40 protein-coding genes and 1 pseudogene (1 of these 41 running past the window's edge) are annotated in these 57671 nt (G+C 75.2%); 24 read left to right on the top strand and 17 right to left on the bottom strand.

Features of this window, described 5'->3' with window-relative positions:
• The 4 genes from ACWD4P_RS05880 to ACWD4P_RS05865 form a co-directional block, all read left to right on the top strand.
• A protein-coding gene (locus tag ACWD4P_RS05880; protein ID WP_449778691.1) for an amino acid adenylation domain-containing protein crosses the window boundary here: on the top strand, nt 1-3016 show its 3' portion. Its footprint begins 4568 nt before the window's first position; only the last 3016 of its 7584 coding nucleotides appear in the window; the start codon falls outside the window, past its left edge; its stop codon occupies nt 3014-3016.
• Complete coding sequence (locus ACWD4P_RS05875) at nt 3013-3198, top strand: MbtH family protein (RefSeq protein ID WP_449778690.1); 186 nt, start codon at nt 3013-3015, stop codon at nt 3196-3198. The genes ACWD4P_RS05880 and ACWD4P_RS05875 overlap by 4 nt, the downstream gene beginning before the upstream one ends.
• On the top strand, nt 3195-4589 hold the full coding sequence (locus ACWD4P_RS05870; protein WP_449778689.1) for a DHA2 family efflux MFS transporter permease subunit: 1395 nt from the start codon (nt 3195-3197) through the stop codon (nt 4587-4589). The genes ACWD4P_RS05875 and ACWD4P_RS05870 overlap by 4 nt, the downstream gene beginning before the upstream one ends.
• A gap of 71 nt (nt 4590-4660) precedes the next feature.
• Nucleotides 4661-5209, top strand: a complete 549-nt coding sequence (locus ACWD4P_RS05865) for a Uma2 family endonuclease (RefSeq protein ID WP_449778688.1) — start codon at nt 4661-4663, stop codon at nt 5207-5209.
• On the opposite strand, the gene ACWD4P_RS05860 is transcribed toward ACWD4P_RS05865, so the two are convergent.
• From ACWD4P_RS05860 to fhuB, 5 genes and pseudogenes are all read right to left on the bottom strand, one after another.
• Nucleotides 5197-5403 (bottom strand): DUF397 domain-containing protein, encoded by a 207-nt coding sequence (locus ACWD4P_RS05860; RefSeq protein ID WP_449778687.1) that lies wholly within the window; start codon nt 5401-5403, stop codon nt 5197-5199. The genes ACWD4P_RS05865 and ACWD4P_RS05860 overlap by 13 nt on opposite strands.
• A complete protein-coding gene (locus tag ACWD4P_RS05855; RefSeq protein ID WP_449778686.1) occupies nt 5400-6215 on the bottom strand; it encodes a helix-turn-helix domain-containing protein in 816 nt (271 codons plus the stop codon). The genes ACWD4P_RS05860 and ACWD4P_RS05855 overlap by 4 nt, the downstream gene beginning before the upstream one ends.
• Before the next feature lie 145 nt (nt 6216-6360).
• On the bottom strand, nt 6361-7722 hold the full coding sequence (locus tag ACWD4P_RS05850; protein ID WP_449778685.1) for an RICIN domain-containing protein: 1362 nt from the start codon (nt 7720-7722) through the stop codon (nt 6361-6363).
• A gap of 273 nt (nt 7723-7995) precedes the next feature.
• Nucleotides 7996-9117: pseudogene (gene fes, locus ACWD4P_RS05845) on the bottom strand (enterochelin esterase); the annotation flags it as partial.
• A gap of 10 nt (nt 9118-9127) precedes the next feature.
• Nucleotides 9128-11308 carry a Fe(3+)-hydroxamate ABC transporter permease FhuB gene (gene fhuB, locus ACWD4P_RS05840; protein ID WP_449778684.1) on the bottom strand — a complete coding sequence of 727 codons (2181 nt, stop codon included), beginning with the start codon at nt 11306-11308 and terminating at the stop codon, nt 9128-9130.
• 107 nt (nt 11309-11415) lie between these two features.
• Between fhuB and ACWD4P_RS05835 the strand changes: the two genes are divergently transcribed.
• The 7 genes from ACWD4P_RS05835 to ACWD4P_RS05805 all read left to right on the top strand — a co-directional run bounded on the left by ACWD4P_RS05835 (nt 11416) and on the right by ACWD4P_RS05805 (nt 26519).
• Nucleotides 11416-12435 (top strand): ABC transporter substrate-binding protein, encoded by a 1020-nt coding sequence (locus tag ACWD4P_RS05835; RefSeq protein ID WP_449778683.1) that lies wholly within the window; start codon nt 11416-11418, stop codon nt 12433-12435.
• A 28-nt stretch (nt 12436-12463) separates the two neighbouring features.
• The gene (locus ACWD4P_RS05830; RefSeq protein WP_449778682.1) at nt 12464-13246 is read left to right on the top strand and encodes an ABC transporter ATP-binding protein; all 783 of its coding nucleotides are present in this window, start codon (nt 12464-12466) and stop codon (nt 13244-13246) included.
• A 204-nt stretch (nt 13247-13450) separates the two neighbouring features.
• On the top strand, nt 13451-14308 hold the full coding sequence (locus ACWD4P_RS05825) for a DUF4132 domain-containing protein (protein ID WP_449778681.1): 858 nt from the start codon (nt 13451-13453) through the stop codon (nt 14306-14308).
• Complete coding sequence (locus tag ACWD4P_RS05820) at nt 14305-19386, top strand: hypothetical protein (protein WP_449778680.1); 5082 nt, start codon at nt 14305-14307, stop codon at nt 19384-19386. The genes ACWD4P_RS05825 and ACWD4P_RS05820 overlap by 4 nt, the downstream gene beginning before the upstream one ends.
• Entirely contained in the window at nt 19383-20528 is a 1146-nt protein-coding gene (locus ACWD4P_RS05815) for an ATP-binding protein (RefSeq protein ID WP_359819151.1), read from the top strand. The genes ACWD4P_RS05820 and ACWD4P_RS05815 overlap by 4 nt, the downstream gene beginning before the upstream one ends.
• A 4-nt stretch (nt 20529-20532) precedes the next feature.
• A complete protein-coding gene (locus ACWD4P_RS05810) occupies nt 20533-24513 on the top strand; it encodes a DUF5682 family protein (RefSeq protein ID WP_449778679.1) in 3981 nt (1326 codons plus the stop codon).
• Complete coding sequence (locus tag ACWD4P_RS05805; RefSeq protein WP_449778678.1) at nt 24510-26519, top strand: hypothetical protein; 2010 nt, start codon at nt 24510-24512, stop codon at nt 26517-26519. The genes ACWD4P_RS05810 and ACWD4P_RS05805 overlap by 4 nt, the downstream gene beginning before the upstream one ends.
• Nucleotides 26520-26592: 73 nt before the next feature.
• Here the strand turns inward: ACWD4P_RS05805 and ACWD4P_RS05800 are convergent, their stop codons facing one another.
• A complete protein-coding gene (locus ACWD4P_RS05800; RefSeq protein ID WP_449778677.1) occupies nt 26593-27222 on the bottom strand; it encodes a hypothetical protein in 630 nt (209 codons plus the stop codon).
• A gap of 124 nt (nt 27223-27346) precedes the next feature.
• On the opposite strand from ACWD4P_RS05800, the gene ACWD4P_RS05795 reads away from it, so the two are divergent.
• Nucleotides 27347-27805, top strand: coding sequence for a MarR family winged helix-turn-helix transcriptional regulator (locus ACWD4P_RS05795; protein WP_449778676.1), 459 nt, complete (start codon nt 27347-27349; stop codon nt 27803-27805).
• Nucleotides 27806-27880: 75 nt separating this feature from the next.
• On the opposite strand, the gene ACWD4P_RS05790 is transcribed toward ACWD4P_RS05795, so the two are convergent.
• Nucleotides 27881-29596, bottom strand: a complete 1716-nt coding sequence (locus ACWD4P_RS05790) for a sensor histidine kinase (protein WP_449778675.1) — start codon at nt 29594-29596, stop codon at nt 27881-27883.
• Between the two features lie 434 nt (nt 29597-30030).
• Complete coding sequence (locus tag ACWD4P_RS05785; protein ID WP_449778674.1) at nt 30031-31308, bottom strand: acyl-CoA dehydrogenase family protein; 1278 nt, start codon at nt 31306-31308, stop codon at nt 30031-30033.
• 412 nt (nt 31309-31720) lie between these two features.
• Between ACWD4P_RS05785 and ACWD4P_RS05780 the strand changes: the two genes are divergently transcribed.
• The 3 genes from ACWD4P_RS05780 (at nt 31721) to ACWD4P_RS05770 (ending at nt 37355) form a co-directional block, all read left to right on the top strand.
• Nucleotides 31721-32794: a GAF domain-containing protein gene (locus ACWD4P_RS05780; RefSeq protein ID WP_359827585.1), complete on the top strand. Its 1074-nt coding sequence runs from the start codon at nt 31721-31723 to the stop codon at nt 32792-32794.
• Nucleotides 32795-33032: 238 nt separating this feature from the next.
• Entirely contained in the window at nt 33033-34610 is a 1578-nt protein-coding gene (locus tag ACWD4P_RS05775; protein ID WP_449778673.1) for a lipase maturation factor family protein, read from the top strand.
• 300 nt (nt 34611-34910) lie between these two features.
• Nucleotides 34911-37355 carry a hypothetical protein gene (locus tag ACWD4P_RS05770; RefSeq protein WP_449778672.1) on the top strand — a complete coding sequence of 815 codons (2445 nt, stop codon included), beginning with the start codon at nt 34911-34913 and terminating at the stop codon, nt 37353-37355.
• Between the two features lie 126 nt (nt 37356-37481).
• Here the strand turns inward: ACWD4P_RS05770 and ACWD4P_RS05765 are convergent, their stop codons facing one another.
• Nucleotides 37482-38300, bottom strand: coding sequence for a helical backbone metal receptor (locus ACWD4P_RS05765; RefSeq protein WP_359827582.1), 819 nt, complete (start codon nt 38298-38300; stop codon nt 37482-37484).
• A gap of 216 nt (nt 38301-38516) precedes the next feature.
• Between ACWD4P_RS05765 and ACWD4P_RS05760 the strand changes: the two genes are divergently transcribed.
• The 3 genes from ACWD4P_RS05760 to ACWD4P_RS05750 are packed head-to-tail and all read left to right on the top strand — an operon-like array spanning nt 38517 to nt 41557.
• Nucleotides 38517-39668, top strand: coding sequence for an ABC transporter substrate-binding protein (locus tag ACWD4P_RS05760; RefSeq protein ID WP_449778671.1), 1152 nt, complete (start codon nt 38517-38519; stop codon nt 39666-39668).
• A 3-nt stretch (nt 39669-39671) separates the two neighbouring features.
• Nucleotides 39672-40760 carry a FecCD family ABC transporter permease gene (locus ACWD4P_RS05755; protein WP_359827580.1) on the top strand — a complete coding sequence of 363 codons (1089 nt, stop codon included), beginning with the start codon at nt 39672-39674 and terminating at the stop codon, nt 40758-40760.
• The gene (locus tag ACWD4P_RS05750) at nt 40757-41557 is read left to right on the top strand and encodes an ABC transporter ATP-binding protein (RefSeq protein WP_449778670.1); all 801 of its coding nucleotides are present in this window, start codon (nt 40757-40759) and stop codon (nt 41555-41557) included. Before ACWD4P_RS05755 ends, ACWD4P_RS05750 begins: the two co-directional genes overlap by 4 nt.
• A gap of 211 nt (nt 41558-41768) precedes the next feature.
• Here ACWD4P_RS05750 and ACWD4P_RS05745 read toward each other — a convergent pair whose 3' ends face one another.
• The 4 genes from ACWD4P_RS05745 to ACWD4P_RS05730 form a co-directional block, all read right to left on the bottom strand.
• Nucleotides 41769-42713, bottom strand: coding sequence for an L-tyrosine/L-tryptophan isonitrile synthase family protein (locus tag ACWD4P_RS05745; RefSeq protein ID WP_449778751.1), 945 nt, complete (start codon nt 42711-42713; stop codon nt 41769-41771).
• Nucleotides 42714-42918: 205 nt separating this feature from the next.
• Nucleotides 42919-44253: a cytochrome P450 family protein gene (locus tag ACWD4P_RS05740; protein ID WP_449778669.1), complete on the bottom strand. Its 1335-nt coding sequence runs from the start codon at nt 44251-44253 to the stop codon at nt 42919-42921.
• A gap of 104 nt (nt 44254-44357) precedes the next feature.
• Complete coding sequence (locus ACWD4P_RS05735; RefSeq protein WP_449778668.1) at nt 44358-45737, bottom strand: MFS transporter; 1380 nt, start codon at nt 45735-45737, stop codon at nt 44358-44360.
• 278 nt (nt 45738-46015) lie between these two features.
• Entirely contained in the window at nt 46016-46579 is a 564-nt protein-coding gene (locus tag ACWD4P_RS05730; protein WP_359822551.1) for a sigma-70 family RNA polymerase sigma factor, read from the bottom strand.
• Between the two features lie 55 nt (nt 46580-46634).
• Here ACWD4P_RS05730 and ACWD4P_RS05725 point away from each other — a divergent pair, with 55 nt between their 5' ends.
• Nucleotides 46635-46901, top strand: a complete 267-nt coding sequence (locus tag ACWD4P_RS05725) for a zf-HC2 domain-containing protein (protein WP_449778667.1) — start codon at nt 46635-46637, stop codon at nt 46899-46901.
• A gap of 325 nt (nt 46902-47226) precedes the next feature.
• Here the strand turns inward: ACWD4P_RS05725 and ACWD4P_RS05720 are convergent, their stop codons facing one another.
• Nucleotides 47227-48144 (bottom strand): hypothetical protein, encoded by a 918-nt coding sequence (locus ACWD4P_RS05720; protein WP_449778666.1) that lies wholly within the window; start codon nt 48142-48144, stop codon nt 47227-47229.
• Between the two features lie 806 nt (nt 48145-48950).
• Between ACWD4P_RS05720 and ACWD4P_RS05715 the strand changes: the two genes are divergently transcribed.
• On the top strand, nt 48951-50174 hold the full coding sequence (locus ACWD4P_RS05715; RefSeq protein WP_449778750.1) for a cytochrome P450: 1224 nt from the start codon (nt 48951-48953) through the stop codon (nt 50172-50174).
• Between the two features lie 69 nt (nt 50175-50243).
• Here the strand turns inward: ACWD4P_RS05715 and ACWD4P_RS05710 are convergent, their stop codons facing one another.
• Nucleotides 50244-50951: an N-acyl homoserine lactonase family protein gene (locus tag ACWD4P_RS05710; RefSeq protein ID WP_449778665.1), complete on the bottom strand. Its 708-nt coding sequence runs from the start codon at nt 50949-50951 to the stop codon at nt 50244-50246.
• Between the two features lie 63 nt (nt 50952-51014).
• Nucleotides 51015-51473 carry an Lrp/AsnC family transcriptional regulator gene (locus ACWD4P_RS05705; protein WP_449778664.1) on the bottom strand — a complete coding sequence of 153 codons (459 nt, stop codon included), beginning with the start codon at nt 51471-51473 and terminating at the stop codon, nt 51015-51017.
• 224 nt (nt 51474-51697) lie between these two features.
• Between ACWD4P_RS05705 and ACWD4P_RS05700 the strand changes: the two genes are divergently transcribed.
• The 3 genes from ACWD4P_RS05700 to ACWD4P_RS05690 all read left to right on the top strand — a co-directional run bounded on the left by ACWD4P_RS05700 (nt 51698) and on the right by ACWD4P_RS05690 (nt 54645).
• Nucleotides 51698-52327, top strand: coding sequence for a LysE family translocator (locus tag ACWD4P_RS05700; RefSeq protein WP_359822539.1), 630 nt, complete (start codon nt 51698-51700; stop codon nt 52325-52327).
• A 259-nt stretch (nt 52328-52586) separates the two neighbouring features.
• Nucleotides 52587-53900: a CoA transferase gene (locus tag ACWD4P_RS05695; protein WP_449778749.1), complete on the top strand. Its 1314-nt coding sequence runs from the start codon at nt 52587-52589 to the stop codon at nt 53898-53900.
• Between the two features lie 46 nt (nt 53901-53946).
• Entirely contained in the window at nt 53947-54645 is a 699-nt protein-coding gene (locus ACWD4P_RS05690; RefSeq protein WP_449778663.1) for a DUF6461 domain-containing protein, read from the top strand.
• A 146-nt stretch (nt 54646-54791) separates the two neighbouring features.
• Here ACWD4P_RS05690 and ACWD4P_RS05685 read toward each other — a convergent pair whose 3' ends face one another.
• A complete protein-coding gene (locus tag ACWD4P_RS05685; protein ID WP_359822533.1) occupies nt 54792-55391 on the bottom strand; it encodes an HdeD family acid-resistance protein in 600 nt (199 codons plus the stop codon).
• Nucleotides 55392-55619: 228 nt separating this feature from the next.
• Here ACWD4P_RS05685 and ACWD4P_RS05680 point away from each other — a divergent pair, with 228 nt between their 5' ends.
• Nucleotides 55620-57443, top strand: coding sequence for an NAD-binding protein (locus tag ACWD4P_RS05680; protein ID WP_449778662.1), 1824 nt, complete (start codon nt 55620-55622; stop codon nt 57441-57443).
• Nucleotides 57444-57671: the final 228 nt, after the last annotated feature.

Below are 57671 nucleotides of genomic sequence, written 5' to 3'. Positions count from 1 at the left end.
CAGCGGGACCGCCAAGTTCGACCTCACCCTCAACGCCGGTGAACTGCCCGGCGGCGGCATCGGCGGCTTCCTGGAGTACCGCACCGACCTCTTCGACGCCGCCACCGCGGCCGCCCTGGGGGAGCGCCTGACCAGGCTGCTCACCGCCGCCGCGAGCGCCCCCGACACCGCGATCGGCCGGCTTCCGCTGATCGGCGAGGAGGAGCGGCTGCGCGCCCTGGTCGCGTGGAACGGCGGCGCCCCGGCCGAGCCCCGAACCCCGGCCGAGCCCCGAACCCCGGCCGAGCCCCGAACCCCGGCCGACGCCGGAACCCCCGTCGCCCCGGAGAACCCGAACGCGACCCTCCCCGAGCTGTTCGAGGCGGCGGCCGCCGCCAACCCCGGCTCCGTCGCGGTCAGTTTCCGGGAGCAGCAGCTCGACTACGCCGAACTCGCCTCCCGTTCCGACCGGTTGGCCCGGCTGCTGGCCGCCGAGGGCATCGGCCCCGGCACCATCGTCGCGCTCGCCCTGCCGCGCTCGCTCGAACTCGTCGTCGCCCTGCTGGCGGTGGCCAAGTCCGGCGCCGCGTACCTGCCGCTCGACCCCGACTACCCCGCCGACCGGCTCGCCTACATGCTGGCCGACGCCGCCCCGGCCGCCCTGCTCACCGACCGGGACACCGCACCCCGACTGCCCGCCCACGAGGTGCGGCAACTCCTGGTCGACGGGCCCGAGTCCGCCGCCTTCCCGGCCACCCCGCTGGCGCAGCACGAGCGCACCCGCCCGCTGCGCGCCGAGGACACCGCCTACGTCATCTACACCTCCGGCTCGACGGGCCGCCCCAAGGGCGTGCCGGTCACCCACCGCAACGTCGTCCGGCTGTTCGGTGCCACCGACCACTGGTTCGGCTTCGGTGCCGAGGACGTGTGGACGCTGTTCCACTCCTACGCCTTCGACTTCTCCGTCTGGGAGCTGTGGGGCGCGCTGCTGCACGGCGGGCGGCTGGTCGTCGTCCCGCACCTGGTCAGCCGGGACCCGGCGGCCTTCCTGGAGCTGCTCGCCCGCGAGCGGGTCACCGTGCTCAACCAGACGCCGTCCGCCTTCTACCAGCTCAGCGCCGCCGACCGGGACCGCCCCGGCAGCGAACTCGCCCTGCGCTACGTGGTGTTCGGCGGCGAGGCGCTCGAACTGGCCCGGCTGGACGACTGGTACGACCGGCACGCCGAGGACGCGCCCACCCTGGTCAACATGTACGGCATCACCGAGACCACCGTGCACGTCTCGTACATCGCCCTCGACCGGGCGACCGCCGCCGCCGGGAGCAGCAGCACCATCGGCGTCAACATCCCGGACCTGCGGGTCTACGTCCTCGACCAGCACCTCCAGCCCGTGCCGCCCGGCGTCACCGGCGAGATGTACGTGGCCGGGGCGGGACTGGCCCGCGGCTATCTCGGCCGTCCCGAACTGACCGCCACCCGTTTCGTCGCCGACCCGTACGCCGAGCTGTTCGGCGAGCGCGGCACCCGGATGTACCGCTCCGGGGACCTCGCCCGCCGCCGCGCCGACGGTGTGCTGGAGTACTTCGGCCGGGCCGACCAGCAGGTCAAGCTGCGCGGGTTCCGGATCGAACTCGGCGAGATCGAGGCGGTGCTGGCCGCCCACCCGGCCGTCGCCGACGCCGCGGTGGTGGTCCGCGAGGACGTGGCGGGGGACAAGCGGCTGGTCGGCTACGCGGTGGCCGCCGGCACCTCGCCGGAGGAACTGCGCGCCCACGCGGCCGTCGAACTGCCCGCCCACATGGTGCCCTCCGCCGTCGTCCTGCTCGACCGCCTCCCGCTGACCGCCAACGGCAAGCTCGACCGCCGCGCCCTGCCCGCCCCCGAGGCGCCGGCGGCGGGAGCCGGCCGCCCGCCGCGCACCCCGCGCGAGCAGCAGCTGTGCGAACTGTTCGCCGAGGTGCTGGGCGTGGCCGCGGTCGGCGTCGAGGACGACTTCTTCGCGCTCGGCGGGCACTCCCTGCTGGTCGTGCGGCTCGCCGGGCGGATCCGCGAGGTGCTCGGACTGGAGGTCGGCATCGGCGCGCTGTTCCAGGCGTCCACCGTGGCCGCCCTGGAGGCCGCCCTCACGGCGGGCGCGCCGGACACCGACGCCCTGGACGTGCTGCTCCCGCTGCGGCCCGTCGCCCCCGGCCGGCGGCGGCCGCTGTTCGCCGTCCACCCGGCCGGTGGCCTCAGCTGGTGCTACACCGGGCTGATCCGCAACCTGCCGGGCGAGGTGCCGATCTACGGCCTCCAGGCGCAGGGCGTCGGCGCCGCGACGGCCGGACTCCCGCTGCCCGCGACGCTGGAGGAGCTGGCCGCGCACTACGCCGACCGGTTGCGCGAGGTCCAGCCCGCGGGGCCGTACCGGCTGCTCGGCTGGTCCACCGGCGGGATCATCGCGCACGCGGTGGCCGTCCGGCTCCAGGAGCTGGGCCACGAGGTCGAGTTGCTCGCGATCCTGGACGCCTACCCGGCCGAGGGCTTCCGCGAGCTGCCCGTGCCCGACCAGGCCGAGGCGCTGGAGGCACTGCTCACCATGGGCGGCTTCGGGCCCGAGGACCTGGCCGGCCGGCCGCTCGAACTCGGCGCCGTCACCGAGGTGTTGCGCCGCGAGGGCAGCCCGCTCGCCGGTCTGGACGAGGCCACGGTGGCCGCGCTGAACGAGATCTACCTCAACACCAACCACCTGGTGCGCGGCTACGACCACCGCCGCTTCGAGGGCGACGTGCTGTTCTTCCGCGCCACCGTCGACACCATCGACGACACCCTGGTGCCCGAGCTCTGGGAGCCATACGTCTCCGGCCGGATCGCCAACACCGACGTGGCCTGCTCCCACAAGGACATGACCCTGCCCGCCCCGATCGCGCACATCGCGAGCGTGATCGCCGACCACCTCGCCGAACATCCCGTCGACCACCCCACCGCCGAACATTCCGCCGCCGAACATTCCGCCGCCGACCCGCGCACGACCCACGATGGAGAAGACCACCGATGAGCGACGCCCCCGCCAACCCCTTCGACGCCGACGGCGAGTTCCTCGCGCTCGTCAACCCCGAGGGGCAGCACTCCCTGTGGCCCGCCTTCGCCGCCGTCCCGGCCGGCTGGAGCGTCGCCCACGGCCCGTGCGAGCGAGCCGCCGCCCTGGAGTGGATCAGCACCCACTGGACCACCCTGTGACGCCTCCACCGGTGGAGGCCCCGGCGCGCCCCCTGCTCGCGGGGCGCGCCGCGGTGGTGGTCGTCTACACCGCCGCGATGTGCATGAACGGCCTGGACTCGACCATCGTCAACCCGGCGCTGTTCAGCATCGCCGAGGACTTCGGCCGGCCCGTCTCGGCGGCCAACGCGGTGGAGACCGCGTTCCTGGTCGGCCTCGCCCTTGGTCTGCCGGTGGCCGGCTGGCTCGGCGACCGCTACGGCGTCAAGCGGATCTTCCTCGGGGCCCTCGCCGTCTTCACCCTCGCCTCCGCGCTCTGTGCGGCGGCGCCCGGCCTGGGCACGCTGTCGGCCGCCCGGGCCGTCCAGGGCGTGGCCGGCGGGCTGCTCACCCCGGTCGGGATGACCCTGCTGTTCCGGGCCTTCGCCCCGCACGAGCGAGCCGGCCTGGGCCGCATCCTGATCGTCCCGACCGCGCTGATGCCCGCCCTCGGGCCGCCGCTCGGCGGCTTCCTCACCGAACACCTGTCCTGGCACTGGCTGTTCCTGGTCAACGTGCCGATCGGGGCGGCCGCGGTTCTCATCGGGCTGGTCGGCCTTCGCGGTGAACAGGAGCCCCCGGCCGGGCGCTTCGACACCACCGGGTTCCTGCTCGCCACCCCCGGCCTCGGCCTGCTGACCTACGCCCTGGGCTTCGGTCCGGCGCACGGCTGGACCTCCCCGGGCGTGGCCCTCGGCGGGCTGCTCGGCCTGGCCCTCCTGGCCGCGGCCGTACGGCACCAACTGCGTGCCGCCGAGCCGCTGGTGGACCTGCGGCTGCTCGCCGACCGGACCTTCGGCGCGGCGAGCTGGCTGGCCCTGCTGACCTCGGCCGGACTGATGGGCGCGCTGTTCGTGCTGCCGTTGCTCTATCAGGCGGCACGCGGAGCCTCGGCCCTGGACGCCGGGCTGAGCGTCTTCCCGGAGGCGATCGGGCTGATGGCCGCCTCACAGGTGGTGGACCGCCTGCTGCCCCGCCTCGGTCCGCGCCGCCTCGCGCTGCCCGGGCTGCTGCTCGCGGCGCTTGTCCTCGCCGCGCTCGGCTTCGCTGAGAACCCCTGGGCGGTAAGGGCGTTGATGTTCGGCGTCGGCCTGATCCTGGGCACCGCCGTGCTCACCGTCCAGATCGCCGGCTTCGCCGACGTCCCCGGCCCCGCCATGGGCCGCGCGATGGGCCTGTTCACCATCCTGCGCACCCTCGGCGGCGCCCTCGGCATCGCGGCCACCGCCGCGCTGATCGGCGCACTCGGCGACGGCACCGCCGCCGGGCCCTACCGCCTCGCCCTCCTGCTCACCGCCGCCCTGGTCGCCGCCGGCGCCCTCCTGGCCCGCCGCCTCCCCGCCGAGGCCCCGGGCCCTCCGCCGGAGGACTGACGGCGGAGCGGACCGTGGCGCCTCCGGTGCTCCGACTGTCGTACGGTGGTCGGAGCACCGGAGGAGAGCGCATGAACCCTGAGCAGTATCGTCTGCTCGAAGAGGCCCGCCGCAGCCTGCCGGACGGCTACAAGGTCGAGCTGTCCGGCGAGGTCATCGTGGTGCAGACGCCACCGTTGTCGATCCATCAGCTCAATCTGGCGATCGTCCAACGCCAGTTCGAGGCGCACTGCCCGGCCGGGTACTTCCCGACCGGGAACAGCGACCTCTCCTCGCCCGAGGTCGGATCCGTCCGCAACCCCGACCTCACGTACCTGCCCGAGGACGTCATCGAGCTGGGCCGGGAGATCCCCGCCGAACTGGCGCTGATCGCGGTCGAGATCGTCTCGCCGTCCAACCCCGACAACGACTGGAGCGGGAAGGTCCGCGACTACCCGCGGATGGGCTTCCCGCTCTACCTGATCGTGGACCCGCGCCAGAAGACGGTGACGCTGTTCTCCGAGCCCAACCGCGACCGCTACCACACCCGGACGGAGCGGGAGTTCGGCGAGAAGATCCGGATCCCCGCGCCGTTCGACTTCGAGCTGGACCTGGCCCGGCTGGTCCCTTACCGGAACTGACCCGCGTCGGGGCCGTTGTCGCGGGAGAAGCCGATGAAGTCGGCCCAGGCCTCGGCGGTGAAGGCGAGCTGTGGGCCGGCCTTGTCCTTGGAGTCGCGGACGTGGACGGTGCCTGGTGTGAGGGCGATCTCGACACAGGCGCCGCCTTCGGTCCCGCTGTGGCTGGATTTAAACCAGACCAGTTCGGTGCTCATAGCTCCTCCGCCAACTTGGCGATGAATTCCACCGAGGCCTCGGGGTTGAGGGCTCGTTGAAGGATCATTGCATGGCGTTGGCTCAGAAGGCTGACCTTCCCGGGTTCTGAGTGGAGCAGGCCCATCGCCTGCCCTTCCTCGTACGCCACTCGCTGGTGCTCTTGGTTGTCGAGAAGGATGAAGGGGCCGTTCAATCCCGGGTGCGCTCCCGCATCGGGTACGACCTGAATGACGATGTGGCGTGCTTTGCCAACGGTCAGCAGGTGGAGGAGCTGGTGTTTGTGAGCTTCTCCGGTGCTGAGGGGGTTCCGTAGCGGCGCCTCACCGATCAGGAAGTTGAACGACTTCGTCTGGGTCGTCAGAACGGTTTGGCGCGAGAGCCGCGCCGTAACACGCTCCTCGATGGTGTCGTCATCGAGCGGCGGCCAATGTGCGTTGAGGAGTGTCCGCGCGGTCTCTTCGGTCTGGAGGAGACCTGGAACGAGCAGCATTTCGAACCAATGGATGACGGTGGCCTCGGCCTCGTAACGCATGTACTCCTCGGCGAAGTACGGATACTTCTCGGGTAGCAGAAACTGTGCTCCCGCCAGCAGGATCCCCTTCGCGCCGCACATGTCGTCCGCCACCTGCAACATGTGCACGGACGGCTTGCGTCGCCCCGCCTCCATCGACCGCAGGCTCTCGATGCTGTACCCGGCCTCCTGCGCCAGGGCCTCCCTGCTGACGCCCGCACGGGTCCGCCACAGCTTGATCTGGTTGCCGCAGTACCGCCACGACATGGGCGGCGGCGTGGCGGGCGAGGACGCGTTCAAGGGGTACCTCCAGGCCGATCGATGCGAAGTTCGACGCTAGACGCCCGATGGCCTGGGGGTATGCGAATCAGTCCGAAACCATCCCCCCGGGTGACCGCCGGCCCGGCGGGGGCCGGGCCGGCGGTCAGGTGTCACGCGTGGCGGATCAGGCGGAGACGCGCCAGCGCTGGTTGTCGTCGCCGGTGCACTGCCAGACGCCGAGGACGACGCCCTGGGTGCTGCTGGTGAGGCAGCCGCCGTCGGCGCCGACGATCTCGTACTTTCCGCTGCCGACGGACCGCAGGGTCCACTTCTGGTTGTCGGTGCCGGCGTATCCCCACAGTTGGGCGAAGTAGCTGGTGCCGTCGACGGTCCGGGAGCGGTCGTTGTTGGCGTCGAGCGACGAGCCGGTGTTCAGGACCGGGGTGATCCGGTAGCGGCCGTCGGACAGGTGCTCCAGGTTCCAGCGTTCGGCGCGGTCGCCCGTCGAGTAGGCCCAGGACATCACCCGGGTGCCGTCGGTGGTCCGCGAGTGGTCGACGTCGGCGGCGAAACCGGTGCGGGCGTTGACGATGGTGACGTTGGTGGTCGGCAGCGTCGGGGCGGGCCCCGCGATCAGGTACGGGCTGTTCGCGACGTTCCAGTGGGAGGCGAGGTAACTGCCGGGCGCCGGGTTGGGGTTGAAGTACATGTCGTGGGTGCAGTCGATCCAGCCGGCGCCGGGGTGGCAGTCCGGTTCGGCGTCGATCATGGTGCCGGGCGGGTTGGGGATGCCGCCGTCGTCGTAGCAGAGCAGGTCGCCGTTGACGTAGCAGTGACCCTTGCTGGTCGAGTACTTGGCCGACGGCTTGACGGCGCCGAGGGTGTGGGTGAGCTCGTGCACGTCGACGTCGCGGTTGTCCCAGCAGCCGTTGATGCCGACGAGGACGATGCCGGTGCCGGTGGCGGGGTTGTCCTGGCCGGGCCGGTCGTCCCCGCCGCCACCGCCCCAGGCGAGGCCGCAGGTGGTGGACTCCACCCAGGTCAGGTACTTGCGGTCGTTGTTGTTGTAGCCGCGGCGGGCCAGCTCGTCGTGGACCGCGCCCTCGCCGCCGTTGACCGCGCTCTGCGGGATGACGACCCGCTCGACGACCGGCTCGCAGGTGGACGGGTTCTGGACGAACCGGATCGCGCGGTGGCCGCCGAGGGCGTCCGAGGTGCGCGCGTAGCGGGCGTTGAGGTGGTCGACGCGGGTGCGGAACTCGGGCACCAGTTGGTCGAAGCGGTCGGCGGTGGCGTCGCCGCGGACGTAGAGGAGCTGGACCCGCTTTCCGTTGACCCCGTTGCCGTCGCAGGCGATGGCGGCGGCTGCCGGAGCGGCGGCGAGGGACGGCTGCGCGGGTGCGGCGGTGGGCAGGTGGTCGTCCACGATCGTCTGCTCGACGGGGCGGCCGGCGGCGGGGGACCCACTGCCGTCGGCGACGGCGGGGCTCTGGAGGGCGGCGGCCACCAGGCCGGCTCCGAGCACCGCCCCGGTCAGTGCACGCATCAGGCGGGACCGTGCGCGTATCGACGCCATGTCATTCCCTTTCAGGGTGGACGGAAACGGTTCGTACTGTCGCGCGCCGGGGAGAGCGCCACCGCCACGGACCACGGGCACGCCGAGTCGGTTCGTGTCCGTCGTCCGTGGCGGGTCCATGGATTTCACAGTTCGTCCGTACACGGCAAGGATTGACAGTCGCGGCCTATCGGGCGTCCGGCGCCGGGTGTCGCGAATTCGACCGTCCGCGGGCGCGGGGCATCGCCGCAGGTGGCGGGCGCTTCAGCCGGCCGGCCGCCGGAGCAGCTCCGCCAGCCCGTCCGCCAGCCCGCCGCGCCAACAGGCGTAGTCGTGGCCGCCGTTGAACTCGCGGTAGGAGAGGTCGTAGCCGCGTGCGGTCAGCACGTCGCGCAGGTGGCGGTTCTGGCTGAGAAGCATCCACTCCTGGAGGCCGACCTCGATCCAGAAGCGGGCCGGGCGCCGTTCCTCGGCGGCGAAGCGGCGGGTGAGCCATTCGCTGCCCTCGTCGAACTCGGTCTCGTCGGGCCACCAGAAGGAGCCGGACTGGGAGAGCGCGTTGCCGAAGCGCTCCGGGCGGCGGTAGGCGGCGTAGGCGGCGGTGAGGCCGCCCGCGCTCTGGCCCGCGATCACGGTGGCGGCCGGGTCGGTGCTCGCGCCGAACTCCGCCGCGGCCCAGGGGAGGAGGCGGTCGGCGAGGAGGTCGACGAAGGCCGGGTTGCAGCTGAGGTCGTCCGGTCGCTCCGGCCCCAGGGTGTGCACCAGCAGGGCGACGGTGGGCGGGATCGCGCCGTCGGCCGTGAGGTTGTCGAGGGTGTCGCCGACGGACAGCACCTCGCCCCACATCTCGCCGTCCAGCAGCACCGCGACCGGGTACGGGCCCCGGCCGGGATCGTGCCCCGCCGGGAGGTGGACATCGACCCGTCGCCCGGCCACGGTGCGGGCGAGCGTGCGCCCGCGCGGCACGGCCTCGCGCCGCGCCACGTACGGCTGTGCGGGCGCGCCGGGCAGGCTGAGCACCGAGGAGGGGTGGCGGCCGCCGCGGGAGGGCAGCCGGGGCTCGGTGTCGTGCGGGTCGGGGAGGGCGCGGTCGAGGACGCGCAGCCAGTCGGGGCGGGTCGTGCCGGGGGCCTCGCCGCGGAACGGGTACAGCTGGTAGGAGGTGCGGTGGTCGGCGCGCAGCCGGTAGGTGATCGCCCATGTCCCGTCCTCCCGGCGGGACATCAGGTGGGGTGTCAGGTCCCCGGCATGGCGGTCCTTGTCGGTGACGGTGTGCAGCAGTGCGAGCACGCCGTCGCAGTCGGCGTCCCGGTGGGTGAGGGTGACGAGGCGGTAGGCGGGGTCGTCGGGGTCGAGGGCGACGAGCGGGGTTTCCACAGCAGTGACTCCAAAAGGCCTAAGCGGGGCTGCCCTTGCGGCCGAGCAGCACCCAGAGCAGGAACGGGCCGCCGAGGACGGTGGTGACGATGCCGACGGGGATCTCCACCCCGGCGAACAGCACCCGTCCCAGCGTGTCGGCGAGCACGACGAGCAGGGCGCCGGTCAGTGCCGAGCCGAGCACCGGCACCCGGGCGGGTCCGGCCAGCCGCCCGGCGATCACGGGGGCGGCCAGCGCCACGAACCCGACCGGCCCGCAGACGCCTACGGCCAGTCCGGCCAGGGCGACGGCCAGCAGCAGGCAGGCGAGCCGGACCCGGCCCGGGTCGACGCCGAGCGCGGAGGCGACGTTGTCGTCGAAGCGCAGCACCGCCAGCCGTCGGGCCACCACCAGCGCGAGCGGCACCAGCACCGCCAGTCCGATCAGGACGGGCGTGGCGACGGCGAGGTCCCGTCCGTTGAGGCTGCCGTTGGTCCAGATGTACAGCGAGCCGGCCGAGTTGAGCGAGCGCCGGGCCATCGCGACCTGGATGACGGCGGAGGCGAGCGCCGACATGGCGAGCCCGACCACCAGCACCCGGTAGCCGCGCGCGCCGAGCCCGCCGGAGGCCAGGGTGACGACCAGGACGGCGACCAGCGCGCCGAGCGGTCCGGCCCACCAGGCGCCGAAGGTGCCCGCGGCGCTGGCGGAGATCAGGACGGCGGCCGTCGCGCCGTCGTTGACGCCGAGGAGTTCGGGGGTGGCCAGGCGGTTGCGGGCGAGGGTCTGGGTGAGGCAGCCGGCCAGGCCGAGGGCGGCCCCGGCGGCCAGCCCGGCGACGATCCGGCCGAGGCGGAACTTCTGCACCAGCAGTACGTCCAGCCGGTCGCCGTAGCCGAACACCGCCTGGAAGGTCCGGGTGAGGTCGAGTTCGCTCTGGCCGGCGTGCGCCGAGACCACGACGGCGGCCAGCAGGGCGGCGGCCAGGCCGAGCGAGGCGAGCAGGGCGCGGTGCGGCAGCAGCAGGGACCAGGCGCCGTAGCGCAGCTTCACGTCAGGCCTGGGCGGGGCCGGTTCGCCGCGGCGCCGGCCGGCCGGCGCGGACTCGGTCGGATCGCCCATGGCCAGGGCGGCGGAGCGCCGGGAGCGGACGATCGCGATCAGGGCGGGGGCCCCGATCAGTGCGACGATCACCGACACCGGTGCCTCGAAGGGGCGGGCCACCACGCGGGCGAGCACGTCCGAGGCGGTCAGTACGGCGGCGCCGAACAGTGCGGCGAGCACGGTGAGCCGGCCGACCCGGGGGCCGGCGACGGTGCGGGCGAGGAAGCCGGAGAGCAGCCCGAGGAAGGCGACCGGCCCGGCGAGGGCGACCGCCGAGGCGGTCAGCAGGGTGACGGCGACGGCGACGGCGGACCGGATGGCGCCGGGCCGGTGGCCGAGGCCGCGGGCGAGGTCGTCGCCGAGGGCGAGCGCGGTCAGCGGCCGGGTGGTGAGGGCGGCGAGCAGGAACCCGGCGCCGAGCACGGGGGCGAGCTGACGCAGTGTCGTCCAGCCCTCCACCCCGGCCAGCGAGCCGAGCACCCAGACCCGGTACCGCTCGTACGCCTCGGGGGAGTTGACGATGAGGACGTCGGTGAGGCCGCGGAAGATCGCCGCGACCGCGGAGCCGGCGAGCACCAGGCGCATCGGCGAGCCGCCGCCCCGGGTGCTCGCGACCAGCAGCACCACGGTGCTGGCGAGCACCGCGCCGCCGAAGGCGAAGGCGAGGTAGCCGAAGGAGGTCTGTACGCCGAGCACGGCGATGCCGACCACGACGCCGAGCGAGGCGCCGGCGTTGACGCCGAGCAGGCCGGTCTCGGCGAGCGGGTTGCGGGTGACGGACTGCAGCTGCGCCCCGGCGACGCCGAGCGCGGCGCCGACCAGCAGGGCGGTGAGGGTGCGGGGAAGTCGCAGGTCGCCGACGACCAGTGCGAGCCGGCTGTCGGCGCGGGCGCCGTGGCGGTCGAGCAGGTAGTCCAGCACCTGTCCGGGGCCGACCTCTCCGGCGCCGACGGACAGCGAGAGGGCGGCGAGGGCGAGCAGGAGCACCACGACGGCGGTGACGGCAGGCCAGGTCGGGCGGGCCCCCTCGGGCGGGCGGCCGCGCCGGCCCGGTGGCGGCGTGTCCGGCGCGGTGGCGGGGGGCGCCGTGGGGACGCCGGCTTGCGACAATGTCATAAGGTAAGGCTAACCTAATGGCCGAGGCCGTCCCGCGGGGCACCCCCGTCCCGCCGAGTTGTCCGGACGCCGCTCAACTCCAGTACCACCATTGCCCGGAGGCACCCATGCCGTTCGCCCGTCGCCCGCTCAGCCCCGTCCGCCGCCGTGCGGCCCAGGCGCTGGCCGTCACCGGGGCGGCCGCGCTCCTGCTCACCGGCTGCGGCTCCTCCGGCTCCTCGTCCTCCGGCTCGTCCGCGGCCGCCTCCCCGGCGGCGGACGCCGGCAAGGGCAGCAGCGGCGACAAGCGGACCGTCAAGGACGCCACCGGCAAGGCCGTCGAGGTCCCCGCCGAGCCCAAGCGGATCGTCACCCTCACCCAGGAGGACCTGGACGCGGTGCTCGCCCTCGGCGTCAAGCCGGTCGGCATCACCAACGGCCAGGGGCTGGCCGAGCCGCCCGCCTACCTCAAGGACAAGGTGCAGGGCGTGCCGGTGGTCGGCAACCTGCTCCAGCCCGTGATGGACAAGGTGATCGCCGCCAAGCCCGACCTGATCCTGGCCGGCGACATGCAGGACGAGCAGGTGCTCAAGCAGCTGCGCGAGATCACCCCCGCCACGCTGGTCACCATGGCGCCGACCGACGACTGGAAGCTCGCCTTCCGGGGCATCGGCAACGCCGTCAACAAGCTGGACCAGGCCAACAAGGTGATCGGCGACTACGAGGCCAAGGCCGCCAAGGCGGGCGGCGAGCTCACCAAGAACAAGGGCGCCGCCGTCTCCATCGTGCGCTGGAACCCGGCCGGCCCGAGCTGGATGGAGAAGAAGCAGTTCGCCGGCGGCGTCGCCCTGGACATGGGCCTGACCCGCCCGGCCGCGCAGGACAAGGACGGCAACGCGCACAGCCCGGCCCTCAGCCTGGAGAAGCTCAACGAGATCGACGGGGACTGGCTGTTCCTGTCCACCCTGACCGACGACGGCAAGGCCGCGCTCAAGGACGTCCAGTCCAAGCCCGCCTACCAGGAGCTGGGCGCCGTGAAGAACAACCACACCGTCACCGTGGACGGTTCGGTCTGGTCCACCCGGGGCGGCCCGCTCGCCGCCGACGTCGTCATCGGCGACTTCTCCAAGGCGCTGGGCGGCAGCTGAGCGCGCGCCGGTCGAGGGGGAGACAGCCATGGAGTTGACGATCGAGGGTCTCAGCGCCGGCTACGGGCCGGGGCGCCCGGTGCTCGGCGGCGTCGACCTCACCGTCCCGGCCGGGCAGGTGGTGGCGGTGGTCGGCCCGAACGGCTGCGGGAAGTCCACCCTGCTGCGGTCCGTCGCGAGGCTGCACCGGCCGGACGGCGGGCGGGTCCTGGTCGGCGGCGAGGACGTGTGGCGGCTGCGCCCGCGCCAGGCCGCCCACCGGATCGCCCTGCTGCCGCAGAGCCCGCAGGCCCCGGAGGCGGTGACCGTCACCGGGCTCGTCCGCTACGGCCGCCACCCGCACCAGGGGCTGTTCCGCCAGTGGTCGGCCGAGGACGAGCGGCTGACCGCCGAGGCGCTGCGCGCCACCGGGGTGGAGGAGCTCGCCGACCGCCGGCTGGACCGGCTCTCCGGCGGCCAGCGGCAGCGCTGCTGGCTCGCCATGGTGCTGGCCCAGGACACCCCGGTGGTCCTGCTCGACGAGCCGACCAGTGCGCTCGACCTCGGGCACGTGGTGGAGGTGCTGGAGCTGGTCCGCCGGGTCGCGGCGGGCGGGCGGACGGTGGTCATGGTGCTGCACGACCTCGCGGCGGCCGCCCGCTACGCGGACCTGCTGGTCGCGCTGCGGGACGGCGCGGTGGTGGCCTGCGGGCCGCCGCGCGAGGTGGTGGACGCGCCGCTGGTGCGGGCGCTGTACGACATCGACAGCCATGTGCTCGCGGCGCCGGGCGACGGCGCGCCGGTGATCGTGCCCCGGGCGCCGCTGGACTGAGCGGGCGAGGGGTCGGGGGACGGGCGGGGCGGCTGCCCCGCCTTTCCTCATCTCATCGATCACCCGTTCGAGTGGTTTGAATTCGCCATGTCACGGCCCGAGTTCACCCCGCCGGTCGCGTTGTCAGTGCCCCTCGCTACGTTCCTCGCATCGCTGGTCAGCAAGGCGATCGACAGGTGTTTCCCTGGTGGGAGGAGTACGGCCGTGGCATGGGTGGAGACGGGCGCGGGAGGATACCGCGTCACGCTCGACGGGGAGGGCAGGGTGGTGTGCCGCAACGCGGCGGGCCGCGACCTCAAGTCCCTGCCGTCGAAGCTCGGTGACGACCCGGTGGTCACCCAGCTCAAGCAGCTCGCCGAGTGGCTGGCCGCGCACGAGCGCGGCTGCCTGGAGGACGTCGAGCGCTGGATGGTCCGCTCGCTGCCGGTGCCCGCCGCCGTGCTCACCGCCGTGTGGCCGGACGAGGCCTGGCAGCGCGTCCTGAAGGACCTCGTGGTCACCGCCACGGACGGCTCCGTCGCCGGCTTCCTGCGCGGCGCCGACGCCGAGCGCGGCCTCGGCCTCGTCGATCTGGACGGCGACACCGTGCGCCTCACCGACGGCGAGGTGCTGATACCGCACCCCGTCCTGCTCCACGACCTCGAAGAGCTGCGCGAGTTCGCCGTCGAGCTGGGCGTCTCCCAGCGCGTCCAGCAGCTCTACCGCGAGGTCTGGCACCGGCCCGCCGAGCCGCAGGCCGGCACCGAGGTCACCACCTACGCCGGCGGCCGCTACCGGGAGCTGCGCGAGCTGCTCGGGCGCTGCGCCAGGCTCGGCGTCCGGGTCCGCGGCGGCTCCGCCGTCCAGCCCGTCACCGAGGGCGGCCGCACCGTCGAGGCCCGGGTCTGGGTCGGCGACTACTACGAGTACGACGAGTGCGAGACCGGCGCGCTCAGCTGGGCCGGCCCCGACGGCCGCGTCCTGCCGCTCACCGAGGTCGGACCGGTCGCCTGGTCCGAGGGCATGCGGATGGCCGCCGCCCTGCACGCCGGCCGCACGATCCAGGGGGACGAGACCGCATGACCAGCACCGTGAACCCGACCATCGCGGGCCGAACCGCCGCGACTCCCGAGCAACTGCTCGACGCCGGAGCCGTGCTCCCGTCCGGCACCCTGCCCGACGCCGGCCGCCCCGACAGCGCCGCCGACGTGCTCACCGCCCGCGGCTACTCCCACCCCGCGCTCGACGGCCGCCGGATCGTCCGGCTCGTGCCCGGCGCGCTCGGCCCGGCCGAGGACCTCGCCCTCGACTTCCTCGGCCTGGCCCCCGAGGCCTCGCCCGCCGAGGTCGGCCAGGTCCGCCAGGAGGCGCTCGGCTTCCCCGCCTGGGCGCTGGTGCATGACCCGGCCAACGGCCACCACGCGCTCGCCCTGGTCAAGGAGATGGAGCGGCTCAACCGCCAGGCCGCCTCCAAGCCCGGCGCCGCCAAGGACGGCTTCGACGAACTGGCCGTCCGCCTGGGCCGGGCCGTCCCGCACTTCCTGCCCACCTTCTGCGAGGAGGTCGGCCGGATCTTCCTGCGCCACGAGAACCAGACCTACGCCGCCGCCTGGTTCGGCAAGGCCCGCGAGGCCGAGCGCACCCACGGCCTGACGGTGGACGAGGAACGGCTGCGCGCCGTCTTCCTGGAGTTCGCCCTGGCCGGCGCGCTCACCGTCAAGTCCCTGCGCCAGTACGTCAAGGAGCTCGCCCAGCGGCTCGACCCGCTGACGGCCTGGCAGCGCTTCCGCCAGCTGTGCACCGAGCGCTCCGCCGCCGGGATGGCCCCGTACGCCGGTGTCGCCGAGGACGCCCGCGCGCTGGTCAAGGCCGCCGGGCTGGACCGCGCCGAGCACGAACGGGCGCTGCTCGCCGAACTGCTGGACTCCCCGGCGGTCAACCGCGCACCGGCGGCGTTCTGGAAGTCCTGGCACGGCACGCTGGTCGAACTCGGCCGCGACGACGCCGCCGTCCGCACCCGCCTGCTGGAGCTGCTGCCCGACCCGGCCTCCCGGGAGCCGGCCCCGCACGACACCGCCTGGCTCGCGGTGCTCGCCGAGACCGGCGCCGAGGAACTCCTCACCGGCCCCCGCGCCGAGGGCGCCGAGCCCGCCGCCGCCTGGCTCCAGCGCTGGTGCAACCACCTCGGCCGCGGCTGGCGCAGCCGGCCCGGCTGCCCGGCCACCCTCGCGCTGGCCGGCCGGATGGTCGAGCGGCTGAAGGCCGACGCCGTCCCCGTCGACCTCCACACCGGCATCCGCGGCAGCTACACCCGGATCGACCTGCTGGACCTGCTGCTGACCGCGGGCGTGCCGGTGGCCGACCCGCCGGAGAGCCTCACCTTCGACCTGCGCGACTGGGCCGGCCAGTGCGGCCCCGACGGCCCCACCCTGGCCGCCGTCGCCGCCGACGAGCGCTACCGGCCCCTGCTGCGCCGCGCCGCCCCGCCCGCCTGGGAGACGGCCGTCAAACGGCAGGTGCCCGCCCTGCCGGTGCTGAACGAACTGTTCGCCGAATGGGCCGAGGAGCGCACGCGGGAGCTGTCCGCCGCGCGCGGCCTGGCCGGCGCCGCCGACCTGGTCCGCTCGATCAGCCAGTACCGCGAGGCCGTCCGGGCGGTCGCCCCGGCCTCCGCCGAGCGGATCGCCGCCCTCGACGTCACCACGCTGCTCACCGACGCCCTCCGGGCCGGCATCCTGGACGAGCTCGGCTGGCCCGCCCTGGAGGAGGCGCTCGGCCGGCTCGCCGACCCGCCCGCCGCCGACGCCCCCCGGCACCCCGTCCCCAGCCTGGGCGGCGCGGGCCTGAAGGGCCTGATCGTCGAGGACGCCTGGCCGCACCTGATCCTCTCCCGCCTCGACCGGGCCGTCGTGGTCGGCCCCGAGGGCATCGTGCTGGAGCGCACCCTCCGGCTGCCCGAGCAACTGCACCAGCGCAACCGGCTCCGGCTGCGCCTGGTCGACGGCGAACTGCTGGTCGTCTGGTCCCACGAGGGCAAGCAGCTCGCCTACTGGTCGAGCCGCCCGGACGAGCAGTTCGAGCTGGAGGGCGAGACCATCGCCGGCTACCACTACGGCGACCGCGAGCCCGAGCCGCCGTCCCTCCAACTGCCCGGCGGTGGCCGCACCACCGGCGAGCGCCCGCTGCACGCCGGCGACACCCGGATGCCCGCCGAACACCCCGTCCTCGGCGACGGCACCGGCTACTGGACGCTGCGCCACGCCTCCGACGGCGAGGCCGTCCTGCGCGAACTCGACCCGGCCACCGGCACCCTGGGCCGCACCTCCGAACCGCCGGTGATCGCCGCCACCGCCGGATCCGGCCGGCTGCTGCGGAGCAGCACCTGGCTGCTGCCGCTCCAGCCCGGCCTGGAAGGGACCCCGCTCGGCACCGACGGCACCGTGCTCGGCAGCTGGACGAGGATCGAGCCCGGAAAGGCCGTCACCACCTTCACGGCCGACGGGCAGCGCATCGTGCTGCCGCTGACCGGGCACCGCGCGGACACCGTCCCGGTGGGCCGGCTCGCCCTGCCCGGCGCGGGCGCCCCGGTCGTCAGCCACACCTCCGGCGACCACTTCTCGCTCAACCTGCCCGAGCTCACCGGCCGCACCGACCGCACCGTCGTGCTGCGCCCCTGCCGGTCCGGCGAACTCGCCGCCGCCGGAACCCCGCTCGTCCCGCCGTACCCGCACTGGCACGCCCTTCGCCCGCGCGACGAGGCCGGCTCGAAGGTGCTGCGCACCGTCACCGCCGAGCAGGCCGCCCGGCTGATCGACGCCGCCTGGCCGGTCGACACCGAGCCCGTCCCCGAGGGCGAGCAGTGCTGGCTCACCGTCCAGGGCGTGCGCCGCCCGCTCGCCCGGCACGGCTCGGCGCACCGCGTCCTGCCCGTCCCGGCGGTCGGCGGGATCCTGCCCGGCATCGCGCACCCCCGGCTGCTGGCCGGCGTCGCCGGGCTCGCCCGCACCGCCGCGGACCTGCTCGACCAGGTCGCCCGCTTCCTCCCGCAGCCGGAGGCCGAGCGCCCGAGCGAGGCGAAGAGCACCACGTGGCAGCCCGACCACGGGCGGGACCACGAACTGCGCGACGCCGTGCGCGCCGTGCTGCCCGAGAGCGACGGCTTCGGCAACAACTGGGGCTCGTCCGAGCAGTGGGCGGTGCTCAACAACCTGCGCACCGTCAGCGCCGTCCTGGCCGACCCGCCGGCCGCGGAGGGCGAGGGCTGGACCACCCCCACCACCGTCACCCTGCGCACCGGCGAGGTCCACCACGGCTGGCTCGGCCTGCTCGGCCGCCTGCACGCCCTCGCCTACGCGGTGGCCGCGCCGTACACCGAGCCCGCCCACCGGTCCTCGCTGGTCCTGCTGCTCGGCGAACTGTCCAAGGGCCCGCTGGCCGACCGCGGCGCCACCCTGCGCGAGGTCGTCCTCGCAGAACAGGTCCCGTTGGCCGCCAACGCGGGCTCCGGGCGGCCGGTCCCCCGCCGCGGGGGCGAGGTGCTGCGGCACGGCGACCGAACCGTCGTCATCCTCGCCCACCAGCGGCAGTACACCGACGGCGTGGTGCACTGGCTCGCCGTCGACCACGACCCGAGCGGGGAGTTCGGGCCCGTCGCGCACTTCACCACCGTCAAGGAGCGCGGCACCGAGGAGCGGATCGACGCCGCCTGGGTCGCCAAGTTCTGGCGGGTCGCCGCGCTGCGCGGCACCACGCCGTGGTCCCCGGACCAGGCCGAGGCCTTCAGCGCGCTCACCGGCATCGGCACCGCCCGCTCCACCCTGCTGCTCTGCCCGCCGTCCGGCCTGCTCCACTGGAGCGACGTCGCCGCGCCGGCCGAGTTCGGGCTCAAGGCCGCCGAGTTCAAGGCGGCCCGGGCCTGGCTGCGCCGCCACGACCACACCGGTCTCGCCGCCGTGTGGGGCGCCATGCTCCCCGCCGACCCGAAGACCCTGTGGACGGACGGCCCCGACCTCGCCGCCGGGGCCGAGGAGTGGATCCGGCGCTTCGGACGGCTCGTCACCCTCCCCGAGGAGGCACTGGCCACCGTCCAGGGCGTGTCCATCGACACCGTCGAGGCGGTGCTCAACCCCGCCCACACCCCGTGGCTCACCGGCCGCACCCGCTTCCGGGCCACCGACAAGGACGGGAACGGCCCGCGGCTGGTCGCCGAGGACGGCACCGCCGTGCCGGACTCCGGCGCGCTCGCCGCCACCGTCGGCGCCCTGCGCTGGCTCGCCTACCACCTGCCCGCCGACAGCCCGCTGCGCGCACTGCTGCCCACCGCCGCCACCGCGCTGCGCGACCGCCTGGCCGACCCGGAGCTGCTGCTCGACCTCCACGTGACCAGCACCGTCAAGAACGCGCCGCTGGCTGCCGTGCTGCGCACCCACTTCGGCCTGCCCGCCGAGGGCGGAGCCGACCCGGACGGCCTGGTCCGCTGCGGCCCCGCACTCGTCCTGGTGCCGTACCACGAGAAGTACGAGCGGATCTGGCTGCGCCCGGCCGCCCTCACCGGCCCCGACGACCCGCTGCTCGAACTGATCGACGGGCTCTGCGACGGCCACTGGTACCACACCGAGCGGGCGGCGATCGCCACCGTGCTGCGCGGCGAACCCGAGCGGCTGGCCGCCTCCGCCGCCGCGGTACCGGCCGCCGGCGAGGGCCCGGCCTGGCTGCAGAACCCGCAGCTCTCCGTCCCCGAGCTGGTCGCCGAGGTGTCCCGCACCCACGGCCTGGGCGAGGACGCGGCCACGCTCTACCTCCAACTGCTCGCCCTGCCCGACCCGACGGACCGCAACGCCGCCCGCTGGACGGGCTGGAAGCCCGCCCGGCTGAAGAAGGCCCGCGCCGAACTCGCCGCCACCGACCTGGTGCTGGAGGCCAAGCGCGCCCGGGCCGGCCGCAGCCTCTTCCTGCCCGGAGGCTGGCAGGAGGCCAAGTCCCCCGCCCTGCCGGCCGAGACCTGGAAGGCCGCCCTGTACGACCTGCCCACCCACCGGCCCGCGCTGGTCGACCTGCCCGTCCCCGAGCTGTTCGCCCGGGCCTGGCAGCGGACGGTCGACGGCGACGCCCCCGGCTACGAAGAGCTCCAGACCAGCAAGCGCAGGAAGGCCCGTCGATGAGCACGACCACCCCCACCCCCGCCGCGGACCGGCAGACCGTCCCGCCCGAGGAGAAGTACGCCGCCGAACTGGAGTTCCTGGCCGCCCACGACAGCGGCCCCCGCCCGCCCGGCTGGCGGCTGACCCCGCGCGCCGCGGTCACCTTCGTGATGGGCAGCGGCGGCGAGAAGCTCAAGGCCGGCCGCAGGAGCCTCGTCATCGAGCCCAAGTTCGTCGGCGAGCGCGCCCTGGTCGAGCGCTGCGTCGTCACCCTCGCCGGCGAGCGCGGCCTGCTGCTCGTCGGCGAGCCCGGCACCGCCAAGTCCATGCTCTCCGAGCTGCTCGCCGCCGCCGTCTGCGGCAGCAGCGCGCTCACCGTCCAGGGCACCGCCGGCACCACCGAGGACCAGCTCAAGTACGGCTGGAACTACGCCCTGCTGCTCGCCAAGGGGCCCAGCCGCGAGGCACTCGTCCCCTCGCCGGTGCTCACCGCGATGACCACCGGCGCGGTCGCCCGGGTCGAGGAGGTCACCCGCTGCCTGCCCGAGGTGCAGGACGCCCTGGTCTCGCTGCTCTCCGAACGGCGCATCGCCGTCCCCGAACTGGCCGGCACCCCGGACGGGCAGCTGCACGCCGCGGCCGGCTTCACCCTGATCGCCACCGCCAACCTGCGGGACAAGGGCGTCAGCGAGATGTCCGCGGCACTCAAGCGGCGGTTCAACTTCGAGACGGTCGGCCCGATCGGCAGCCTCGCCGCCGAGGTCGAGCTGGTCCGCCGCCAGTCCACCGCCGCCGTGGCGCGGGCCGGCGCCGCCTACGCGGTGGACGACGCCGTCCTGGAGGCCCTGGTCACCGCCTTCCGGGACCTCCGCACCGGCCGCTCCACCGAGGGCTGGGACGTCGAACGCCCGTCCACCGTGATGAGCACCGCCGAGGCGGTGTCCGTCGCCACCTCGCTCGGCGTCAGCGCCGCCTACCTGCCCGACGGCGGGGACCTGCTCGGCCGGCTGCCCGGCCAGCTCCTCGGCGTGGTCCGCAAGGACGAGCCGTCCGACGCGGCCCGGCTGCTCGGCTACTGGGACGGCCCGGTCCGCCGCCGCGCCGAACAGGGCGCCGCCACCTGGCGCACCCTGTGGGACCTCCGCCCGGCACTGGAGGCCTGATCCGATGAGCAGCGCGGAGATCCCCCGCCCGGACGACGCGGACCGGACGGTCCGGGCCGAGGCCGACCGGCTGGCCGCCTCCGGCACCGGCCACCCCGGGCCGCACCTCATCGGGGTGCGCCACCACGCGCCGTCCCTCAGCGCGGTGATCCCCGCGCTGCTCGACGCCGCCCGGCCGGACGCCGTCCTGGTCGAGCTGCCCGCCGAGTTCCAGCCCTGGCTCGGCTGGCTCGCCGACGAGGAGACCCGGGCCCCGGTCGCCCTCGCGGCGGCCCCGGCCGGGCCCGAGGAGGCGGCCGGGCCCGCCTTCTACCCGTTCGCCGACTTCTCCCCGGAACTCGCCGCCCTGCGCTGGGCCCGGCGCAACGGGGTGGAGGCCGTCGCCTGCGACCTCCCGCTCGCCCACCGGGCCGCCCGGGCGGAGACCGGCGGGCCGGGGGAGCGCAGGCGCACCGAGGGCGCCCCGGCCGCTCCCGGTGTCGCCGACGCGCTGCGCCACCGCCTCACCGGCCGGGACTCCGACGAGGACCTGTGGGACCGCCTGGTCGAGACGGCCGCACCGGGCTCCGCCCCGGAGGCCGTCCGGCGCGCCGCCCTGCTGGTCGGCTGGGCGCTGCGCCGCGACGCCGAGACGGGCGCCGGCGTCGACCCGTACGACCTGCGCCGCGAGGCCTGGATGCGGGCCCGCATCCGGGACGCCTCGGCCGGCGGGCGCCGGGTCGCCGCCGTGATCGGCGCCTTCCACGCCCCCGCCCTGCTGGACGGCCCCCTCGCCACCGAGGAGCCCCCGCACCCCGACGACCCCGGACACGTGCTGTCCCTGATCCCCTACACCTATCCGCTGCTCGACGCCCGCTCCGGCTACCCGGCGGGCATCCGCGACCCGGAGTGGCAGCACACCGTCCTGGACGCCGGCGGAGACCCGGAACGCCTCGCCGAGGCGCTCACCGCCACCGCCGTCCGGATCTGCGCCGCCCTGCGCACCCAGGACCACCCCAGCGGCCCGGCCGACGCCCGCGAGATCGTCCGCCTGGCCGGCGACCTCGCCCGGCTGCGCGGCCACGCCGCCCCCGGCCGCGGCGAACTCGTCGAAGCGGTGCAGACCGCCCTCGCCCAGGGCGAACCCCTCGGGCGCGGCCGGGCCGTCGCCCGCGCCCTGGAACAGGTCCTGGTCGGCACCCGCACCGGCCGTCCCACCCCCGCCGCCCCGCGCAGCGGACTCGCCCCCGCCGTCGAGACGCTCCTCGACGCCCTGGGCCTCCCGAACCCCGCCGACCCCGGCCCGCGCGACCTGCGCCTCGACCCGCTGCGCAGCGACCTCGACCGCCGCCGGGAGATCCTGCTGCACCGCCTCACCGCCTGCGAGGTGCCCTACGCCGAGCCCGTCGCCACCACCGGCGCCGGCGGCACCGAAACCCTCGGCACCCGCTGGCGCCTGCACTGGACGCCCGCCACCGCCGCCATGCTCACCGTCGCCGGCACCCGGGGCGTCACCCCCGCGCAGGCCGCCGAAGGCGCCCTGCGCGCCCGCCTCACCGACCAGCCGACCCCGCGCGAGATCATCGACGGCCTCACCGCCGCGGCCTCCACCGCCCTCCCCGCCCTCGCCGAGGCCCGCCTCGCCCAACTCACCACGGTCCTCCCCGCCTCCGCGACCCTCCCCGACCTCCTCGACGCCCTGGCGCTCGTCGACCGGCTGGCCGCCGGCCACTTCCCGGGCTACGCCCCGGAGGAGGCGGTGGCCGCCGGTGCGTCCCGCGCGCCGGTCCTCGCCCCGCAGGCCCTTGACGGCCCGTGCGCCGACCACCCGGCCGACCACGTCGCCGGCCGCACCCCGGCTGGTGACGGTGCCGTGGAGGGCACGGGCGGGAAGGCCGGATCCGCCGCCCCCGGCTCCGGTGACGCCGCCTCGGCCGCACGGGGCGGGGGCGTTGCCGCGCCCGCGCCCCCGCCCGCTCCCGGCGAGCTCGGCCGGGCGGAGCGCGCGGAGGCGGGCGCGGCCGGTACGCCGGGCGCGGCCGGTTCCACGGCCGACCCCGCCCGCGCCCCGCGCGGCACCGACCCGGCCGACCCCGTCGCGGACGACGCTCCGTCGGGCCCCGGTCCCGGTCCGCTCCGCGCGCCGGAGGGCCCGCCCGTGCTCGCCGCGGCCGGGGAGGTGCTCACCGTGGCCGCCGTGCGGCAGCTGGAGGGCCTGGGCGGGTCGGACGATCCGCAGGACGCGCGGGCCCTGGTGGAGCTGGTGCGACGGGCCGACCGGCTCGGCGGGGTGCGACTGGCCCACGTGCTGGCCGAACTCGCCGAGCGGGGCAGCCCGATGGTGCGGGGCGCGGCCGGTGCGGTGCGGGTCCTGCTGGGGCAGGAGCCGGCCGACGCGCTGGGCGGCCGGGCCGCCTCGTGGGTGGACGGCGCCACCGCTCCGGGGGCGCGACAGGCACTCGGGCGGGCGCTGGTCGGTCTGCTGACGGCCGCGGAAGGGCTGTTCGACTCCGCGCCGCAGGCGCTGGAACCGCTGCTGGAGCGGGTCACCTCGCTGCCCGACGACGCCTTCCTGGACCGGCTGCCCGCGCTGCGCGGCGGCTTCGACACCCTCAGCCCCGCCGCCCGCGACCGGCTGCTGGCCCTGGTCGAGGAGCACCTGGGCACCCGGCTCGCCGCCCTGCCCGAGGAAGCCGGCCCCGCCGTGCTCGCCGGCTGGATCCGGGCGGACCTCGCGGCGCGCGCGGCTCTCGCCCGCCGCGGCCTCCTGCCCGCGACGCCACCGGATCCCGGCCCCGGCGCCCCGGCGGCCGCGGCCGAGGAGCAGCCGCCCACGGCCGGCACGGCCACCACAGCCGCCACGGCCGCCACGGCCGCCACGGCCGCCACGCCCCACGCCCTCGCCCCCGCCGAACGCTGGCGGCTGCTCCTCGGCCGCCCCGGCAACGGTGGCCTGACCGCCCGCGGTGCCCGACTCGCCACCGCCCTGGACGAGTTGTACGGCAGCGGCCACGGCGAGGGCTCCGGCCCGGGCCTGGAGAGTCGGGGCGGCAGGGGCGGCCGCGAGGCCCCGTACCCCGGCGTGCGGGAGTGGGCCGACGAACTGGAGTCGCTGTTCGGCCCCGGCGTGCGCGAGGAGGTGCTGGCCGCCGCCGTCGCGCACGGCCGCACCGACGTCCTGGAGGCGGTCGACCCGGCGGCCGTCCGCCCGTCCGTCGAGCTGCTGCGCACCGTGCTGGACCACGCGGGCGGTCTGCCCGAGGCCAGGGTGGCCCGGCTGCGCCCGCTGGTGCGGCGCCTGGTGGACGAGCTGAGCCGGGAGCTGGCCACCCGGCTGCGCCCGGCGCTGACCGGGATCGCCGTGCCGCGCCCGTCCCGGCGCCCGGGCGGCGGGCTGGACCTGGACCGGACGATCCGGGCCAACCTCGCCACCGCCCGCCCCGGACCGGACGGCGGCACCCTGATCGTGCCCGAGCGCCCGGTCTTCCGGACCAGGGCGCGGCAGGCCAACGACTGGCGGCTGATCCTGGTGGTGGACGTCTCCGGGTCGATGGAGGCCTCCACCGTGTGGGCCGCGCTGACGGCCTCGATCCTGGCCGGGGTGCCCTCGCTGAGCACCCACTTCGTGGCCTTCTCCACCGAGGTCCTGGACCTCACGGAGCGGGTGGACGATCCGCTGAGCCTGCTGCTGGAGGTGAGCGTCGGCGGCGGCACCAGCATCGCTACCGGGTTGCGCTACGCCCGGGAGCTGGTGACGGTGCCGTCCCGCACGCTGATCGCGGTGGTCAGCGACTTCGAGGAGGGCGGGCCGGTCGGCGGGCTGCTGGCCCAGACCCGGGCTCTGGTGGACTCCGGCGTGCACCTGCTCGGCTGCGCGGCGCTGGACGACACCGGGACGGCCCGCTATTCGAAGGCGGTCGCGGGCCAACTGGTCGCGGCCGGAATGCCCGTGGCGGCGTTGAGCCCGCTGGAACTGGCCCGCTGGGTGGGGGAGAAGGTGCGATGAGCGTGACGGCGCGGACGAGCGACTGGCCGGGCGTGCGGCCCGAGGTGGTCGCCGAGGTGGTGGCCGGGCTGAGCGCCCGGCTGCAGAAGCGGCTGGATGCCGCGGCGGCGAAGCTGGCGGAGCGGCCGGTGGCCCGGGAGGGCGACGAGTGGCGGGTGGAGGTGGACGAGGAGACGGTGCTCGTGCTGCGCGCCCCGGGCGGGGCGGTGGCCACGGCGGCCGACGTGCGCTGCGGCTGCCTGCTCGCCCCGGCCTGCGTGCACCGGGCCGCCGCCGTCTCCCTCTGCCCGCTCGCCGAGGCCGAGGCCGACGACGCGGAGGCGGCGCCGGCGTCCGGGGACGGCGGCGCTGCCGCGGCCGGCGAGGGCCGCGACGGGGCTCCGGCAGCTCCCGAGGAGCCGACCGCCGGGTCGGCCGCCGACCCGCTCACCGGGGCCGAACTCGCCGCCGTCCACCACCTCCACCGGGCCGCGTCCGCGGTCCTGGCCGCCGGGGTCGGCGGGGCGGGGGCGGTCTCCCAGGCGGAACTGCTGCGTGCGGCCCACCGGGCGAGGCTCGCGGGCCTGTACCGCCCGGCCGCGGCGGCCGTCACCGTCGCGACCAAGCTCCGGGCGGCACGCTCCGGTGCGCCCGACCACCGGCTGGTGGACCTGGTGGCGGGCCTGCGCGAACTGCTGGGCCTCACCACCGAGCTGACGGCCGGCGCGGCCCCGGTCGCCGAACTGCGCGGCACGGCGCGCCAGGCCTACCGTGAGGAGGGCGGCCTGCGGCTCTACGGCCTGTTCGCCGAGCCGGTGCTGACGGCCACCCACGCGGGCGCGGTCAGCTGGGCGGTGGACGCCGACGGGCGCCTCAGCACGATCGCCGAGGTGATGCCGCACGACGACGCGGCGGCCGCCGCCCCGCAGGCGGTCGGTGCGGGCAACCGGACGGTCAGGCTGGGCGACACCGCGCTCAGCCACCGCGAGTTCAGCCGCGCCGGGCTGGTCGTCCAGGGCGCGACCAGGTCCACCGGCGGCCGATTGGGCTCCGGCGCCTCGGTGCGGGCCGTCCGTGCGGCGGGCACGGCGTGGACGGACGGGCCGGCCGCCCGGCTCTGGTCCGAACCGCTGACCGCCCAGATCGCCCGGGCGCTCGCGGCGCGGGAACTGCCGTACGAGAGCCGCCCGGCCGGGAGCGACCTGCTGTTCCTTGACGTCACCCTGTTGGGCACGGCCCCCACCGGCCCGGGCGGGACGCCGCAGCTGCTGGCGCGGGCCGCGGCGCAGGGCGGCCCGGAGGGGCCGGACCACGGATCGGGTGGTCCTGGCGGTCCGGGCGCTCCTGGCGCTCCTGACGGTCCGGGCGGTCCGGTGATCGTCCTGCGCCCGGCGCACGAGCACCCCGACCTGCCGTTCCGGGCGAACCTCGCGCTGCTCGCCACCGCGCCCGGCCTGCGGCTGCGGGTGATCGGCCGCCTGGAGCGCGCCGACCGCCCGGAGCTGCTCCTGCTCGCGATCGGTACGCCTCCGGCCGCCCCCGATCCGCTCGCCCTGCCCACGGACCGGGCGGGCCGGGTCAGCGTCGGCCTGGAACGCCTCCAGACCGCCGACCTCGCGGTGCCCGCCGCGGCCTCCGTCACCGGGCCCGGCCGGACGGACGCGGTGACGGACCCGGTGACGGCCCCGTCGGCGGAGCAGTCGGCGGCCCCGGCGCCGTACGGCCCGCCCGTCCATGTGCTCGGCCGCCGGGTCGAGCAGACGGTCACCACCGGCCGGCACGCCCTCGCCCCGAGCGAGGCCTCGGCGGCGGTCGACCGGGCTCTGCTGCGCGCCGCCGGGCTGGCCACGGCCGCCGAGCTCCTCGACGGCCTGCGGGCCGCCGCGGCCGACCGCCGGCGCGACGTCTTCGGCCGGATCGTCACGGACGACCACGAGGCCTTCGCCACCGCCTGGTTGGCCGCCGCCTCCTACACCGAGGAACTGGCCACGGCGCTGTGCGCGGCGGCCTGGTCCGGGGAGGGGTGAGGAGTCTTCCGGCGCCCTTCCGTGGCCCGTGGAACCGAGTGCCCCGCCCGGTGGCCCGGACGTCGGCCGGTCCTCACCGGTGCGTTCCGTCGGTCCCGTGCCGGCGTGCGCTCGGCGTCCTCAGGCGGGCGACCGCCTTCCGGGCGGCTTCGCGCTGGTCCGGGCGGGGCGCGGGTATGCGAGGTCCGGCGAGGTCGGGCCCCGTGAGTGACTTGGCCGCGACCGCGGCCCAGTCGGAGCGGCGTACCACCGCGACGTGTCCCTCCACGTGGGCCGCGCGGTCCTTCCAGTCGTCGGGCGGCGCCATCAGGATGCGAAGGCCTTGGTCGTCCAGCCACTCCAGGCCGAGGACCTGGCGGCCGAAGTGGCCCTCGATGAGCGACACAGCGGTGCCGGTCTCCAGGTTCAGGAGCAGGAGTTCGCCCTCGAAGTGGTAGCCGCCGTCGTACTCGCCGGATCCCACGGCGAGCAGGGGGAGGGCCGGGTGGAAGGCCATGGCGTGCACGGGGTACTGGGACGTCAGGAGCCGTCGACGGCGGGCGCGGTCGGTGACGTGGAAGACGCCGACCGTCCTGGCCTCGTCGTACTCGTGCGCTCCGGCCACGGCGAACAGGCGGCGCCGCTCGTCCTCGGTGGTCAGGACGGGATCGCCGAGCCCGGCGAAGGGGTCGGAGTCGTCATGGTCGTCGAGGGGCGGGGTCATGCCGAGGATCCTCGCAGTCGTCCGGACCGGACGGCGAACTATTTGCACAGACTGATATTCCGCGCCGACTGGCATACTTGTCGGAGGGGAGACGTGAGCGGCGCGACGGAAGAGTGGGCGAGTCATGGGAATCCGCGACGATGCGGCCGAGATCCGGGCCTGTGGCTGGCGGACGCTCGCCGCGCTGCACGGAATGATCGACACCGCGCTGGAGAAGTCGCTCCAGGCCGAGTTCAAGCTCTCGGTGGTCGAGTACACGGTGCTGGAGGCGCTCTCCCGCCAGGACGGCTGGCACATGCGGATGCAGCAGCTGGCCCGAGCCGCGGCGCTGAGCAGCAGCGCGACCACCCGACTGGTGAGCCGCCTGGAGGACCGGGGCCTGCTCAGCCGCTTCCTCTGCGCGGAGGACCGGCGGGGCATCTACACCGAGCTGACGCCCGAGGGCCGCGAGCTGCTGACCGCCGCCCGCCCGGTGCACGACGCCACCCTGGAGGCGACGCTCACGGAGGCCACCGAGGTCCCCGAGCTGGCTCCGCTGGTGGAATCGCTCGCCGACCTCCACCCGGTCCACGCCAACGCCTGATACCCGCGCCCGGATCCACGCCTGATACCCACGCCGGGACCGTCAGGGCAGCCGGGCCCGAGCCCCGCACGGCGCTCACCGCTGCCTCCCGTCGCCCGTGACACCGTCGGTGCGGCCGGCGGGCAGCCCCGTGGTGCCGTGGTCCGCGGAGGGGCTGCCGGACAGGTCGTACATGCGCGGCAGCACGGGCCGGGGCACCACCACCGCGCCGGGCAAGCCGGGGATCTCGGCGCCGACCGCCAGGCCCCCGTTGGCAGGTGCCTCGGCGCGGAGGGCCTCCCCGGCGCCGCCGAGCCCCGTGGCGCCCGCCCCGGCCTCGCCCAAGCCGCCCGTACCGCCCAAGCCGCCCGCACCGGCCACGTCGGCCACGTCGTCCACGTCGGCCGGGCCGTCCGCGCCGTAGGGGACGGCCGGAGCCCCCGGCGCGCCGAACGGCCCCGGAGCCCCCGGGCTCCCGGCCGACAGCCCGGGAAGCCCTCCGGCCACCGCGCCCGCCGGCTCCTGCCCGAGCCCGACCAGACCGCCCCCGCCCCCGGCCCCGCCCCCGGTCCCGGAGCCACCACCGGTCCCGGCACCGGAGCCGCCGCCAACCCCCGCATCGCCCCCCGGAGCCCGGGTGATCCGGGCCCCGGAGGGCAGCCCGGGCACCTCCCCGCTCGGCGGCGCGGCCTGCTCCAGCAGTGCCGAGGGCACCGTCACCAGGGCCCGGGTGCCGCCGTACGGGGACGGCCGCAGGGAGACCAGGACGTCGTGCCGGGCGGCCAGGCGCGCGACGACGAACAGGCCGAGCCGCAGGTCGTCGCCGAGCGCGGAGACGTCCAGCTCGGGCGGGTCGGCCAGGTACGCGTTGAGCCGCCGGTACTCGTCCTCGGTCATGCCGAGCCCGCGGTCCTCGACCTCGACCGCCAGGCCCTCGGTGACCTCCTGCGCGGAGATCTGCACCTGGGTGTACGGCGGGGAGAAGGTGGTGCCGTTCTCGATCAGCTCGGCGACCAGATGGATGACGTCGGCGACGGCCTCCCCTCGGAGGGAGACGCGCGGCACACCCCGGACGACGACCCGGGAGTAGTTCTCCGTCTCCGAGACGGCGCTGCGCAGCACGTTGACCACGGGTACGGCGTTGCGCCAGCGCCGGGCGGGCAGGGCGCCGCCGAGGATGACCAGGTTCTCGGCGTTGCGCCGCATCCGGGTCGCCAGGTGGTCGACGGCGAACAGTTCGCGCAGCAGCTCCGGGTCCTCGTGCTCGCGCTCCAGCGCGTCCAGCATGCTGATCTGCCGGTGGATCAGGATCTGGGTGCGCCGGGCGATGTTGAGGAAGACCTTCTTCGTCCCCTCGCGGCCCTGGGCCTGGTGGACGATGGCGGCGACGGCGGCCTGGCGGACGGCGGCGAGGCCCTCCGCGGCCTGCTGGAGGTCGTCGCCGGCCCGCCGACGCGGCGCCCAGGCGGGCGGGGCGGGCACCTGCTCCCCGGCGCGCAGCCGCTCGACCACGTCGGGGATCTCCTGCCGGGCGAGCGCGACGGTGTCGGCCCGCAGTTCGGAGAGCCGTGCGGACAGCGTCCAGGCGGTCCGGACGCCGCGGAACAGGCTGATCAGCACCACCGCGGCGACGGCCGCGCTGCCGGCCAGCAGTTCGGTGCGCTGTCCGGAGTCGCGCAGCAGGTAGGCGGCGTACCCCCAGGCGGCGGCGAGGCCCAGGCTGGGGAGCAGCACGAGGCCGAGGAGCGGGCTGCGGAGCGAGCCGGACCGGCCGGCGCGGTGGCCCGTGCGGTGGGCCGATATGCCTGGCATCTGGTTCCTTGCTGCAGGGCCGGGTCGTGGGACCGGGACCCGCCGGTCGGACCGGCGGTCCGAGCGGAGCTGCGGGGCGGTCCCGAAGACGGTGCGGCCGGGCTTCAGGGAGTCCTGCGGGGTCGGGGCCGGGACCGCCGGATCCGGTGACGCGCTGCCACCGGCCCGGCCGGGTGGGGCACGGCCGCCGACGGCCTGACGCTATCAGCCCCGGGCGTCGTCGGCGCAACATCAACTGGCCGGGAACGAAGGGGTGGTGGCGTCGGAGCGGGGCGCGGGGCGGGGCGCCGGTCGGGGCGATCCCGCAGCTCACGGCCGTCGGACGGGTCGGGCAGGTCGGGCCCGCGGCCCCCGGAGGGCGTGGGCGGCCTCCGGGGAATCCGGCAGGAACAGGTCAATCGGCGGCGGGTCGCGGACGGGGCCCCGGCCCGGTCTCAGCCCGCGAGCGGCATCGGCAGCACCCGTCCGCCCCGGCCTGGCGGCTTCTCCACCGGGGCCCCTCGCTGGGCGACGAGTTCGCTCCAGGCCCAGCTGGTCAGCTCGGACAGCTCCGCGGACCACTGCTTGCCGTACGTGCCCGAGGCGACCTGCCCGAGCCGCAGCCGCTGGACGTCCGAGGTGCCGGCCGGCGGGTAGACGTGGGTGGCGTCCCGCAGGTAGCGCTCGATGCCGAACTCGGGCTGGAGGCCGCGGGCGGCGTGGATCTCCATGGCGTTGCGGGCGGAGTCCAGCGCGTACTCGGTGTTGATGAGCTTGGCGTTCATCAGCTCGGCGTCGCAGGCGCGGCCGAGGTCGAGCAGGTGGGAGGCGTGGTAGGCGGCCAGCCTGGCGGTCATCAGCCGGGACTGCATCTCGCCCAACTTGAGCATGATGTTCGGTAGTTGATTGATCGGCTGGCCGTACAGGACGCGCCCCTCGGCGAACCGGACGGTGTCCTCGACGATCGCGGTGTGGATGCCGAGCCCGACGGCGGCGAGGTTGATCCGGCCGTAGAGGGTGGAGGAGGAGTAGGCGACGTCCAGTCCCTGCCCCTCGCGGCCGAGCCGGTTGCCGGCCGGGACACGGCAGTCCTCCAGGAGGATCTCGCCGAAGGAGAAGCCGTGCAGCCCGCTCTGGGACCCGGGGGAGCCGGTGCGGAACCCGGGGCGGTCGCTCTCGACCAGGAAGGCGGACAGTCCCCGGCTGCCCTGGCCGGTGCGCAGGACCACGCCGTGCACGTCCCCGATGTGGGAGTTGCCGACGAACCACTTGCGGCCGTTGAGCACGTACTCGTCGCCGTCGCGGACCGCGGTGCCGGTCATCCCGAGCACGTGGCCGCCGGACTCCGGCTCGGTGACGGCGATGGTCGGCAGGCACTCCCCGGAGGCGAACTTCGGCAGCCACTTGCGGCGTTGCGCCTGGGAGCCGTAGTGGAGCACCTTGGCCACGCCCAGCTGGGAGGCCTGGGCGATCGAGCCCGCAGCCCCGCTCACCCGGGCCAGCTCCTCGATGATCACGGTCTTGGCGACGTGCCCCAGGCCGAGGCCGCCGAACTCCCGCGGGATCGTCACGCCGATCCAGCCCTGGCGGCCGATCTCCCGGGCCAGCTCGAACTCGATCTTCCGCTCGGCCTCCATCCTGGCCACCCGCGGACGCACCTCCTTCTCCGCGAAGTCACGGACTTCGGCCCGAAGGCCCTCGTGACGGTCGTCGGTGAAGTAGTCCATCGCCATGCTCCGGTCCTCTCGATGCGTGTGGTGCCGTGCCTCCGTCCGTGCCGTCGATGCCGCTCCGGCGATCCCCACGGGGGGCGGTGGGTGTGCGGGAGTGTCGGCCGGTCGCCCCGGTGCGATCGGCGCATGCGTCCCCGGGCGGTGTCCCGGTGGCGGGAACCGTCCGTGTCTTCGGCAGGGCTCATTGTTGTATGGGGTACCGGGGCAGCCCAGAGTCGATCTTGGATTGGCGCGATTCGGCCCGTCCCCGCCGGGAGGGGTTTCGCCACGGCCCCGGACGGGCATTGAACTTCGCTTCCGTGACGGTCCGTCGACCAGTCGTTCACATGCGGTTTTGACGGGCCATCGGCAAGGCTGAAGAACGGTCGATCGGGGCCGCCCGGGCGTTCTGATGTCTGGTTACATGTGCGCCATGACAGATGTGATGAGCACTCAAGGCCAGTTCCCGGGTGCCTCCGGGGAGTCCGCGCGAACCCGCAGGCTGCGCGGCCTTGGGCTCAACGACCCGTCCGCGGACGAGGCCTTCGACCGCTTCGCCCACCTGGCAGCCAGTATCACGCGCGCTCCCATCGCGATGGTCAACTTCATCAATGACGAGCGCCAGATGTTCCGGGGGCTCTACATCCCGCCAAGTTCGGCCGACGCCACGGCCGAGGACGGATCGTCCTGGGCGGACCGCGGCATCGCCTTCGACCTCCCCACCCGGGAGATGCCGCTGAGCCACGGATTCTGTCCCCACGTGGTCGCCCAGCGCTCCCCCCTCGCCCTCGACGACATCCTCGCCTACCCCCGGTTCGCCGGGAACCCGGTGGTGGACGAACTCGGCGTCCGCGCCTACCTCGGCGCCCCGCTCGTCGACGACACCAACACCGTCATCGGTACCGTCTGCGTCCTCGACCGGGAGCCCCGGCAGTGGGGGCGCGAACGGCTGCGCGACATCCAGCACCTCGCCGAGGCGCTGCTCTCCGAGATCCGGCTGCGCGACAGCCTGCTCGCCCAGCGCCAGGAGATGTTCGCCGCCTTCGACGGCTCGCCGTTCCCCATCATGCTCACCGAGGGCCCGGACCAGGAGATCCGCTACGCCAACGCCCAGCACACCGACACCTTCGGCGCGCCGACGGCTTGCGGGACGATCGGCGCCGCGTACCCGCAGCTCGGCGCGGCGGGCCTGGAACAGACCGTCGTGGAGGCGTACCGCACCGGCCGCACCGCCGTCCTCGACGAGGTCCGGCTGCAGGCCGCCCGCCCGGACGCCCAGCGCGGCCGGCAGGTCTTCAGCTTCACCTGCACCCCGCTGCGGGCCGCGCTCACCGGCCGGATCAACGGCGTCCTCACCGTCGGCATGGACATCACCGCGCGGTCCCGCACCGAGGAGGAACTCGGCACGCTGGCCGCCCTGCTCGTCGACCGGCTCCAGCAGAGCGGCGCCCCGTCGCCCGGCCGCCCGGCCGTCACCGGTGAGGCCGGTCCCGGCCTGCCCCGCTGAACCCCGGCCGGTGCGGACCGCCACCGCCGTGGCGGGGCGCCTCTCACCCCGTGGAGAGGACCCCGCCACGACGATGCCGCCCGGGGCCGGGAGTTCGCCGGGAGCCACCGGGGGGCCACCAGGGGACCGCCGGGTGCCCGCCAGGAGTCCGCCGTCCCGGCCGAGTGGGTGAACCGCCCCCGCTCCGCCGTCCCGACCGGGCCCGCACCCGGGGTGCCGGATGGTAGGCATGGGCCGCATGGACTGGTTCGCCGCCCCCGACTACTGGCTGAGCCGGCTGCTCGTCCAACGCCTGCTCGCCACCCTGTACCTGATCGGATTCCTGGCCGCCGCCGCGCAGTTCCGCGCCCTGATCGGTGCCGACGGCATGCTGCCCGTGCCCCGCTTCACCGCCAGGGTCCCGTTCCGCCGGTCACCCGGCCTGTTCCACCTCCACTACAGCGACCGGTTCTTCGCCGCCGTCGCCTGGAGCGGCGCCGCCCTCGCCGCCGCCGTGGCGGCCGGACTCGTCGACGCCGTCCCGCTCTGGGCGTCCGTCCTGCCGTGGGCGGCGCTCTGGATCCTGTACCTCTCCATCGTCAACGTCGGACAGACCTGGTACTCCTTCGGATGGGAGTCCCTGCTGCTCGAAGCCGGCTTCCTGGCCGCGTTCCTGGGCAACGCCGACACCGCCCCGCCCACTCCGGTCCTGTGGCTGATGCGGTGGCTCGCCTTCCGCGTCGAGTTCGGCGCCGGACTGATCAAACTGCGCGGCGACAGCTGCTGGCGCGACCTGACCTGCCTCCGGTACCACCACGAGACCCAGCCGATGCCCGGACCGCTCAGCTGGTTCTTCCACCACCTGCCCGCCCCGCTGCACCGGGTCGAGGCCGCCGTCAACCACGTCGTCCAACTCGTCGTACCGGTGGGCCTGCTGCTGCCCCAGCCGATCGCGAGCTACGCGGCCTGCGCCGTCATCGCCACCCAGCTCTGGCTGGTCGCCTCCGGCAACTTCGCCTGGCTCAACTGGCTGACGATCGCCCTCGCCCTCGCCGCCGTGCAGCCGGCCCGGCTCGGCCTGCCCGTCCACGCCCGCGCGTACCCCGGCGCACCGGTCTGGTACGAGGCGCTGGTGATCGCGCTGACCGCCGCCGTCACGGTGCTCAGCTACTGGCCGGTGCGCAACATGGTCTCCCGCGGCCAGGCCATGAACCGCTCCTTCAACCGGCTGCACCTCGTCAACACCTACGGCGCCTTCGGCAGCGTCAACCGGCTCCGCCAGGAGGTGGTGGTCGAGGGCACCGACGAGGCGGTGCTCACCCCGCACACCGTCTGGCGCGAGTACGGCTTCAAGGGCAAGCCCGGCGACGTGCGCCGGCTCCCGCGCCAGTTCGCGCCCTACCACCTGCGGCTCGACTGGCTGATGTGGTTCGCCGGCATCTCGCCCGGCTACGCCCGCCCCTGGTTCCTGCCCTTCGTCGCCCGCCTGCTGACCGGGGACCGGGCCACCCTGCGCTTGCTGCGCCACAACCCGTTCCCGCACGCCCCGCCGACCCACGTCCGGGCGACCCTCTACCTCTACCGGTTCACCGATTGGCGCGAACTGCGGAGGACCGGCGCGTGGTGGCACCGCACCGCGCTCAGCGAGTACCTCGCGCCGGTCGATCTGCCGGCCCTCGGCCGGGCCGGGTACCGGCCGCCGCTCGGCCGGCCCGGCCCGGCACGGGGACGGGGACGGGGAGTCCGCGAGGTGCCACTGGAGCGGTTCCGCCGACCCGGCCGGCGGCCCGACCGCCCGTCGGGGCCGTCCGGCGCACCCGGCGGGGGACCCGCATGAGCACCGGGGCCCGGACCCGCCGCAGGGAGCACCCGAGCAGCGGTGACACCCGTCCGGACCAACGCCGGACCACCCGTCCGGCCCGCCCGGGTGGCGGCCAGGCGGGCGGTATGGCACACGACACCCGCCGTCGGCGCGGTGGGTGCGTGCAAGGCTCGAACGGGCACCCGTATTCTGGGCGTCCACACCCGGCAGCCCGACCGCGCGCCCCCTAGCCCCACCCCAGGGGCGACTCCGCGCACCCGGTCCGCCGCCCCCTCGCCGCCAGCCCCGCCGTCGTCGCCCAGAACCGGACCTCACATGACAGTGCTTCACTCGCGCAACGCCGACGCAGCCGACCCGGCGGACGTCGCCGACGCCGCAGACGTCAAGGACCCCCAGGACGCCGCCGCGGAGCCCGACCTCCGCGAGGACCTCGGCCGCTACGCCGAACTCGGGGCCTTCACGCTCACCGCCGAGACCCACGCCTGGTACGCGGCCGTCGACACCGTCGCCACTCCCGAGGACGCCCGCGCCGCCTCCACGGCCCTCGCCGAACTGCGCGGCAGCGACCTCCAGCAGACCTGGGAGACCGTGACCGCGCTGGCCGCCGACGTCAAGCTCGAAGAGCCCGACACCGTCGCCAAGACCGCGCTGCTGGTCGAGATGCTCCAGCGGGTGCACCGCACCTCCGCGGCCCTCTTCCCCGCCGCGTACGACGCCGACCTCGGCGCCCTCGCCGCCGCCACCGCCGACAGCACCTGGCGCCGCGAGAACGGCGTCAAGCTGTCCTGGCTGCGCGGCCGCTCGCTGCGCAAGCAGGCCGTCGCGCTCGCCACCGACCGCCGCATCCGCCGGGAGGACCTGCACGAGGCCCTCACCTCCGCCGAGATCGAGCGCCGGGCCTGGGCCGCGCTGGCCCCGGTCGGCACCCTCCCGCGGGTCCCCTCCGACGGCGCCCTGGTCGACCGCACCGCCCAGGCCTTCGAGACGATCAACACCGGCCTGCGCGGCCTCGCCCGCCTGCTGCCCGACCACGACCTGGACGCGCTGCCCTTCGCCGAGCTGATCGACCTGGTCGAGCGCCTCGCCGCCGACGAGGGCACCCTCTACCGCCTGCCCACCATCCGTGGCCTGCGCGTCGGCCTGGAGGAAGCCGGCCTCGCCGACCTGCTCGCCGAACTCACCGCTTCCAAGGCCGACCGCCGCGCCGCCGAGGCCGCGTACGCGGCCCGCCAGGCGCTGGCGGGCGGGCAGCGGGACGGGCTGGCGGAGAAGACCGCCGCCGTGGACGAGGCGGCGGCCGAGGCGCAGACCGGTACCGAGGACGCGGCGGCGGACGTCGCCGCGGACGGCGCCGCGGACGGCGCCGAGGTTGCGGTCGAGACCGCCGTCGAGGCCCCTGCCGAGGTTGGGGGTGAGGCCGGTACCGAGGAGGCTGCCGCCGAGCGGTCCGGGGCCGACGGGACGGCCGACCGGGCCGACGCCGAGGCGGCTGCCCTGCAGGCGCTGGCGGCCGGGCAGCGGGACGGCCTCGTGGAGGAGGCCCCGGCCGCGGTGACGGCTCCGGCGGAGGAGACCACCGAGACCACCGAGACCGCCGCGGCCGCCGCGGTGGTTTCGGAGGACGAGACCGAGGTCGAGACCGAGACCGAGATTGAGGCCGAGCCGACGGCGAACGCCAGTGCCACGGCGGACGAGCCGGCGGCGGCGCAGACCACGGAGGAGACGCCGGCCGCGGTCGTCTCCCTTCCGGCGCCCTCCCCGGCGGCCGACGACCTGGTGGCCGCCGCGACCGCAGCCCTGGCCGAGCCCGAGGCCGCGGATGAGCAGCCGGCGGCGGAGGTGGAGCCGGAGGCCGCCCTGGTCGCCGAGGCGACCGAGGCCGAGGAGCCCGCGGTCGAGGCTGCCGAGCCCGTTGCCGAGGCCGAGCCCGAGGCCGTTGTGGCGGAGTCGGTCGAGGCCGAGGTCGCCGTGGAGACCGTCGAGATCGAGGTCGAGGCGACGACCGAGGAGCCGGTGGCCGAGGTTGCTGAGCCCGCTGCCGAGGTTGCGGCGGAGGTTGCGGTCGAGACCGAGGCTGAGAGCGAGGCTGAGCCGGTGGCCGAGGCCGTCGTGGCGGAGCCCGCCGTCGAGGCTGAGGAGATCGTCACCGAGACCGAGGCCGAGGTCGAGGAGCCGGTGGCCGAGGTCGAGCCGGTGGTCGAGGCCGAGGCCGTGCCCGAGGCTGTCGCCGCGGAGCCCGCCGTCGAGGCTGAGAAGGTCGCCGCTGAGGTCGAGGCCGCGCCGGTGGTCGAGGCCGAGGCTGAGCCCGAGGCCGTCGTCGAGGAGCCCGTTGCGGAGCCCGCCGTAGAGGCGGAGCCGGTTGAGGCCGAGGTCGCCGTGGAGGCTGCCGAGACCGAGACCGAGACCGGGCCCGAGAGCGTGGTCGAGAAGAGCGCCGTCGAGCCCGAGCCCGAGGTCGCCGCCGCAGAGGTGGCGGAGCCCGTCGCCGTCGAGCCCGAGGTCGCCGTCGAGCCCGAGCCGGTCGCCGCCGAGCCGGTGGCCGAGGCCCGTCCCGCGAAGCCGGACTTCACGCCCGGTCGCCCCGTGACCGCCTACTCCGCCGACGAGCTGCTCTCCGTCGTGCGCTGGGTGGACGGCGACGGCACCGAGCGGACGGACGAGGAGCTGCTGCGGGCGGCCATGAAGGAGCTGGGCTTCGCCCGCCTCGGCCCCCGGATCAAGGAGGCGCTGGGCGCCGCCGTCGCCGCCGCGCGCGGCTGACACCTGACGACCCGCACAACGGCCGGGCCCGGAACGCGTACGTGCGTCCCGGGCCCGGCCGTTGTGCGTCGCCGGTCCCGTCCGCCGACGGGCGTCTCCGCGAGGTTGCTTCCTTCGGGGCCGTTGTCAGGCGTCCGGGCGGGTCGGCCCGATCGGACGGTCGAGTGCCCGCCGCAGCACGGCGGGGGCGGTCACCAGTGAGGGCCCGTACCAGGTCAGGTGCCGTCCGCTGACGAGTGCCGCGGGTGTGCCCGGGAACGACTCCGGGCCGTCCTCGGCGGTGAAGCGGTACGGCTCGTCGGGCAGGACGACCAACTCCGGCCGGCAGGCGAGCAGTTCGGGCAGTGGGACGGCCGGGTAGCGCTCGGGGTGGTCGGCGTGGACGAGCCGTGGGCCCAGGCGGCGCAGCAGGTCCCCGGCGAAGGTGTCGCGGCCGAGGACCATCCATGGGCGCCGCCAGATCGGTACGACGGTCCGCGGGCCGTCGGACTCCGCCGGTGTGCCGCCGCCCCCGACGCCGGCCCAGGCGGCCTCCGCCTCGTCCAGCCAGGCCGGCCGGGGCAGCCCGCAGGCGGTGGTGAGCAGCCGGTCCAGGGAGCGGAAGGCGTCGTCCAGGGTGCGGATGTCGGTGACCCAGACCGGCACGCCGGCCGCCCGCAGCGCGTCCAGGTCGGGGCGCCGGTTCTCCTCGTCGTTGGCGAGGACGAGGTCCGGGGCGAGCGCGAGGATGCGCGGGACGTCCGGGTTCTTGGTGCCGCCGATCCGGGTGACGGCCAGTTCGGCGGGGTGGGTGCACCAGTCCGTGGCGCCGACCAGCAGACCGGGCGCGGTGGCGGCGACCGCCTCGGTCAGCGAGGGCACCAGCGAGACCACCCGGCGGGGCGGGCGCGGCCCGAGCCGGACGGGGAGGTCGAGGTCGTCGCGCGGGGCGGTGGGGTCGGCCATCCGACCAGCCTACGTCCGGCTCCTCGGTGCGGGGGCGCGCGGACGACGCGCGGACGGGTACGCGCGGACGGCTGTGCGCGGGGCCGGGACCGGTCGCGGATCGCGGGGAACCCGACGCCCGGGCCGTCCGACTACCTGGTCCGGGTCCGCAGCGCGGGCCCCGGCACGACCATCCGGTGCCGTCACCGAGCACCACCACCGACCAGGAGAGTTGTCATGCGCCCTCGCGTCGTCTGCGGAATCGCGGCCGCCGTCGCCCTGTTCGCCACGGCCTGCGGAAGCGGTTCCGGGGGCGGGGCGAGCGCCCCCGTCAGCGTCCGGGCCGGCCAGGGCGGTGGATTCCCCGTCAAGGTCGCCGACTGCGCGGGCAAGGAGACCACCATCGCCCAGGCTCCCGCCAGGATCGTCACCAGCAACGCCGCGAGCCTGGAGCTGCTGCTGCAGCTCGGCGCGGGGGAGCGGGTGATCGGTACCGGCTTCCCGCCCGGCAAGGGCACCCTGCCCGGCGCGCTCGCCGACCAGGGCGCCAAGGTGCCGGTGCTCGGGGAGAAGGGCATACCCAAGGAGAAGCTGCTCGGCTCCGGCGCCGACCTCTACGTGGACACCTTCGGCGCGATGCCGATGATGGGCGGCGGCGCCACCGGGCCGAGCGAGGAGGAGTACGCGGCGGCCGGCATCCAGCACGTGTACCTGCTCTCCACCGCCTGCGCCGGGACGCCGAAGGCCGCCAAGGCGCCGCGCACCGACCTCGCCGGGATCGAGGAGGACGTCCGTCGCCTCGGGGCCGTCACCGGCACCGCCGCACGGGCCGAGGAACTGGTCACCGGGATGGAGAAGCAACTCGGCGAGGTCCGCACCGCGCTCGCCGCCGTTCCGGAGGAGCAGCGGCCGAGCTACTTCGTCTTCGACTTCGACGCCGGCACCAAGCAGCCGGTGGCGGTCTGCGGCCGGCAGGTCGCCAACGCCGTGATCACCCAGGCGGGGGCGCGCAACGTGTTCGCCGACTGCGACGCCGACTTCAAGCCCGGCTCCTGGGAGGACGTGGTCGCCAAGAACCCGGACTGGATCCAGCTGGCCGTGCGCAACCGGGGCAGCGAGGAGGCCACCCGCAAGGCCTTCGACGAAGCCGAGGCCTTTCTGAAGGGCTTCCCCGCGACCCAGGGCCTGAAGGCCGTCCAGGAGGGGCACTTCGTCCGGCTCGGCTCCGAGGTGACCACCATCGCGGGGGTGCGCAACGCCGACGCCGTGCGGCAGATCGCCGCCACCGTCCACCCGGACCTGGTCAAGGGCGCCCCGGCTCAGGGCGGCGCTCCGGCCGCGGGTGCCGACTCGACCCAGGGCGCCGGCCCCGCCGGGAACGGGCAGTAGCCGGTGGCACCGGCCGCCGTTCGGAAGGAGCGCGGCGACGCCCGCCCGGCCCGCACCCTGCGGGCCGGGCCGCTGGCCGCCGCCCTCGCCGCCGCCCTGGTGCTCGCGCTGACCGCCGCCGTCTCGCTCGGCTCGGTGGACGTCCCGCCCGGCGAGGTCTGGTCGGTGGTCGTCCGCCGGCTCACCGGCCGGGCCCCCGAGCCCGGCACCCTCGACCTCATCGTCTGGCAACTACGCGTGCCCCGCGCCCTGCTGGCGGCCGTGGTGGGCGCCGGACTCGGCCTGGTCGGCACCGCCGTGCAGGCCCTGGTCCGCAACCCGCTCGCGGACCCCTACCTGCTCGGCATCTCCTCCGGCGCCTCGCTCGGCGCGGTCGCCGCGATCGTCCTCGGCACCACCCTCGGACTCCAGCTCTCCTTCGGCAGCGCGCTCGGCCTCACCGTCTCCCTGGCGGCGTTCGCCGGCGCGCTCGCCGCGTTCTCGCTGGTCTGGCTGATGGCCCGGCGCGGCGGCGGCTTCTCCCCGCTGCGCCTGGTCCTCGCGGGCATCGGCATCGCCCAGTTCCTCGGCGGCCTCACCAGCTACCTGGTCCTGCAGACCCGCGACGAGCAGCAGACCAGGGGTGTGCTGTTCTGGCTGATGGGCAGCCTGGGTGGCGCCGTCTGGGCCCAACTCGCCGTCCCCGCCGTCGCGGTGGCGCTCGGGCTGGCCCTGCTCCAGGCTCGCGCCCGGGGACTCAACGCGATGCTGATGGGCGACGAGACGGCCGCCGGGCTCGGCGTGGACGTCGCCCGGCTGCGCCGCGAGGTCTTCGTCGTCACCAGCGTGCTCACCGGCGTGCTGGTCGCCGTCTCCGGGGCGATCGGCTTCGTCGGGCTGATGGTGCCGCACGTGTGCCGGCTGCTGGTCGGTGCCGACCACCGGCGACTGCTGCCGCTGTCCGCGCTCACCGGGGCGCTGCTGCTGGTCGTCGTCGACACCGTGGCCCGCACCGCCCTGGACGGCCAGGAACTGCCGATCGGCGTGGTCACCGCCGTCCTCGGCGCCCCCACCCTGCTCTACCTGCTGGACCGACGACTGGAGCGCAGTTGAGGATCGCCGTCGAAGACCTGAGCGTCGCCCTGGCCGGCCGGACGGTGCTGGCCGGGGCCAACCTGATCGCCGAGGAGGGGGAGATCGCCGGGCTGGTCGGGCCCAACGGCAGCGGCAAGTCCAGCCTGCTGCGCACCGTCTACCGGCACCTGCGGCCCAGCGCCGGCCGAGTCCTGCTGGCCGGGCGGGACCTGGCGGAGCTGCGGCCGGAGCAGTCCGCCCGGCACATCGGGGCGCTGCCCCAGGAACGCGGCGGGGACTTCGAGTTGAGCGTCCGCGAGGTGGTCGCGATGGGCCGCACGCCCTACAAGCGGGCCTTCGCGGCCGATGACGCCGAGGACCGCCGGATCACCGCCGAGGCGTTGGACCGGGTCGGCATGGCCGAGGCCGCCGACCGCCGGTTCGCCCAACTGTCCGGCGGGGAACGGCAACGGGTGCTGCTGGCCCGGGCACTCGCCCAGCAGCCGGACGTCCTGGTACTGGACGAGCCGACCAATCACCTGGACGTCCGGCACCAGGTCGAGCTGCTCGCCCTGCTCCGGGAGCAACGCCGCACCACCCTGGTGGCCCTGCACGACCTCAACGCGGCCGCCTCGGTCTGCGACCGGCTGCACGTCCTGCACGACGGTGCCCTGGTGGCCTCCGGTGCGCCGCGTGAGGTGCTGAGCCCCGGGCTCCTGGCGGAGGTCTTCGGGGTGCGGGCGGCCGTGGTCGAGCACCCGCTCACCGGCGATCCGCTGATCGCCTTCGACCATCGCGTCCCGGCGGGGGGCCAGGCCGCTGCCCGACAGCGCTGATTCGCGGCGATGAGTCTCCGGTCTGCCGTCCCCTCCGAGCCCCGTCCCCTCCGAGCCCCGTCCCCTTCGAGCCCGTCCCCTCCGAGCCCCGTCCGTTCGACGCCGGGTGACGGTGGGAGCCGGTCGGACTCCGTCGCCCGGCGGGACGGGGCACGGGTGTGGGCGAGGGTGTGGGCGCGGGTGTGCGCGGGGCCCGGGCCCCGTCCGGCTCCTAGGACACGCCCTGGCGGCTCTCGTAGTGGCTCGGGCGGCCGTCGCGCAGCACCAGGCGGCCGAGTCGTGCGGCCTCCTCGCTGCGCAGCAACTCCCGCTCACCGTGGGAGTGGTGGAGCACCGCGGAGTGCCAGGGCGTGGTCCAGGAGTCGGCCGCGGCCAGCAGCCGGATGCCGAACTTGGACGCCCCGGCCGGCTGCGGGTGGATCGAGAGCCGGACGGCGCGCGGGTGGTGTTCGGCGATCAACTCGCCCCAGGCCCGGCTGCGCTGGATCACGCCGTAGGCGCGGCGGCGGCACTCCCGCTGAAGGGCGGAACGGGTGCCGGTGAAGCCGACGGTGTCCTCGGTGAGAAAGCGGGTGATGCCCCGGTAGAGCCGCAGGGTCTCCTCCTCGGTCAGCACCTGTTCGCGCAACTCCTCGACGCTCGGGGCGTACCGGGCGTGCACCCGGGAGCGCTTCTCGTCGTACGGGAGGTCGCCGAGGACGGCCCGCAGGTCGAAGGTGTCGAGATGGGTGAGGCCCTCGCGGGCGATCATGGCGGTCAGGGCGTCCGAATAGGCGTCTATGTGGTCGTCCGGGACGTTGATCAGGTCGCCGAAGATGTGGCCGTCGGAGCAGATCAGGATGCGGGCGCCGGGTGCGTGCAGGCGGCCGATCTCGGCGCACAGCCCGTCGAGGAAGGTCAGCGACAGTCGTTCGCCCTCGTCGGGCAGGTGGCCTAGCACCTTCGCCGGGTTCGGCGACTTGCAGGGGAAGCCGGGCAGGGACAGCACGATCGGTTCGCCGGCGGCGATGAAGTCCGCCAACTGTGCCAGCTGGACCGGGAAGTGCTCCGGGCGGGCGTCGAACTCCGGGTCCGAGGCGCGCCGGTGCGGCAGCAGCAGGCCGAGGACGCGGGCGGCGAGCCGCTCGGCCGAGGGGCGGTCCTGGAAGGCCGTCATGCCGGGGGTGGCGGCGCTGCCGGTGATGCCGGCAGGGATGGCAGGGACGGCAGGGACGGCAGGGGCGGCAGCGGTGGCGGGCGGCGCGGGGGTGGCGGCAGGGGCAGTGCCGACGGGCGGCATGGTGGGTCCTCCACGGAAGGCGGTTCGGTACGGGCTGCGGACGGGACGGGCGGAGGCGGCTGCTCCGGTCGCCCGGGAGCGGTCAGCGGCGGCGGTCGTAGGCGACCGGCAGCCGGTTCACCCCGCGCGCCAGGACGGCGGGGATCCAGGCCAGGTCCGCCAGGCCGTCGCCGGGCACCTCGGCCGGGCGCAGGCCGGGCAGCCGGGTGAGCAGGGTGGCGAGCGCGGTCTGGAGCTCGGCCCGGGCCAGTGCGGCACCGGGGCAGTAGTGGACACCGTGGCCGAAGGCGAGGTGGGCGTTCGGCGTGCGGTCGAGGTCGAGGCCGTCGGGCTCCGGGAACTGCGCGTCGTCGCGGTTGGCGGCGCAGAGCGAGACGATCACCGAGTCGCCGGCCGGGACGGTGGTGCCGAACAGGTCGCTGTCCTCGGCGAAGAACCGCCAGGTGGTGAGCTCGAACGCGGCGTCGTGGCGGAGCAGTTCCTCCACCGCGCGGGCGATCCGGCCGGGCTCGTCGGCGCCCTCGCGCAGCCGGGCGAGCTGCTCGGGGTGGCGCAGCAGGGCGACCAGCATGGTGGTGATCTGGTTGGTGACCGGTTCCTGCCCGGCGACGAGCAGCTGGAACACCATCGAGTCGAGCTCCGCGCGGCTCAACTCGCCCGCGTCATGGGCGGCCACGAGCCGTCCCAGCAGGTCCTCCTGGGCCGTCCAGCCAGGCTCCCGGCAGTCGGCGCGCTTGCGGGCGACGACATCGGCGATGTACGTCTGGAGGCCGCGCAGCCGCGCCTCGTACGCCGGGCGGCCGGGATCCTGCGGGCCGACCGGCTGGACCACCTTGCCCCAGTCCCGGTCGAAGCGCTCCGCCAACTCGGCGGGCAGGCCGATGACTTCGGCGAGCACCCGGAAGGGGTAGTGGGCCGCGAAGCCGGCCACCAGGTCCGCGCCACCCGACTCCGGCAGCTCGTCCACCAGGGCGTCGGCCAGCTCCCGGAACCGGGGGCGCAGCGACTCCACGCGGCGCGGGGCGAAGGCGTCCAGCACGAGCCGGCGCATCGAGGTGTGCTTGGGCGCGTCCTGGTGGAGCAGGTGGACCTGGAGCTGCGAGTGCTGCGGCTCGGGCATGATCGACGCGAGCCTGCGCCAATTGTCGTTGCCCAGTGCGTGGTTCTTGCCGAGCCGCGGGTCGTTGAGGGTCGCGTGGGCGGCCCGGTAGCCGGTGACCAGCCAGGCGTGGATGCCGCTCGGGAACTCCACCCGGTGCACCGGTCCGGCCTCCCGCATCCGCTGGTAGAGCGGGTAGGGGTCGCGCTTGTACGCCGGGCCGTACAGCGGGACGGGGGAGGGGAGTTCGTCGTGGCCGTACGGGCAGCGCGGGGCGTCGTCGGTGGCGGCGGCCGGTTCGGTGGTCGCGTCGGTCATCTGGGGTCCTTCGGTCCTTCGGTGCGTGGCGTGGCGTGGCAGTGCTTGGCGTTGCGCGGGGGTGCGGGGGTGCGGGAGTGCGGACGTGGCGGGTGGCGGAGCGGTCAGGACCCGGGGCCGCGGCGGCGGTGCGGGGCGAGCAGGGCCACGGCGGTGGCCGCGACGAGGGCGGCCAGGGCGATCCCGGTGCGGGTACCGGTGGTGTCGCGGGTCCCGGCCAGGGCGGCGGCGGTGCCGAGGGCCGGGCCGAGCGCGAAGCCGAGGCTGCGGGCGAGTTGGACGGCGGAGCCGGCGGTGGCGAGCTTCCCGGGCGGCGAGGAGGACATCACCAGGGCCTGAGTGGGACCGCCGTTGAGGCCCATCCCGGCCCCGGCGAGGGCGAGCCGCGCGGCGATCTCGGGCGCGGACCAGCCGCTGTCCAGCGGGACCAGAAGGGCGAGGCCGAGGGTGGTGACGGCAGCGCCGGTGAGGGCGGTCGGGCGGGCGCCCCAGCGGTCGGCGAGCCGGCCGCCGACCCGGCCGGCCAGCACCATGCCGAGCGGGAACGCCAGCATGGTGAGCGCGGTGGCGGTGGCGCTCTCGCCCCGGGGGCCGCGCAGGTGCTGGGCGAGCAGGTAGTGACAGGCCGCGAAACCGGCGGCGAGTGCGAGCACCGAGGCATTGGCCCTAGCCGTCCCGGCGGCCCGGAGCACCTCGGCCACCGGCCGCCCGCCCGGGCGGCGCAGCCAGAACAGGACCGGCGGTACGGCGGGCAGCAGGAGCAGCAGCCACAGTGGGGACTTCGGGGCCATGGTGAGCCCGAGCAGGACGGCGGCCACCGCGGCGCCGATCAACGCGGCGTCGCCGAGCGACGACCGGTCGGGCGGCCGCAGCCCGCCGCGGCGCGGGGCGTGGCGCCGCACGATCAGGACGGCGGCCAGGCAGACCGGCAGCTTCACCAGGAAGATCGCCCGCCAGCCCAGGTGGTCCAGCAGCAGACCGCCGACCACCGGGCCGGTGACGGCGCCCAGCGGGCCGAGGGTCGCGGGCACGCTCATCGCCCGGCCGCGCAGCTCGGGCCGGACGGAGGTCGCGGCGAGCACCGGCATCAGGACGAAGAGCACCGCGCCGAAGGCGCCCTGGAACAGCCGGGCGGCGATCAGCCAGCCGGCCCACGGGGCGCAGGCGGCCAGCACGCTGCACAGGGCGAAGCAGCCGACCGCGAGCAGCAGGGCCGAGCGGGTGCCGACCTGGTCCAGCCACCGACCGGCGGGCAACAACAGGGCGACGAGCGGGAGTTGGTATCCGAGCACGGCCCACTGGGCGACCCCGGGGGAGACGTGCAGGCCGGCCGAGATGTCGGTGAGCGCGAGGTTGACCACGTTCATGTCGAGCATCGCGACGAAGGACAGCAGGCCGGCGGCGACGACCAGGCTCCAGCGGTCGACCGGCTGTTGCTGACGATCCGTCAGGGGTGGGGAGGTCGGGGTGGGTTGCGCGGTCATGAAGTCCCTCCGTCTCCCGTGCTGCCGGACCGGGCTCCGCCTCGGCGGCGGGGTCCGGTACAGCAGTCGGTGGCGCGGGGGCTCCGGTTCCGAACACTTGGGGGATTTCTTTTCGCGGCCGGCGGCGGCGGAGGTTGGAGAGGCCTGGGGTGGGAGGTCGGGGACGGTCGGCCGGAGGCGACTGGCGACTTTCAGCGAACAGATGACAGATTTCGAAATCTGTCATCTGTTCGCTGTCGGTCGTCGATTGTCTGCCGTCCGCCGCCCCCGTCCGTCACTCAGCAGGCGGTCGCGAGTTCCCCGGCCTCGGCGGCGCGCAGCCGTGCCACCAGTTCCTCCCGTGCCCGGGCGACCCGGGACCGGACGGTCCCGACGGGGCAGCCGGCGACCTCGGCCGCCTCGGCGTAGCTCAGGCCGACCACCTGGGTCAGCACGAAGGCCTCCCGCCGCTGGGCGGGCACCCGGTCCAGCAGGTCGTCCAGCGCGATGCCGTCCTCGAAACCGGCCGTCGGCGCTCCGCCCTGTCGCTCCGCCGCCTCCTGCCAGTCCGGCAGCGCCGCACAGCGCGGGCGGGAGGCCGCCATCCGGTACCGGTCGATCACCGTGCGCCGGGCGATCGACAGCAGCCAGGTGCGGGCCGAGGAGCGCCCCGCGAACGAGGGCAGGCCGCGCAGCGCGCGCAGGAAGGTCTCCTGGGCGAGGTCGTCGGCGGACTGTACGTCGGTCAGGTGGGCGACGAAGCGCCAGACGTCCCGCTGGGTCGCCCGGACGAAGGCCTCGACGTCGGCGGCCCGCCCGGAGCGGGCGGTCAGTGCCAGGGCGGTGAGCTGTTCGTCATCCACGGCGGCCCCCCACCCGGCCGGTCCCGGCGCCACGGCCGTGCGGGACGATGGTCGTATGAGATGCGCGCAGTTCCGTACCGCTCTGTCCGCCCGGCTCGACGGTGAACCGAGCGGTCTGCCGGAGGTCCGGCTGGACAAGCACGTCGCGCGCTGCGCCGGTTGCCGGGACTGGATGACCCGGGCCGAACGGTTGCGCGGTCGGGTACGGGCGGGCGCCGCCGACGGGCCCTCGCCCGAGTGGTCGGCCGGGCTGTTGGCCCGCCTGGGCGAGGACCGGCCGGGAGGCCGCGGTCCGGACGACCCGCGAGGCGTCGAACGATAGGCGGAGTGGACGGGTCGGGCGCGTCCGGAGGGGCGTGAACGGTGGGACGGGGGCGCCGGCCGGAGCCGGAGCGCCGTCGAAGTCAGACATGGGATGGTCCCGAGGGGAAAGGCGGGGAGCGGCACCGCGCAGCGCGGCGCCGTCGGCGTCCATGGGCAGCCGCGCGGCGCGCCGGACCCCTGGGGGATTCGGCGGCGGACGCGGGCCCGCACCCTGACGGCACGACGACGCTGGGCGTGACCGTGCGGCAGGGCGACCTGCCCGCCGGGAGCGTCCCGGACGGCCGGAGGCGGCCGGGAGGATCGGGAAGAGGGCGGCGGGCGCGTCAGCAGGCGAGGGCGAACGCCGGCGGACCGCGCCGGACCACGGCATGCGTCAGCAGCACCGAACGCGTCGGCCGGGCCCGGTCGGCGGCCGGGCGGGGCGGCGTGGGCGCCCGGTAGCCGAAGGGGCGCGCGAAGAGCGCCAGCAGCGGGAGCGGCAGCGCCCCCGCCACCACCGCGCCGAGCGCGCCCAGCAGCTCGAAGAGCCGGACCAGCGCCGCGTCACCGCGCCAGAGCAGGAGCGCGCAGGCCAGCGCGGCGAGCACGTGGGCGGCGGTCATCCCCAGCGACATGCCGTGGGACATTCCGTGCGCCATGTCGTGCGCCGGTGCGCTCGTCGCGTCCTGCGCCGGGCCGTACGACCCGGCGCCCGGAAGGGCGCCGTGGAACGTTCCGTCGGGCATCACGTGCGGGCCGTCGGGCATCCCCGTCATCCCGGGCAGGCCCGCGTCCACGGCGGTCGTGCCCGCGCCCCCGTGGTGCGTACCCGCGATCGGCCGCAGGCTGCCGGCGCTCGGCGGGACGTCCGGATCGATGCCCGCCATCCGCGCGAGTTCGACCGGGGAGAGCCCGCCGGTTGCCCGGTCGGGGTTGCAGAGCAGGAGGGTGGCCCAGTCCGTGGTGGCGAGTCGGCCGAGGCCGCCGGACCCTCGGGAGAGCGCCCCGGCCTGCTCGAACAGCTGGTGCAGCGCGGTCTGCGCCACGATCATCCACAGGCTGATCACCCCGAGCCCGCGCTGCTTTCCGGCCAGCAGCCACGTCAGTCCGAGGACCGCCCCGAAGCCGCCGGTCAGGACCGTCGGCGAGACCCCGGAGCCGGCCATGGCGACGTGCGCGGTGGCAGCCATCGCCACGCACAGCGCGGCGAAGACCGCGGCGCGCAGCAGGCGGATCCGGTCGGTCATCACGATGGCACTCATCGTCGCACCCGCTCTGCCCGGCCCGTACCGCACCCTCCGGTCTTGGCCGGTTCCGTGCCGTGAGACCATGCCCGGCCGCCCGTCCCGCGGCCTGTGCCGGCGCGGCCGGATCGCCGCTCGGCCGGGGGCGTCGGCGTGGCTGTCGGCCCGGCCCGCCGTCCGGCGTGTCGGGCCGAACAACTGCTCGTACGACCATCGGGGCGGTTTGACAGCGCGACTCCCGTGCTCACTAAATGTGCACCACCCAGTACGGTGCGTATCGGGACGATGTCGTCCACAAACAGGGAGGTCCGGCCTTGGAGACCCCGACGGATACCTCGGCGCCCATTGCCGACAGTGCCAAGTCCGCCCCCGCGGAGCCGACCGTCCCACAGCAGGCGACGGGCCCGGAGCGGGCGAAGGCCCCGGCCGAGGCCGCGGAGCCCGGCGACCGGGCCCGAACCGTCGAGGCGCCTGAGGCCGTCGAGGCGTCCGAGGCCGCTGAACCGGCCGGAACCGGGAAGCCCGCCGGAACCACAGAGGAGGCCGAAGCCGCGAAGGCGGCCGGAGCCACCGAGCCGATCGAAGCCGCGAAGGCGGCCGGAGCCGCAGAACCGGTCGAAGCCGCAGAACCGGCCGGAGCCGCGGAGACGCCCGGAGCCGCGGAGCAGGCCGAATCCGCAGATCAGGCCGACTCCCCCGGATCCGCCGGCCCGGTCACCGCCGACCCCGCCAAGCCCGCCGACCCCGCCGAGCCCGCCGAGCCCGCCGACGCGGCTCAGCCCTCCACTCCGCCCGCGTCCGCCGACCCCGCGTCCGCCGACCCCGTGTCGGTCGATCTCGCCGACCCCGGCTTCTGGCAGCTGCCCGCCCCCGCCCGCGCCGCCGCCTTCGCCGAGCTGCGCCGCCGCCCCGGCCCGGTGTTCTTCGGCGACTGCGCCACCGGCCGCGGCTTCCACGCCCTGGTCCGTCACGCCGATGTGGTCGAGGCCAGCCGCACGCCCGGCGTCTTCCTCAGCGGTCCCGGTGTGACCACCCCCGCCCCGGCCCGCTGGGTCCGGCTGCTGTTCGGCGACTCCATGGTCAACCTCGACGACCCCCGCCACGCCCAGCTGCGCCGGATCGTCTCGCGGGCGTTCACGCCCCGGCTGCTCGACCGGGTCGAGGAGGACGTCCGGCGGATCAGCACCGACCTGGTCGACCGGATCGAGCGGGAGCGGCCGGAGGACTTCGTGACCGCGGTCGCCGCCGAACTCCCGTTCCAGGTGATCTGCGCCATGATGGGCATCCCGGAGCGGCCGCGCCGCACCATCCTCGAACTGGTCAACCGGAGCTCCGAGGACATCGGGGTGGCCCGCCCGCTGCGCCGCGGGCTCCGGGTGCCCGGGCGCGGGCTCCGGGCGCTGGCCCGGATGCAGGGCATCGTCGCGGGGATCGGTCGCCAACGCAGGCGTCGGCCGGAGGAGGACCTGATCTCCGCGCTGGTCACCGCCGACCTGGACGGCCGTCGGCTCACCGGGCGCGAACTGGGCGCCTTCTTCAGCCTGCTGCTGGTCGCCGGGGTCGAGACCACCCGCAACGCGCTGGCCCACGGCCTGCACCTGCTGACCGCCCACCCCGAGCAGCGCGCCCTGCTGCTCGAGGACCTCGACGGGCGGCTCGGCGGCGCGGTGGACGAGATGATCCGCCACGCCACGCCGATCATCCAGTTCAACCGGACCCTCGCCGTGGACCACGAGCTGGGCGGCGCCGGCGGCCCGCTGCTGCGGGCGGGAGAGAGGGTCGCGCTGTTCTACGGTTCGGCCAACCGCGACGAGGACGTCTTCCCCGACCCGGATGTCTTCGACATCACCCGCACGCCCAACTCCCACCTCGGTTTCGGCGGTGGCGGTCCGCACTACTGCCTCGGTGCGCACCTGGCCCGGCAGGAGATGACGGTGCTGTTCCGCGAGCTGTTCACCCGGCTGCCCGAGGCGAGGTCGGTCGGCGAGCCGCAGCTCGTCCCGTCCAGCTTCGACCACCGCGTGCGCTCGCTGCGCTTCACCTTCTGAAGCGAACGTCTTCCGAACCGGACGTCCGGGCCGCTTCGTTCCCCCGGAGCGCCCGGACGTCCGGAGTGCCTAGCCGGCCGGTTCCCAGACCGCGTGGTCGTGCGCGAACAGGACCCGGCTCGGCCCGTGCCCGGCCACCCGGTCGAGCCAGGAGCGGTACCCGGGCAGTGGTGGGGCCGCACCCTCGCGTGCCGCCCGCCGGGCGAGCACCGCCTGCCCGTACTCGGAGGCGAAGTCGTAGGCCTGTCCGGCCAGCAGGACCGGCCCGGTGCCGGGGCGGTCGACCAGCAGGGACTGGTGGCCCCCGGTGTGGCCGGGGGTGGGGAGCACCCGCACGCCCGGCCACACCTCGGCCTCGCCGTCCAGCTCGCGGTACTCGGCGCCGGGGAAGTCGACCAGCGCGTCGATGGTGTACCCGCCGCGCCGGGCGGTGGCCAGCTCGTCCGCCTGGACCAGGACGGGAGTGCCGGCGAACAGCGGGTTGCCGCCGCAGTGGTCGAAGTGCAGGTGGCAGTTGACCACCAGGTCGATGTCGCCGACGGCTACCCCGGCGGTGGCGAGCGCTTCCGGCAGCGGGCGGCGGACCGGACGGTAGTGCGCCTCGGTCTCCGGCTCGCCGCCACCGATCCCGGTGTCGAAGAGCAGCAGCCCCTCCGGGCGTCTGACCAGGTACGCGAGCACGGGCTCCACGCGCGGCTCCGGGCCGCCCGTCTCGGTGGCCGGCCGGATGATGTACCCCAGGTCGAGACGGCGGATCACGCGCAATTCAGCCCCCATGCCTTGTCGCAGTGCGTCGCCCTGGCCCCGTACGGGCGGCCGTGCGGGCCCCCGGTTCGCACCCTACCTGCCGACCGGCAGCCCCCGGTCGGCCTTCACCTGCTTCATCGTCAGGTGCGAGTTGACCTGTGCGATGCCCGGCAGACCGGAGAGCACGTCGGTGATGAAACGCTCGTACGCGGCGATGTCGGCGACCGCGATGCGGAGCAGGTAGTCGGGCTCGCCGAACAGCCGGTGGGCCTCCACGACCTCCGGCAGCTCGGCCACCCGGCGCTCGAACTCGGCGACCGTCACCTGGTCCTCGTGGCGCATGGTGATCGTCACGAAGGGCTGGAATCCTCGTCCGACCGCCGTGCCGTCCAGCACCGCCCGGTAGCCGCGGATCACGCCGTCCTGTTCCAGTTGGCGCACCCGGCGCAGGCAGGGGGAGGGGGTGAGGTCCACCCGGGAGGCCAGCTCGGCGTTGGTGAGGCGCCCGTCCTGCTGGAGCTCGCGCAGGATGCTGCGGTCGATTCGGTCCATGGCGCAACATTCTGCCAAAGCGCCGCTCCGACCTGCGGAAAGTCGCCATCGCGTGCCAGCCCGATCCGGCTACCTTCAGTGACCGCACCGGCTGCCGGGGCCGCCCGGCCGTGCGCCGGGGCGCCCCTGGCCCACTACCGGAGCCTTCCCGGCCCACGCCGGGAGACCCCCGGCCGATCCGCCGGGCCCCACCGCGACGAGCACGACAGGCCACGCCCACGCCCATGGACACCCACGCCCTCCTCCTCTTCCTCGGAGTCGACCTGCTGCTGGTCTGCACCCCGGGCCCCGACTGGCTCTACATCGCCGCCCGGGGCCTCGGCCAGGGCCGGCGCGCCGCGCTGATCGCGGTCGGCGGGGTCTGCGCCGGGTACGCCGTCCACACCCTGCTCTCCAGCGCCGGACTGGCCGCCGCACTGCGCGCCGTCCCGGCCGCCCTGCCCGTGCTGCGCCTCACCGGCGCCGCGTACCTGTTGGTGCTGGCCGTCATGATGCTGATGGCGCTGCGCAAGGGCGGGGGCGCCGCCGCCCTGGCGGAGCCCAAGCCGCAGCCCACCGCGACGGTGCTGCGCCAGAGCATGCTGACCGCGCTGCTCAACCCGAAGGGGCTGCTGCTCTACCTCTCCCTGGTGCCGCAGTTCGTCGACCCGGACGCCGCGCTGCCGGTCGGCGGGCAGGTGCTCGCGCTCGGCTCGCTCAACGTGCTGGCCTGTGCGGTGGTGTACGGGCTGGTCGCGTACGCCAGCGGGCGGCTCGGCGGCCGGTTCGGCGGCACCCCGCGGGCGGCCCGCCGGATGACGGTGGTCTCGGCGGTGCTGCTGATGCTGGTGGCGGGCGTCACGGCGAGCGCCTGAGAACGGGAGCACAATGCCGGGCATGACTGATCGTCGTTCGTTGCCGGCGGGATCCCCAGGAACGACCGGGATCACCGGTCACCCCGGCACCACCGGTCACCCCGGAACCACCGGCAAGTCCGGAACCACCGGCAAGGCCGGAACCACCGGAAATCCCGGAACCACTGGCACCACCGGCACTGCCGGCACCACCGGAGGCCCCGGACACCTCGACCGCCCGACCGCCCACGCCTGGGCGGCTCTCGGCGGACCGCCCGAGCTGCTGGAACGGGTGACCTTCCACGGCCCGGAGGACGTCCTGCCCTCCGGGCTGCCGGTGCGCCGGCTCGCCCGGGCCGCCGTGGCCGTCTGCTCGCTGGCCGCCGCCGAGCTCGCCGCCCATCGCGGCGGCGGGTCCGTCCCGGCCGTCCGGGTCGACCAGGGCGCCGTCGCCACCGCCTTCGTCAGCGAGCGGCACCTGACAGTCGACGGCCGTGCGCCCGTCACCTTCGCCCCGCACTCCGGCTTCTGGCGCACCGCCGACGGCTGGGTCCGCACCCACGCCAACTACCCGCACCACCGCTCCCGGCTGCTCGCCGCGCTCGGCCTCGCCGCCGACGCCGGGCCCGAGCAGCTCGCCGAGGTGCTCGGCAGGCTGCCGGCCGAGCGGATCCAGGAGCGCGCGTACGAGGCGGGGGCTCTCGCGGTGGCTGTCACGCCGGTGAGCGAGGCCGTGCACCCCCTCGTGGAGCACCGGGAGGTCGGCGCCCTCGCCGGAGCCGCGCCGGTGCGCCCGCTCGGCGGGTCCCCGGTGGACCGGCCCGCCGCCGGGATCAGGGTCCTCGACCTCACCCGGGTGATCGCCGGTCCGGTCGCCACCCGTACCCTCGCCCTGCTCGGCGCCGACGTCCTGCGGGTCGACTCGCCCCGGCTGCCCGAGGCCGACGACGCCCACGCCGACACGGGCTTCGGCAAGCGCTCCACCCGCCTCGACCTCGCCGAGCCGACCGACCGCGCCGCATTCGAGGACCTGCTCGCCACCGCCGACGTCCTCGTCACCGCCTACCGCCCCGGTGCCCTCGACGTCCACGGGCTCGGCCCGGACGCCCTGTTCGCCCGCCGCCCGGACCTGGTCCTCGCCCAGCTCTGCGCCTGGGGCTGGACCGGTCCCCGGGCCGGCTGGCGGGGCTTCGACAGCCTGGTCCAGGCGGGCGTCGGCATCGCCGCCCACGAGGCCGCCCCCGACGGCCGCCCCGGCGTGCTGCCCGCCCAGGCCCTCGACCACGGCACCGGCTACCTCCTCGCCGCCGCCGTCCTGCGCTCCCTCACCGACCAGCGCACCCGCCGCCCCGGCGGCCGCCACCTGCGCTTCTCCCTCGCCGGTACGGCCTCCTGGCTGCTGCACGGGATCGAACCAGAGGCACCGCGGGGGGCCTCGTCCGAGCCGTACGACCCTGCCCGGTGGCTGGCCGAGACCGACTCCGCGTACGGGCGGCTGCGCCACGCCCTGCCGCCGATCGGGTACGAGGGGGCGCCCGCCGACTGGTCGCGCCCGCCCGGGCGCTGGGGAACGGACGAGCCGGTCTGGCTCTGAGGACGCAGGGCGAACGGTGTCCGAGGCGTCTGGCAGCATCCTCATCATGACCGCACACGCCACCGACTGCACCTGGTTCGCGCAGCGCTACCCCGTCCTGGGCGAGGCCCACTGCCTCACCCAGGTCCAGGGGATCTCCGCCGACGAGCTGCTGCGCCGCTTCGACGCCCTGCCCGGCCGGGAGGTCACGGGGCTGGACGCGGTGGTCGCGGCCTGGGAGTCCTTCGAGGACGGGGAGGACGAGCAGGACGAGCAGGACGAGGAGGATGAAGAGACCGGGGACGACGAAGAGATCGGGGAGGGCGAGGACGCAGGGGCGCTGCCCGGCGCGGCTGACGACCGCCTGTTCGTCGCCGTCACCGAGCTCGACGGCTGGGCGATCGGCGTGGAGCCGTTCGGCTACCTCGGCACCCTGGACGAGATCCTTCCCCGGCTCGGCGAGGGCACCCGGCTGGTCTCGCACTTCCGCAACTCCATGGCGGTCGACCACTTCCACTGGTGGGAGCACGGCATCCGGCGGCTCCACTTCGAGCCGCTCTTCCCGGGGCAGCGGGACGGCTCGGACGCCGAGGCCCCGGGCGTTCCCGAGCTGCTGACCGCCTGCGGTTTCGACCTGGAGACGGAGTCGCACGCGCTGTGCGGCGAGGCCGCGTTCGCACTGGCCGAGCGGCTGACCGACGTCCGGCTCGACCCGGACCGGCTGGAGTCCGCCACCTTCCGGATCGGCTACGCGCCCCGCCCGTGACCGGTTCCGGCAAGCCGTGAGGCCGTGCCCCGGCGGGACACGGCCTCGGCGCACACTCGGTGCAGTTGACGCAGGTGACGCAGCCGTCGGTGCGGTGTGTGCGGTCGGCGGGGTCAGCGGGGTCGGCGCAGGCGGTGCGCAGGCGGTCAGATCCCCGAGGGGATCCGCTTGGCCCGGCTGCGGACCTGGATCGCCGTCACGATCTCGATCAGGCCCAGGATCACCAGCCAGCACCCGGCCAGCACGGTCAGCGCGGCGATCGAGCCGACCGGCCAGACCATCAGCAGCACGCCCGCCAGGGTGTTCGCCACACCGGCGAAGGCCTGCCAGCCGCGGGCCGGCATCAACGGGTCGGAGATCGCGGCGGCGAGCTGGGTGATGCCGCGGAACAGCCAGCCGATCCCGATCCAGAGAGCGAGCAGCAGCAGCGACTGCACCGCGCTGCGGAAGCAGAGCAGCCCCAGCAGCACACATATCGCGCCACTGATGAAGGCCAGGACCCGCAGAGCGGTGGTGGAGTGGGTGCCGAACGCGGCGACCAGCTGGACGATGCCGATCACCAGCAGGTAGAGGCCGAACAGGACGCCCACCACCAGGAGCGTCTCCCGGGGCCAGACGAAGACCACGATCCCGAGGGCGAGCGAGGCGAGTCCGGCGACCAGCAGGACCTGCCAGGCCGCCTTGGCGAGCAGTCCGAGCGGGCCCTGGACCGGGGTGCCGTCGGGGGTGATGATCGGAGGGGCCACGGTGGCGTACTCCTCGGGCTGACGCCGGGCGACGGGTGGCCGGTGGCGTGCTGGTCGGTGACGACGCAGGACGGGCGGGGGCGGGTCGGCCGGCTGACGGGCAGGGAACGAACCCCAGCCTCTCCGCGCCACGGTGTGGCCGCGCGCCGGATACGGCCGTTCGGGTGATCCGCCGCAGTCGCCGGAATGTCATCCCCCGGACACTCGGCGCCCATATCGTCGGCCAGTATGACTTCTGAAGGGTGGGGGACCCCTCCGGTCGAGCCGATCAGCCAGCACTACATCGTCTGCGGGGGCAACGCGCTGGCCCACCGACTGGTCCGGGAGCTCGTCGAGCACTACGAGGTCCCGGTCGTCGTCCTGGTCGCCGACCGAACCCGTGACCACGCGCCGCAGATCGAGCAACTCTCCGGCGTCGCCGCGGTCGTGGAGTACGCGAGCGTCACCGAGGAGGCGCTGCGCGCGGTGTCCATCGGCACCGCGCGCGGTCTCGCCCTGGTCGAGGGGAGCGACCAGGAGAACATCCACGCCGCGCTCAGCGCCCAGAACCACAACCCGGACATCCGCATCGTGTTCCGGATGTTCAACCAGCGGCTCGGCGAGAACATCGAACGACTGCTCAAGAACGGCGCCGCGCTCTCCGGCTCCGCCACCGCCGCTCCGGCCTTCGCCTCCGCGGCGCTCGGTCGGCCCAACTCGGTGGAGATCGAAGGGCGTTACCTGCACATCGCGTTCGACGACGACATCACCTCGGACCGGATCTGCGTGGTCGCCGACCAGATCGACCGTCAGGACCTCAGCAGGATCCGGCTGCTGCCCGAGCAGCAGGGCGGCGACTCCGCAGAATTCGTCCGGCTCGCAAGCGAGTTCGGAGACGACGGACCCGTTCGACCCGGCGGCGTCCGGCGCGAGCCGGTGGTTCCGGCCGAAGCGGATCCGGCGGAGGGACCCGGCGGCCGGGCCGCGCTCCAGGTGCTGAGGATCGAGCCCAGGGAGCCGATCGACTGGCGACGGCGGCTGCGCTGGCGGCTGCTGGACACCATGCGCTTCTTCACCAGCGCCCGGATGCGGCTGGTGCTGCTCACCGCCCTCGTGGCGGTACTGCTGGCCTTCGGCGTGCTCTGGTACCTCAACCGGAACTTCGGCTGGACCGTCTACATCGCGCTGCTCGACCTGGCCGGCGCCGCTCAGCCGGACCAGCCGGGCGACATCGCCGCAGGGACGGGCACCGGAGGGTTCTGGCAGCGGGTCGCGCAGGTGGTGATCACGATCTGCGGGATCACCTTCGCGCCGGTCGCCACCGCCATCGCGGTCGAGGTGCTGGGCTCCGGGCGGCGTGGGCAGCCGCGCAACCCCGGGGCGGGCACCCGGGACCACGTGATCGTCGTCGGCCTCGGCAACGTCGGGACCCGGGTCGCGACCCAGCTCCACGACATGGGCGTGCCGGTGGTCTGCATGGAGCGGGACCCGCAGGCGCGCGGCATCGCCGCCGTGCGGGCGCTGGGAATCCCGGTGGTGCTGGGCGACGGCCCGTTCGAGCAGCAGCTGCGCCGGGCCCGGCTGAAGCACAGCCGGGCCCTGGTGGCGGTCAGCGGGGACGACGCCACCAACCTGGAGGCGGCCCTGGAGGCGCGCCACGGGAATCCGGGGGTCCGGGTGGTGGTGCGGCTGTTCGAGGACGACTTCGCCGGCCACTTCTACAAGACCCTGGACAACGCGGCCTCCCGGTCGGTGTCCTACCTGGCCGCGCCCGCCTTCGCGGCCGCGCTGATGGGGCGTGAGGTGCGCGGGACGCTGTCGGTGCTGCGGCACGTGCTGCTGATCGCCGAGCTGAAGGTGGCGGACGGCAGCGGGCTGATCGGGCTGAACCGGCACGACCTGGAGGACCCGGGCGGCGTCCGGGTGATCGCCCTGCGCTTCGCCCACGGCGGCTCGCTGCAGTGGAACTTCCCCGACCGCACCCGGCGGCTCGCCCCGGGGGACCAGATCGTGGTGGCCGCCACCCGCAGCGGGCTCGCCCGGCTGAACACGGCGGCGGTGGCGGAGGACTGAGCCGGTAACCGGGTCGGCCAGGCCGGCCGGGGCGGCCGGGGCGGCTGGATCGGCCGGTCCCGGTCCCGGTCCCGGCGGCGTGTTCAGCCGGGTGACGCCGGACAACTGACGGATGACAGTCGACGGATGACGGAGTTCAGCTGACAGATTTCAACATCTGAAATCTGTCAGGCGGCCCGGGCGGCGAGCTCGGGCTCGCTCTCCTCCCCGCGTCCCTTGGGGTCGGCC

The sequence above is a fragment of the Kitasatospora sp. NPDC002543 genome (assembly GCF_053594915.1).
The sequence above is the reverse complement of the archived record's forward strand: the minus strand, read 5'-3'. Positions and strand labels throughout refer to the sequence as shown.

Excerpts from the sequence above, each read along its gene's own strand:
- ACWD4P_RS05875 (WP_449778690.1), top strand. The coding sequence starts at position 3,013 with ATGAGCGACGCCCCCGCCAACCCCTTCGACGCCGACGGCGAGTTCCTC.
- ACWD4P_RS05865 (WP_449778688.1), top strand. The coding sequence starts at position 4,661 with ATGAACCCTGAGCAGTATCGTCTGCTCGAAGAGGCCCGCCGCAGCCTG.
- ACWD4P_RS05860 (WP_449778687.1), bottom strand. The coding sequence starts at position 5,403 with ATGAGCACCGAACTGGTCTGGTTTAAATCCAGCCACAGCGGGACCGAA.
- ACWD4P_RS05850 (WP_449778685.1), bottom strand. The coding sequence starts at position 7,722 with ATGCGTGCACTGACCGGGGCGGTGCTCGGAGCCGGCCTGGTGGCCGCC.
- fhuB (WP_449778684.1), bottom strand. The coding sequence starts at position 11,308 with ATGACATTGTCGCAAGCCGGCGTCCCCACGGCGCCCCCCGCCACCGCG.
- ACWD4P_RS05835 (WP_449778683.1), top strand. The coding sequence starts at position 11,416 with ATGCCGTTCGCCCGTCGCCCGCTCAGCCCCGTCCGCCGCCGTGCGGCC.
- ACWD4P_RS05830 (WP_449778682.1), top strand. The coding sequence starts at position 12,464 with ATGGAGTTGACGATCGAGGGTCTCAGCGCCGGCTACGGGCCGGGGCGC.
- ACWD4P_RS05820 (WP_449778680.1), top strand. The coding sequence starts at position 14,305 with ATGACCAGCACCGTGAACCCGACCATCGCGGGCCGAACCGCCGCGACT.
- ACWD4P_RS05815 (WP_359819151.1), top strand. The coding sequence starts at position 19,383 with ATGAGCACGACCACCCCCACCCCCGCCGCGGACCGGCAGACCGTCCCG.
- ACWD4P_RS05810 (WP_449778679.1), top strand. The coding sequence starts at position 20,533 with ATGAGCAGCGCGGAGATCCCCCGCCCGGACGACGCGGACCGGACGGTC.
- ACWD4P_RS05805 (WP_449778678.1), top strand. The coding sequence starts at position 24,510 with ATGAGCGTGACGGCGCGGACGAGCGACTGGCCGGGCGTGCGGCCCGAG.
- ACWD4P_RS05800 (WP_449778677.1), bottom strand. The coding sequence starts at position 27,222 with ATGACCCCGCCCCTCGACGACCATGACGACTCCGACCCCTTCGCCGGG.
- ACWD4P_RS05795 (WP_449778676.1), top strand. The coding sequence starts at position 27,347 with ATGGGAATCCGCGACGATGCGGCCGAGATCCGGGCCTGTGGCTGGCGG.
- ACWD4P_RS05790 (WP_449778675.1), bottom strand. The coding sequence starts at position 29,596 with ATGCCAGGCATATCGGCCCACCGCACGGGCCACCGCGCCGGCCGGTCC.
- ACWD4P_RS05785 (WP_449778674.1), bottom strand. The coding sequence starts at position 31,308 with ATGGCGATGGACTACTTCACCGACGACCGTCACGAGGGCCTTCGGGCC.
- ACWD4P_RS05780 (WP_359827585.1), top strand. The coding sequence starts at position 31,721 with ATGACAGATGTGATGAGCACTCAAGGCCAGTTCCCGGGTGCCTCCGGG.
- ACWD4P_RS05775 (WP_449778673.1), top strand. The coding sequence starts at position 33,033 with ATGGACTGGTTCGCCGCCCCCGACTACTGGCTGAGCCGGCTGCTCGTC.
- ACWD4P_RS05770 (WP_449778672.1), top strand. The coding sequence starts at position 34,911 with ATGACAGTGCTTCACTCGCGCAACGCCGACGCAGCCGACCCGGCGGAC.
- ACWD4P_RS05765 (WP_359827582.1), bottom strand. The coding sequence starts at position 38,300 with ATGGCCGACCCCACCGCCCCGCGCGACGACCTCGACCTCCCCGTCCGG.
- ACWD4P_RS05760 (WP_449778671.1), top strand. The coding sequence starts at position 38,517 with ATGCGCCCTCGCGTCGTCTGCGGAATCGCGGCCGCCGTCGCCCTGTTC.
- ACWD4P_RS05745 (WP_449778751.1), bottom strand. The coding sequence starts at position 42,713 with ATGACGGCCTTCCAGGACCGCCCCTCGGCCGAGCGGCTCGCCGCCCGC.
- ACWD4P_RS05740 (WP_449778669.1), bottom strand. The coding sequence starts at position 44,253 with ATGACCGACGCGACCACCGAACCGGCCGCCGCCACCGACGACGCCCCG.
- ACWD4P_RS05735 (WP_449778668.1), bottom strand. The coding sequence starts at position 45,737 with ATGACCGCGCAACCCACCCCGACCTCCCCACCCCTGACGGATCGTCAG.
- ACWD4P_RS05725 (WP_449778667.1), top strand. The coding sequence starts at position 46,635 with ATGAGATGCGCGCAGTTCCGTACCGCTCTGTCCGCCCGGCTCGACGGT.
- ACWD4P_RS05720 (WP_449778666.1), bottom strand. The coding sequence starts at position 48,144 with ATGAGTGCCATCGTGATGACCGACCGGATCCGCCTGCTGCGCGCCGCG.
- ACWD4P_RS05710 (WP_449778665.1), bottom strand. The coding sequence starts at position 50,951 with ATGGGGGCTGAATTGCGCGTGATCCGCCGTCTCGACCTGGGGTACATC.
- ACWD4P_RS05705 (WP_449778664.1), bottom strand. The coding sequence starts at position 51,473 with ATGGACCGAATCGACCGCAGCATCCTGCGCGAGCTCCAGCAGGACGGG.
- ACWD4P_RS05700 (WP_359822539.1), top strand. The coding sequence starts at position 51,698 with ATGGACACCCACGCCCTCCTCCTCTTCCTCGGAGTCGACCTGCTGCTG.
- ACWD4P_RS05690 (WP_449778663.1), top strand. The coding sequence starts at position 53,947 with ATGACCGCACACGCCACCGACTGCACCTGGTTCGCGCAGCGCTACCCC.
- ACWD4P_RS05680 (WP_449778662.1), top strand. The coding sequence starts at position 55,620 with ATGACTTCTGAAGGGTGGGGGACCCCTCCGGTCGAGCCGATCAGCCAG.